The sequence below is a fragment of the Variovorax sp. YR266 genome, from assembly GCF_900107295.1.
Classification (GTDB): Bacteria; Pseudomonadota; Gammaproteobacteria; order Burkholderiales; family Burkholderiaceae_C; genus Variovorax.
This window is the reverse complement of sequence record NZ_FNPM01000006.1, coordinates 55,299-112,969: the sequence shown is the minus strand read 5'-3', so window position 1 is coordinate 112,969 and position 57,671 is coordinate 55,299. Positions and strand designations below refer to the sequence as shown.

The window sequence follows — 57,671 nt, the reverse complement described above, 5'->3', positions numbered from 1 at the left end:
CAGCCACGCCACGAGGTCCCAGGCCGGCCGGTACTGGATGAGCCAGGGAAAGTCGAGGCTGTGCGCCGCATTGAAGAGCCAGCGTCGCAGCCTCGAATTGCTGTCGTTGCTGCCGGCGACCTGCCCGCTGGCCGGGTCGATGTAGATCCAGCTGTGCGCGGGATCGTCGAACTGCAGCCGCCACACGGGCACGGTGCGCTCGCGGTGGTGGCCGTACCAGTGGAAGTCTTCGCGGGTCTGCAGCGTGGCCTGGGTGATGGCGCCGGGCCGCAGGCGGGCGGCGGCGCGCAGGATGTCGCTCTTGCCGATGACGGCGGGGCTGCCGGTGGCCGCATCGACCACCCGCACGCGCGCCTTCGCGTCGCGCAGCTGCAGCAGCGGCTTGCCGTCGAACCACAGCAGCACGGCCTCGCGCGGGGCAGCCTCGCCCTCGCCTGACGGCAACACCGCTGGCGGCCAGGGGAACGGCGACTTACCGGCACCCGTGTAGCGCGCCATCGCAGCCGCGTCGCCCGGCCCGCGCTGGAACCAGCCATTGGGGTTCATCGACAGCCAGCCGCTGATGATCCACGTCAGCACGAAGAAGCCGCCGATCAGCCCCGCGATGTGGTGCCAGGCCATCCATCCGTTGTACGGCGTGACCGCGCCATTGCGGAACCTGCGCCGCAGGCGCACCCGCAGGATGCCGATGACGATGCCCGTCACGGCCGAGACGATGCATGCCGCCGACAGCCACACCACCACGTCGTGCCACAGCGGCGGATCGGCGCGCAGTGGCGTGAAGTAGATCCAGTGCGGCACGGAGCCCAGCCAGTTCCAGAAGCGCTCCGAGCGTGTGGTGTCGCGCACCACTTCGCCGTTGCGCGAAGACACGTACAGCTCCGTGCCGGCCGCGTCGCCGACTTCGATGCGGTGCAGCGGGCGCAGCGGGTTCAGGCCCTGCGGCACGGTCCACTGGTCGCGCTCCAGTGTCTCGGCCCAATGCGCACTCGCATGGCCCGAGAAGGCCCGTGCGATGGTTTCGGCCTGCGCGGCATCGACCGGGCCGGGCACATGGCCGTCGCGCGCCGAGACCGTGTGCCGGCCTCCGCTCGCATCGACGATGCGCCATACGGGCTCGGCGTTGATGCCGCCCTGCATCTCCAGCACCATGCGCCGCGGCTGCACGCGGGCCGCCTGCGGCAGCGCGTCGAGTGCAGCGGTTGGCGACACCGCCGCCTGCTCGAAACGCAGCGGCGCCAGCCCCGCAAGCCGCTCTTCGTCCGTGAGGTTGGGATATCCCACGTACATCATCACGACGCCCGAGACGAACCACATGACGAACAGCAGGCAGCCGCCAATGCCCAGCCACCGGTGCGTCCAGTAGAGCCAGTGCCGGATGATCGGCCAGGCGCGGCGCCATGCGGAAGTCATGGGAGCGCCGCTCAGAAGTTGACCAGAGCCGACAGCTCGAACGAACGCGGGCGGCCCAGCAACCACTGGTTGCCGCCGTTCGAGAACGACACCGCGTAGCGGCGGTCGGCCAGGTTGTAGGCGCGCAGCGCAAGCTTCAGCGAAGGATTCGCCTGCCAGCTCACGCCCGCATCGGCCACCGTGTAGGAGCCGATCTTGCGCGAGTTGGCCGTATCGACCTGGCGTGGTCCGACGTAGCGCACGCCGAAATCGGCCTCCCACTGCGGCAGGAAGCGCCAGTTGAGCCAGAGATTCGCGGCCTCTTCGGGCACGCCAGTGGGCGTGTTGCCCGCGCGCGAGACGAGGCGCCCGCTGACGACTTCGTTGAAGTCGTCATAGCGCGCGCGCAGCTTGGCCACGTTGGCTTCGAGCCGCAGCGTCGAGGTGAGCGCCAGGTCGAGCGTGGCCTCGATGCCTTCGGACGACTGCTTGCCGATCTGCTGGGTGATGGTCGGATCGGTCGCGTCGCGCGAGAGCAGCTTGGTCTTCTCGATGCGATAGGCCGCCACGGTCCAGGCGCCGCGGTTGTCGGCCAGCTGGCGCTTGTAGCCAACCTCGACCTGCCGGCCGGTGCTGAGCTCGAACGGCACCTGCGTGGCCGAGGTGGAGATGAGCGAGGTCAGCGGGTCGGCCGCGCGCGCCACCTGCGCATAGAACGACTGCGACACATCGGGCGCATACACCACGCCGAGGCGGCCGGTGGCGTACTCGAAGGTCTTGCCGAGGTTGTTGGCTGCGTTCTGCAGGTCGGTGCGCGCCACCTTGGCATGGTCCCAGCGCAGGCTGCCCACCACCGACCACTGCTCGTTGAAGGCCAGCTTGTCTTCGGTGAAGAAGGCGTAGGTGTCGGTCTTGGTCCGGTAGCGCGGCGTGTAGGCCACCGGCGACACGTAGTAGCCGGGATTGAAGTTGAACGGGTCGACCACCGAACGACCGCCGTAGGGCGTGTCGCTCGAATTCAGGAAGTTGATGTGATTCGCGTCGAAGCCCACCAGCACCTGGTTGGCCAGGCCGAACAGGCTGTGCTTGAAGGTCGCGTCGGTGCGGTTGCCGATCTGCTCCTGGTCGTGGCCGATTTCCAGGTAGTCGCCGCGCGTCACGCGCCGCGTGGTGGCGTTGTAGGTGTAGGTCTCGCTGTCGCGCCAGTGGCGCTTGCTCTCCAGCCGGTAGAGCTGGTTGCGCACGGTGACGGCGCTGTTGGGCGTCCACTGGGCGTCGAGCCGGGTCCACTTGTCGCGGTACTTGATTTCCGAATCGTCGACGTTGTAGTTCTGGCGCAGCGTCTGGCTGCTCAGGCGGCCGTCGATCAGCGGCACGCCGAAGTAGCGCTGCGGCGACTGCCGGCCCTCGTCGTGCGACAGCGTGAACTGCAGTTGCGGCGACACGTCGAGCCGCACGGCCGCGCCCACGGCCAGGCTCTCGGCCTGCCCGCGCTGCATGAAGCCGTCGGTCTGGCGGTGGCTGATGTCGAAGCGGTAGGAGAGCTTGTCGTTGATCGCCCCGCCGCTGCCAAAGGCCACCTGGCGGGTGGCGTCGGAGCCCATCGTGACCAGCGCCTCGTTCTGGATCGGGCCGCGCGTGGGCTTCTTGGGTACCACGTTGATGGCGCCGCCGATGGCGCCCTCGCCGTACATCACCGAGGCCGCGCCGCGCAGCACCTCGATGCGGTCGACGGACCAGGTGTCGAACGGGAAGGTGACGGTGCCCGCACCTGCGTAGAGGCGCGTGCCGTCGAAGAGCTGCATCACCGAGCCGTGGCTCGAGAAACCGCGCGCCACCATCGCGGTGCCGCCATTGCCGGGGCCGGGCGTGCCGGTGATGCCAGTGGCGCGGGTGGCGGCATCGATCACCGAGACGTCGCCGCGTGCGCGGATGGTGTCGCCCGTCAGCACCTCGATGCTGGCCGGCGTTTCCAGCGGCGTGAGGCCGAGGCGGCTGCCGGTGTGCGAGGGCTCGTCGATGGCTAGCGGGGTATGCCGTTCGGCCTCGACCTGCACCGGCTTGAGGGTCTGGCCCGCATTCGCCACTTCACCCGACGACTGCGCGAAGACCGCGGAAGGCCCGAAAACCAGCCCCAGACCCAGTGAAAGACCCGAAAGGCGCGTCCAACGCAGCGGCGCACCCGTGCGATCGCGCGCTGGCGATGCATGACCCATGTGACTTCTCCTCCGGCCTGCGTCCCCGCAGGCTCCTGACCGATAGAGGACGCGGCGGAAGAGGCGAAGGGACTGCGACGGTACGCGCGAGCGCGAAGCGGTGGCAGGCCCGGACACGCACTCCCGCAGCGTCCGAAGGCGGTTGCGAAGGCCGGTATCCGGGCTTGCGGAGCGCCGCGGCGTGCCAATCAATCAATGAATGGATGCACACCGCGGCCGAAACCCTCGCCTTCCCACGCCGAAGCGCAGTGGCTGCCCGTGCCGTCTGGGAGGCATGAGCGTGAGGGTTTCCAGATCCGCTGACCGTTGCGGGGGCAGCGCAGGAGTTGCAGCGTCAATCAATCAAGAATGAACGACGCGGCGCACCTGCTTCCCGTTTAACCCCGTGGCCATGAGATGGCGTGCGGGGCACCTTCGAACCGTGTTGCCTGGCGGGATTAATAAGAATTAACGCACCAGAACGGCGGGATTATAGGGAGAGGCCTTCCGCCGAAGGCCTCTGATCGGCCTCAGGCAGGCCTTCCGTCGGGTCCGAACAGCCGCCGCATCACGGCCACGCCCGCCACCAGCGCGTTCGAATAGGTGGCATAGGGATCGTGGGCGGCCTCCAGCGGCACATAGACGTGGGAGGTCTCGCCAGGCGTGTCGTCGACCGCCTCCATCAGCACCCAATAGAACTCGCCCGCCTCCAGTTCATGGACGGTGAGCGCGATGTTTCTCGATGAGGGCATGGAGGTAAGAGTGGCTGACAAGGTTGTCGGTTCTTTTTTGAATGGGCGGGGTACGCACGCGGTTGACAGTGCTTTCGGGTTTCTCCTACAGAGCCCGGTGCCGGTGCGACCTAATGTTGTAGTCAGGGACCTTTCAGAAGCCTTTCCAAGAACAGGAGGCAGCATGAAGCATTTCACTCTTGAACCGGGCATGCGATCGAGCATCGGCGGGGCCTTTTATCCGACCGGCTACTCGATGGTGATGTTTCCGAGTGCGGAAGACGCCGACCGCATCGGCCACCGCCTGATCGAAAAAGGCATGAGTGGCGACGAGGTCTATCTGCTGCCCGCGCAAACGGTGCTGGCCGAAATCGCCCCGACCGCGAAGACATCCGACAACCCCCTGCCCTCCGCCGGCACCGACGCCGCGACGGTACGCGCCTATACCGAGTTGGCGCGCGACGGCCACACGGGCCTGCTGGTGAGGACAAGAGACGGCGCTGCCGCCGAACGCCTGATGGAACTGGTGCGCACCGTGCCCTATTCCATCGCCCAGCGCTACCGCACGCTGGTCATCGAAGACCTCTGAGAAGAAGAGGAAAGCGGGCGTCGTCAAGCCGGCACGGCCATCGACACGGCGCGCTGGACTACATCACGGGCCATGGCCTGGGCGAGTTCGTGCTCGCCGAGGAACACGGTGGCAGAGGTTTCCTGCGTGAGCAGCCGGGCCTCCTGCTCGTTGTGGCTGCGGATCACGGTCTGGATGGTGGGGTTGAGCGTGCGCGCCGTCTCCATCATCTGGCGCACGTTCATGGCGTCGGGCGTGGCCACCACCAGCACGCGGGCGCGCGCGATGTGCGCCTGGATCAGCACCGCCGGGTCGGCCGCGTCGCCCCACACGGCCGGCGTGCCGGCCTCGCGCAGCTTTTCGACAAGCTCGCGGTTCTGCTCGGCCACCACGTAGGGAATGTCGTGCGCGTCGAGTTCGGCCGCAATGCGGCGCCCCACGCGGCCGTAGCCCACCAGCACCACTTGCCGCGAGAGGTACTTGGCCTCGGTGGTCATGGGCAGTTCGGCCAGCGGGTCGTCGCGCGATTCGAGCCCGCGCGCGAAGGACGAACGGGCATGGAGCCACTTCTGCATCGGCCCTATCAGGCTGAACCACAACGGGTTGGTGGCAATGGAAATCAGCGCACCCGCCAGCACCAGGCTCTGGCCCTCCACCGGCAGCAGGCCCAGCGACACGCCCAGCCCGGCCAGGATGAACGAGAACTCGCCGATCTGCGCCAGGCTGGCGCTCACCGTGAGCGCCGTGCCCAGCGGGTAGCGGAACACCAGCACCAGCGCGCAGGCCGCAAGCGACTTGCCCAGCACGATGACCAGCACCACCGCCAACACCTGCAGCGGCCGCTCGATCAGCACCGACGGGTCGAACAGCATGCCGACCGACACGAAGAACAGCACCGCGAAGGCGTCGCGCAACGGCAGCGACTCTTGCGCGGCGCGGTGGGCGAACTGCGACTCGCGCATCACCATGCCGGCGAAGAAGGCGCCCAGCGCAAACGACACGCCGAACAGCGCCGCCGAGGCAAAAGCGATGCTCACGGCCGCGGCCACCACGCACAGCGTGAACAGCTCGCGCGAGCCGGTCCGCGTGACCTGCCAGAGGATCCACGGGAACACGCGCCGCCCCACCACCAGCATCAACGCCACGAAGCCGCCGACCTGCAGCAGCGTGAGGCCTAGCGTCTGCCACAGCGGATCGGCCGGCCCGGCCTGCTGCGCACCCTGCCCGCCCAGCGTGCCCGCCAGCGGCGGCAACAGCACGAGCACCAGCACCATCGCCAGGTCTTCGACCACGAGCCAGCCGACGGCGATGCGGCCCGTAAATGAATCGAGGATGCCCAGGCTTTCGAGCGCGCGCAGCAGCACGACCGTGCTCGCCACCGACAGCGCGAGCCCGAACACCAGTGCCGCGCCTGGGCTCCAGCCCCACCAAAGGGCCAGCCCACCGCCGAGCAGCGTGGCCACGCCGATCTGCGCGATCGCGCCGGGCAGTGCGATCTTGCGTACGGCAAGCAGGTCGTCGAGGGAAAAATGGAGGCCCACGCCGAACATCAGCAGCATGACGCCGATTTCGGCAAGCTGGGCGGCGATTTCCGCGTCGGCCACGAAGCCCGGTGTGAACGGGCCAATGATCACGCCCGCCAACAGGTAGCCGACCAGCGCGGGCAGCCGCAGCTTGGCTGCCAGGAATCCGAACACCAGCGCCAGCCCCAAGCCGGCGGCAATCGTGTTGATGAGGGAAACGCTGTGGGGCATCGCTCCATTTTGCAGGAACGATGTCTGCCCTTTTATTTCACACGGCCATATCGTCTGGGGCGCTCTTGTTCGGGATGCGTGCGAATGACACCGGGTGCTCCCCTCCGCGAATGTCCCCCGCCTTCGGCTCCTCCTTTATTTCGCTGCGGGGAGCACCCGGTGCCATTCGCACATTGACGCGGCTGTAGTGCCGGCCGATCAACCGCTGCGTCCATCGATCATGTCGATGGTGTGCTCTGCGCAGCGAAATAAAGGAGGAGGCCGAAGGCCGGGGGACATTCGCGGAGCAGAGCACGCCGTCGGCGTGATCGCGCCCCGAACCATGCCCTTCGTCCTAGCCAACCATCTTGCTGGTACGAGCGGCATCCAACGTCTCAGGCTCTTGCGCCTCTACCCAAGTCTCGTTGTTGAGCCCCGCCTGCAGCCGCGTTTCGTCGAGCTCGTTGGTCCACTTGGCGACCACGATGGTGGCTACGCCGTTGCCGATCAGGTTGGTGAGCGCGCGAGCCTCCGACATGAAGCGGTCGATGCCCAGGATGAGCGCGAGCCCCGCCACCGGCACGTGGCCCACCGCCGACAGCGTGGCCGCCAGCACGATGAAGCCGCTGCCGGTAACGCCCGCAGCGCCCTTCGAAGTGAGCAGCAGCACGGCCAGCAGCGTGATCTCCTGCGTGAGCGTCATCGGCGTGTTGGTCGCCTGCGCGATGAACACCGCCGCCATCGTCAGGTAGATCGAGGTGCCGTCGAGGTTGAACGAATAGCCCGTGGGAATCACGAGGCCGACGCAGGTCTTGTTCGCGCCCAGGTTCTCCATCTTCTCCATCATGCGCGGCAGCACCGATTCGCTCGACGAGGTGCCCAGCACGATCAGCAGTTCTTCCTTGATGTACTTGATGAACTTCCAGATGCTGAAGCCGTGGAACCTTGCAATGAGCCCCAGCACCACGAAGATGAACAGCAGGCAGGTCAGGTAGAACGTGCCCATCAGCTTGCCGAGCGAGAACAGGCTGCCCAGGCCGTACTTGCCGATGGTGAATGCCATCGCGCCGAAGGCACCGATGGGTGCCAGCTTCATGATGTAGTTGACGATGCCGAAGAGCACGTGCGAGCCCTTCTCGATCACGTCGAACACCAGCGTGCCGCGGCCGCCGAAGCGGTGCAGCGCAAAGCCGAACAGCACAGCGATCAGCAGCACCTGCAGGATCTCGCCCTTGGCGAACGCGTCGACGAGCGTGTTGGGGATGATGTTCAGGATGAAGTCGACCGTGCCGGTCATCTTGCCGGGGCCGGTGTAGGAGGCGATCGACTTGGTGTCGAGAGTGGCCGGGTCGACGTTCATGCCCGCACCGGGCTTGAGCACGTTGACCAGCACCAGCCCGACGATGAGCGCGATGCTGCTGACGACCTCGAAGTACAGCAGCGCCAGGCCGCCGGTCTTGCCGACCTTCTTCATGTCTTCCATGCCGGCGATGCCCACCACCACCGTGCAGAAGATGATCGGCGCGATGATCATCTTGATCAGCTTGATGAAGCCGTCGCCCAGCGGCTTCATCGCCTCGCCGGCCGCGGGATAGAAGTGGCCGAGCAGCACGCCGATGATCACCGCGGTGATCACCTGCACGTAGAGCGAACGGTAGAGCGGGAGCTTTCTGGCGGGTGTGCTTGTTGTGTTTTCCATTTTTGCCTCCGGAGGGTTGGACACTGTAGGACGCGTGTTGGCGGCTTTCTATCCGTGGAACCCGCATCGATCAAATGAAAAAACCCGCCGAAGCGGGTTTTGTCGATCAGGTGCAGGTCAGCATGCTTAATGCATGTGCAGGCCGCCGTTGACCGAGAAGTCGGCCCCGGTGCTGTAGCCGCCTTCGTCGGTGGCGAGCCACGCGATGATCGAGGCGATTTCACTCGGCTCGCCCAGGCGCTTGACCGGGATGGTGGCCACGATCTTGTCGAGCACTTCCTGGCGGATGGCCTTGACCATGTCGGTGCCGATGTAGCCCGGGCTCACGGTGTTGACCGTCACGCCCTTGTTGGCCAGCTCCTGCGCCAGCGCCATGGTGAAGCCGTGCATGCCGGCCTTGGCCGCCGAGTAGTTGGTCTGGCCCGCCTGGCCCTTGGCGCCATTGACCGAGCTGATGTTGATGATGCGGCCCCAGCCCTTTTCGACCATGTCGCCCACCACCTGCTTGGTGACGTTGAACATGCTGTTGAGGTTGGTCTCGATCACTGCGCTCCAGTCTTCGGGCGTCATCTTCAGGAACATGCGGTCCCGCGTGATGCCGGCGTTGTTGACCAGCACATCGATGGCGCCATGCGCTGCCTTGGCGGCAGAGAAGGCCTCGACAGTGGATTGCCAGTCGCCGACATTGCCGACCGACGCGTGGAACTCGAAGCCTTCGGCTTTCTGTTCGGCCAGCCACTTGGCGTAGTCGCGCGTGGGGCCGCAACCGGCGATCACGGTGAACCCGTCCTTGTGCAGACGCTGGCAGATGGCTGTTCCGATGCCACCCATGCCCCCGGTGACATATGCAACTTTCTTGCTCATAAGATTTCCTTTGTGTACGTAGCAAAAGCCTGAACGGCCGCCTTCACTCTAGCGAGTTTCAAGCCTGCGTCCTCTGAGGAAAACACTGAGCCAAGCTTGCAACCAGCTGTCACGAAGAGCGGCCTTCGTGCCCAGCCTCTATCCTCGCACTGTCTGTTCTTGTGCAAGCCCGTGCAAGCGGCAACACCCAAGGAGTTCGAAAGTATGAATTTCGGGATCATCGTCTTCCCCGACGTCGAGGAACTCGACTTCGTCGGCCCTTGGGAAATGCTCACCATGTGGAGCAAGCTGGCCGCCGGTCCCGAGCACTGCCTGATCGTGGCCGAAAAGCGCGAACCGGTGGTCTGCGCCAAGGGCCTGTCCATCAACCCGCACGTGTCCTTTGCCGATTGCCCGCCTCTCGACTGCCTGCTCGTGCCCGGCGGCATGGGCACGCGCCGCGAGGTCGACAACCCCGCCATGACGCGCTTCCTGGCCGACCAGGCACCGGGCTGCCAGACGCTGATGTCGGTGTGCACCGGCGCTTTCGTGCTGCACGCGGCCGGGCTGCTCTCGGGCAAGACCGCGACCACGCACTGGGGATCGCTGGACCGCCTGCGCGCGCTGGGCGACGTGAAGGTGGTCGAGCAGCGCTTCGTGCGTGACGGCAATGTCTGGACGTCGGCGGGGGTATCGGCCGGTACCGACCTCATGCTGGCCTTCATCGCCCACACCGCGGGCGAGGAAGCCGCGGCCCGGGTGCAACTGCAGGCCGAGTACTACCCGGCGGACACGATCTACGGAGACACGGCGAGCCATGAGCGCGCGCCGGCGTACGTGAAACGGCCCGGCTCCCGTTTCCAGGCGCCATGACCGCACCCTCGCTTCCCGAACCGCTACCGGTGCTCGCCGCGCGTATCGGCGAAACGCTGCGCGCACGGGGCCAGACGGTCTCGGTCGTCGAGTCTTCCGCAGGCGGCCTCGTGTCGGCTGCGCTGCTCGCCATTCCGGGCGCGTCGGCCTACTTCCGCGGCGGCGCCGTCGTCTATTCGCGGCGCGCTGGCCGGGCGCTGCTGGGCCTGACCGCGGAAGACATGACCGGCATGCGCGGCGAAACCGAGCCCTACGCCCTGCTCGTCGCCGGCCGGATGCGCGACACCCACCACACCACCTGGGGCATCGCCGAAAGCGGCGCGGCCGGCCCGTCAGGCAGCCCGTACGGCGATGCCCCGGGGCACGTGTGCATCGCCGTGGTCGGCGCGGTGACGGTGAGCCGCACCATCGAGACCGGCGACAGCGACCGGCCGGCGAACATGGATGTGTTCGCGCGGCACCTGCTCGCGCTGTTCGACGAGACGCTGCGGGGGCAGCCGGAGCCGCCGCCCGCCTGAACAATCAATCCGCCTGGACACCCGCGGCGCGGATCACCTTGCCCCACTTCGCAACCTCTGCCGCGAGGTGCGTACGCAGGCTTTCCGGCGTCTGCTTGTCCAGCGGCACGATTTCCGAGCTGAGTTCGGCAAGCCGGTGCTTGACCATGTCGTCCTGCAGCGCGGCGCGCAAGGCGACGTTGAGCTTCTCGATCACGGCGGGCGGCGTGCCCTTGGGCGCATACATGCCGTGCCACACCCGCACGTCGAAGCCCTTGAGGCCCTGCTCGTCCAGCGTCGGGATGCTGGGCATGCTCGACAGGCGCTGCGGCGTGGTCACTCCGAACACCTTCACGCGGTTGCCGTCCTTGATGACCGGCGCGGTCTGCGTGGTCTGGTCGCACAGCAAATCAACCTGCCCGCCCATGAGATCGTTGAGCGCCGGGCCGGCGCCCTTGTACGGCACCGTCGTCAGCTGCACGCCGATCTGGTTCATGAACAGCAGGCCGCACAGCTGCGACACCGCGCCCACGCCCGCATTGGCCAGCGTGACCTTGTCCTTGTTGGCCTTCACGTAGGCCAGCAGTTCCTGGTAGTTGTTGGCCGGGAAGTCCTTGCGCGACAGCAGCGTCATCGGCACGTCCAGCACCTGGCCGATGTACTCGAAGTCTTTCAGCGGGTCGTAGTTGAGCTTCTTGTAGAGCGCGGGCGCGGTGGCCATGCCCATGTGGTGGATGAGGATGGTGTAGCCGTTCGGCGCCGCCCTGGCCACCCGCGTGGGTGCGATGGTGCCGCCCGCGCCCACGGTGTTCTCGACGATCACGGTCTGGCCCAGCGACTTGCCCATGGGAATGGCCAGCATGCGCGCCACCACGTCGGTCGGGCCGCCGGCGGAGTACGGCACGACCATGGTGATGGGCTTGTCGGGCCACGCGGCTTGCGCGATGGCGGGCGACTGCAGGGCGAACAGGCAGGCGCCGGCCGAGGCCGCGAGCAGGGTCTTGAATTTCCAGGTCTTCGTTTTCGTCGTCTTTGTTGCTGTCACTTCTTTGTCTCCTATGGTTATGGGTGTTCTGTCAGGGCGCCGGCTGGTCTTCGAGCGCCAGCAGGCGTTCGGCCAGGCGCACCACGGGCGCGTCGACCATCCGCCCGTCGAGGCTGACCACGCCGCCGCCCGACGCTCGAATGGCGTCGACCACGCGACGGGCCCACGCCAGTTCGTCGGCGCTGGGGCCGAGCGCGGCATGCACCGGCGAAACCTGATCGGGGTGAATGCACAGCTTGGCGCCGAAGCCGCCGCGCCGGGCGCGTGCGGTGTCGGTGGCCAGCCGCTGGGCGTCGCGCCAGTCTGGCGTCACGCCGTCGATGGGCGCGGGCAGGTTGGCGCGGCGCGAGGCCAGCAGCAATGCGAGTCGCACCGGCACGAGTTCGGCTTCGTCCGCGTCGCAGGCCAGACCGATATCGGCCTGGAAATCGAGATTGCCGAACGCGAGCCGCAGCACCTGCGGGCCGGCCGCGATTTCATCGACTGCCGCCAGGCCCGCGGCCGATTCGATCAGCGGCACCAGCACGCCCCGTGGACCGACGGCCCCGGCCAGCCGGGACAGATCGGCCGCACGCTCCGCCTTGGGTAGCACGACGCCCGCAATCAGGCCTTGCGCTACCAGCGCGCCGACCTGCGCGCAGTCATCGTCATGCCATGGCGTGCCGGCGGCATTGACGCGGACCAGCAGGCGTTGCCGGTCGGTGACGGGCAACGCGGCGAACGAGGTGGCGAGCGCCTCGCGCGCCGCCGCCTTGCGTTCGGGCGCCACCGCATCCTCCAGATCGACGATCACGCCGCCCGCCCCGGTGGCCAGCGCGCGCGCATGGCGCTCGGGCCGGTCGGCAGGCACGAAGAGAAAGGCGCGTGCCAGGGCGAGCGCGCTCACACCGCCCTCGCCTCGCGCAGCGCCGCAATGTCCGCCTCGCTGCGCCCGAGGCCGCGCAGGATCGCCTCGGTGTGCTCACCGACCGCCGGAATCGGGTCCATGCGGTAGTCGAACGCACTCTGCCGACCAGCCGGCAGCAAGGCCGGAATGTCGCCCGCCGGCGAACCCACCTGCCGCCAGCGCTCGCGCGCCTGCAACTGTGGATGCGCCCACAGGCCGGCCATGTCGTTCATTCGGGCGTTGGCGATCTGCGCCGTGTCGAGCCGCTCCAGCACCTGTGCCGTGCTCAGCGCGCCGAAGGTCTCGACGATGATCGCGCGCAGGGCCTCGCGGTTTTCATTGCGCCGTGCGTTGCTGTCGAAGCGGGCATCGGTTGCGAGCCCTGCCTGCAGCAGCACCTTCTCGCAGAAGGTGCGCCACTCGCGCTCGTTCTGCAGGCCCAGCATCACGGTGCCGCCATCGCCGGCGGGGAACGGCCCGTAGGGATAGATGGTCGCGTGCGAAGCGGCGCTGCGCGGCGGCGGCGGCGCGCCTTCGTAGGCGTAGTACATCGGGTAACCCATCCACTCCGCGAGCGATTCGAGCATCGACACATCGATGTGCGAGCCCTTGCCGGTCTTGCCGCGCTGGAGCAGCGCCGCGAGGATGCCGGTGTATGCGTACATGCCCGCCGCAATGTCTGCGATGGAATTGCCGGACTTGCACGGATCGTCCGGCGTGCCCGTGACCGACAGAAAGCCCGCCTCGCTCTGGATCAGCAGGTCGTAGGCCTTCTTGTCGCGGTACGGCCCGTCTTCGCCGTAGCCCGAGATATCGCAGACGATGAGCCGCGGGTGCTTCGCCTGCAGCACCTGCGCACCGAGCCCCATGCGCGCGGCGGCGCCGGGCGCGAGGTTCTGCACCAGCACGTCGGCATCGGCCACCAGCTCCTGCAGCACGGCGAGCGCGGCGGGTTGCTTCAGGTCCAGCGTGAGGCTTTCCTTCGAGCGGTTCACCCACACGAAGTGCGAGGCCTCGCCGTGCACCCGGGCGTCGTAGGCCCGCGCGAAGTCGCCCACCTCGGGGCGCTCCACCTTGATGACGCGCGCGCCGAGGTCGGCCAGCTGGCGGGTGCAGAACGGCGCGGCAATCGCGTGCTCGAGCGAGATGACGGTGATGCCGTCCAGGGGTCTTGTCATGTGTCGGTTCTCCCCTCAGGCCAGCACGGCCGTGGCCTGCATCGTGAGCCAGCCGTCGGCGTCTTCGCCCCAAAGGCTGAATGTCTTTCCGTCGGCACCGGGCTTGCCGTGCACGCGGAACGGCGCGATGTCGAAAGTCGGGCGCACCGCGCGGAACTCGAAGCGCGCGAGCTGCGCGCCCGGCACGTTGCGGCGCAGCAGGTCGACCAGCAGCGTCGCTATCAGCGGGCCGTGCACGATCAGGCCCGGATAGCCCTCGACCTGCGTCACGTAGCGGCGGTCGTAGTGGATGCGGTGACCGTTGAAGGTGAGCGCCGAATAGCGGAACAGCAGCACGTCGTCGGGCACGATGTCGCGGCTGAAGGCGGCGTCCTTCGGCGCGGGCGTGGGTGGCGGGCCCGCTTCACCTGGCTGCGCGGCGGCGCGGTAGACGATGTCGTGCTCCTCGGTCAGCGCAAGGCCGCGCTCGTTGCGCACCTCGTGGCGCACGAGCACGAAGACCAGTTCGCCGGTGCGGCCCGCCTTGTGCGTGACCGATGCGATGGTCGAGGTGCGCTCGATCCTGTCGCCGACCTGCAGCGGGTTGCCGGGCTCCCAGGCAAGCCGCCCCCCGGCCCACATGCGACGCGGCAACGGCACGGGCGGCAGGAAGCCGCCGCGCTTCGCATGGCCGTCTTCGCCGATTTCGGACTGGCGGTGGTGCGGCAGGAAGTAGAGCCAATGCCACAGCTCGGGCAGGCACGTGCCGGCTTCGGGCGGAGCATCGTCACGATCGAGCGTGGCGGAGAGAGCGCGCACGGGCGCGGCGGTGATGTCGTCGGCCAGCGTCTCGCTGCGGCCTTGCCAGGCTTGCAGCTTCGCCAGTGCTTCGCTGTCGATCACGGAGGGTGTCGTGGGAGTTTCGTTGGGCATGTCTTGCTTCATTCAATCGACTGCGGCACCGGAGGCCTTGACGATGCGCGCCCACTTGGCGAGGTCGTCCTGCAGCAGTTTCGAAAATTGATCGGGTGTGGTGGGCGCTGCAATTTCGACGCCCTGCTGGTCGAGCTTGTCGCGCAGGTCCTTCGAGGCCAGCGCCTTGCGCGTGGCGTCCTGCAATGTCGCCAGCACATCGGCCGGCACGCCCGCCGGAGCGAACAGGCCGATCCACAGCGTGCCGTTGTAGCCGGGCACCGCCTCGGCGATGGTGGGCACGTCGGGCAGCACGGCCGAGCGCTTGTCGCCGCTCACGGCCAGCGCGCGCAACTTGCCGGCCTTGATGTGCGAAAGAGCCGAAGGCAGGCTCGCGAACACGATCGGCAATTGCCCACCCAGCACGTCGTTGAGCGCTGGTGCGACACCCTTGTACGGCACGTGCTGCAGCGAGATGCCCGCCATGCTGTTGAGCATTTCGCCCAGCAGATGGTTGAGCGTGCCGTTGCCGGCCGAGGCGTACTGGTAGTTGGCGCCCTTCTGCCGCGCGAGCTTCAGGAACTCGGCGAAGTTCTTCGCCGGGAACGTGGGGTTGACCAGCAGCACATTGGGCACCGCGCCGATGAGGCCGACGGGCTTGAAGTCTTTCACCGGGTCGAAGCCCGGGTTCTTGTACAGCGCCGGGTTGATGGCCTGGCTGCTGCTGATGGTCATGAGCAGCGTGTACCCGTCCTTCGGCCCCTTGGCCACCAGCTGCGTGCCGATGTTGCCGCCAGCGCCGGGCCGGTTGTCGACCACCACGCTGGCGTTGTTCATTACTTCGCCGAGCTTCTGGCCCACGAGGCGCCCGACGATGTCGTTGGTGCCGCCTGCTGCCTGCGGCACCACCAGCGTGACGGGGCGCGACGGGTAGGCCTCGGCGCGTGCTGGGCCGGCCTGGACCAATGCCGCGGCGGCGGCTGCGAACGCCAGCAATGCGAAGGCGCGAAATCTCATGTGTTGTGTCTCCATGGCCGCATGGTCGTTCGCCCTCCCCCTGCGCGCAATCTGCGATTTCGGAACCCAGCCTTCTGGAATTCCGAAGGCTTGGGGCCTGGGAGGGTCTAGCATCGCTCGATGCTTTTCGACCTCACCGACCTGCGGCTGTTCGTGGCCACGGCCGAACTCGGCAACCTCACGCGGGCCGCCGAGCGCCAGCACCTGTCGCTGGCCGCCGCGAGCGCGCGCATCAAGGCGCTGGAAACGCAGGCCGGCCTGCAGCTGCTGCAGCGCGAAGCCCGCGGCGTACGGCTGCTGCCTCCGGGAGAAGCCTTCCTGCACCACGCCCGCCTCGTGCTGCATCAAACGGAGCAACTGCGCGACGATTTGCTCGAATACGGCGGCGGCCTGCGCGGCCACCTGCGCGTGTTCGCCAACACCACAGCGGTGACCGACTTCCTGCCCGAGATCCTGCCGGGCTTCCTGGCGCACAACCCGCGCATCAACGTCGACCTTCAGGAAAAACCGAATGCTCAGATCCCGCGCGGCGTGCTCGACGGCCGCGCCGACATCGGCATCGTCGCCGGCCGCGTCGACACGCTGGGGCTGGAGGCCATCCACTTCAGCACCGACCGGCTGGTGCTCGTCACCTCGCGCAAGCACCGCTTCGCCAAGCGCCGGAAGATTTCATTCGCCGAGACGCTCGATGAAGACGCCATCGGCATGCAGCAGGGCAGCACGCTGCAGACCTTCCTGGCGCAGATCACCGACAACCTCGGCAAGCGGCAGAAGCTGCGCATCCAGCTCGGCAGCTTCGACGCCATGTGCCGGATGATCGGCAGCGGCGTGGGCATCGGCGTGGTGCCGGAATCGGCTGCGCGGCGCAACCAGGAAAGCATGCAGCTCGCGCTGATCGACCTCAGCGATGCGTGGTGCGTGCGGGAGCGGTATCTGCTGGTGCGAGACCGGGCGGCACTGCCGATTTATGCGCAGGCGCTCGTCGAAACCTTGTGCCGGCACTACGCCGGGCAACTGGCCGAAGAGAACTGAGCGCGGTGCCCAAAAACATCGACTTGCATGCGTTTGCTGAACAAGTCGATCCAGTCCCCATTTTCCGTGGACAACTTTGGGGGTAACTCATGAGGAGCCTTGTAAAACAGATTTAAGTCATTGTTTTACAAGGGTATTCCTTAGTTTGCTCAAAATTTGAGCGGTGAACAACCTTGGCGGGCAAAACAGCCCACATGAGCCCGAAAGCAGCTGCGAAGAGAACTTTTTCGCGATTTCCGGCGGGCAGAAAACGTCATTGAATCAGCAACTTGCACGCGATTGCGAAAAGTCTGATGTCGTCCCCATTTTCTGTGCACAACTTTGGGGGTAACTCATGCGGAGCCTTGTAAAAGGCATGCAAGCTGTTGTTTTATAAAGGGATTAATCACTTTGCCCAAAAAAACAGCGGTGAACAAGCTGCGCCGCCCAGCCCGCCGCGGGCGTGCAGCTCAGTACGGCGGCGCCTTGCGCGCCCGCTGCGCCCGCGCGGCCTCGGTCCACCACGCCAGGTCGTCCGCGAACCGGCCGAACGAGCGCTCCAGCGATTCGCCCGCAGGCCCCGTCGGCTTGCCTGCTGCATCCAGCGTCTGCGAGATCGGCCCGACCGCGAGCGTGCTCGACACCACGACCATGCCCATCTCCGACAGGATCGAATGCCACACCGTGCCCGAGCGCACGCCGGAGAAGCGCCCTGCCGAATAGCTCGCGACTGCCGCGGGCCGCCAGAACCACTCTTCGAGGAAGTGGTCGGTCAGGTTCTTCAAGCCGGGTTGCGGGCCCCAGTTGTATTCGCCGGTGACGAAGACGAAGGCGTCTGCCGTGCGGATCTTTTCGGCCAGGGCTTCCATGGCCGCGGGCGCGGTGCCCTTCGGGTATTCCTTGTACATGCGGTCGAGCATGGGCAGGTCGACAGCCTTCGCGTCGATCAGCTCCGCATCGTCGCCACGTGCGCGAAGCCCGGCGACGATGTAATCCGCCAGGCGCACGCCCATGCGATCGGAGCGGTACGAGCCGTAGAAGACCAGGATCTTGTCGCTCATCGTTGTTGCTCCTGCGCTCAGGTTGGCGTTTCGAGCTTGTCCTGGGTGCGGGTCTCGAAGTCGCTGGCGTCGTGGCGCTCGTGCAGCTGGCTGCTCGGCTGGCCCCATGCGCGATTGACCATGCGGCCGCGCTGCACCGCTGGACGCTTCGCGATTTCATCGGCCCAGCGCAGCACGTTCTTGTACTCGCTCACCTGGAGGAACTCGCCCGATTCGTAGAGCTGCCCCTTGGCGAGCGCACCGTACCAGGGCCAGACAGCCATGTCGGCGATGGTGTAGTCGTTGCCCGCGAGGTAGCGGCTCTCGGCCAGCCGGCGGTCGAGCACGTCGAGCTGGCGCTTCGTCTCCATGGCGAAGCGGTCGATCGCGTATTCGATCTTCGTGGGCGCGTAGGCATAGAAGTGGCCGAAGCCGCCGCCCAGGTACGGCGCGCTGCCCATCTGCCAGAACAGCCACGACAGGCATTCGGCGCGGGCCGCGCGCTCGGTCGGCAGGAAGGCGCCGCCGAACTTCTCGGCCAGGTGCTGCAGGATCGCGCCCGACTCGAACACGCGAATGGGCGTGTCGCCACTGCGGTCCATCAGCGCGGGGATCTTGGAGTTCGGGTTCACCGCCACGAAGCCGCTGCCGAACTGGTCACCATCGCTGATGCGGATCAGCCAGGCGTCGTATTCAGCGCCGGTATGGCCCAGCGCCAGCAGTTCTTCCAGCATCACCGTGACCTTCACGCCGTTGGGCGTGGCCAGCGAATAGAGTTGCAGCGGATGCTTCCCCACCGGCAAGTCCTTCTCATGCGTGGCACCCGCGATCGGGCGATTGATGTTCGCGAAGCGGCCGCCGCTTTCCTTGTTCCAGGACCAGACGGTGGGCGGCGTGTAGGCTGTCGTGCCATTCATGCGATGAGTTCCAGGAGTTGGACGGACGATGATCATTCTCTACGACTGCGCTACCGCACCCAGCCCGCGGCGCGCGCGCATCCTGCTTGCCGAGAAGGGCATTGCCCATGAGACCGTGCAGGTAGACCTCGCCCGTGGTGAGCAAATGGGCGATGCCTACCGCGCGATCAACCCGCAATGCACCGTGCCGGCACTACGCACCGATGACGATGACGGTCTGCTGCTGACCGACAACGCCGCCATCGCTGCCTGGCTGGAGGCCCGCTACCCGCAGCCGCCGCTGATGGGCAGCACGCCACAGGAAAAGGCCGAGATCGCCAGCTGGAACTGGCGCATCGAATTCGAAGGCCTGCTGGCCATTGCCGAAACACTGCGCAACGGCTCGCCAGCCATGGCCGACCGGGCGCTGCCAGGGCCGGTGAACTACGCCCAGATTCCCGAGCTCGCGCAGCGCGGGCTGGCGCGCGTGCATCAGTTCTTCGAGACCCTGAATGAGCGGCTGGCCGGTCGCGACTTCATCGCCACCGACCAGTTCAGCATTGCCGACATCACCGCCGTGGTGGCGGTGGACTTTGCCCGCGTGGTGCGGGTCAAGCCCGGGGAACAGCACCCCGAGTTGCTGCGCTGGCGCGCGGCGATGGCGCAGCGGCCGTCGATGTCGCGCTGAGCGACGGGCCGTGGGCCCGTCGGCAGAGAAGGTGTGAAGAAACCGTCGCGAGCGCCCCGAGGTCGCGTCGAGGGCCGGAGCCGTACCCAGGTACGGTGAGGACCGCAGATGCGAGATCGGGGTGCGCAGCAGGTTTATTCGCGCCTTCTCAGCGCTCGATGGTCAGCGCAACGCCCATGCCGCCGCCGATGCACAGCGAGGCAATGCCCTTCTTGGCGTTCTGGCGCTGCATTTCGTGCAGCAGCGTCACCAGGATGCGGCAGCCCGACGCGCCGATGGGGTGGCCGATGGCGATGGCGCCGCCGTTGACGTTCACCTTGTTCACGTCCCAGCCCATTTCGCGATTCACGGCGCAGGCCTGTGCTGCGAAGGCTTCGTTGATCTCGAGCAGGTCGAGGTCGGCGGCCTTCCAGCCGGCGCGCTGCAGCGCCTTGGTCGATGCGGGCACCGGGCCCATGCCCATGATGGCGGGGTCGAGGCCGGCGGTGGCGTAGCTGGCGATGCGGCCGAGCGGCTTCAGGCCGAGGGCGGCGGCCTTCTTGGCCGTCATCACCATCACGGCTGCTGCGCCGTCGTTCAGGCCCGAGGCATTGCCCGCCGTCACGCCGCCGGCCTTGTCGAAGGCGGGGCGCAGCCCGGCCAGGCCTTCGGCGCTGGTCTTGCGGTTGATGAACTCGTCCTGGTTGAAGACGATGGGGTCGCCCTTCTTCTGCGGAATGCTCACGCCGACGATTTCGTCCTTGAACTTGCCGGCGTCCTGAGCGGCGGCGGCCTTGGTCTGGCTGCCGAGTGCCAGTTCGTCTTGTGCGGCACGGTCGATGCCGAACTTCTTGGCCACGTTCTCGGCGGTGATGCCCATGTGGTACTGGTTGTAGACGTCCCACAGGCCGTCCACGATCATGGTGTCGACCAGCTTCCAGTCGCCCATGCGCTGGCCGTTGCGCGAGTTGGGCAGCACATGCGGCGCGGCGCTCATGTTTTCCTGGCCACCGGCAATGACGATTTCGCTGTCGCCCGTGGCCACGGCCTGCGCCGCCAGCATCACTGCCTTCAGGCCCGAGCCGCACACGGCGTTGATGGTGAGCGCCGGGGTTTCCTTGGCGCCGCCGCTCTTGAGCCATGCCTGGCGCGCGGGGTTCTGGCCCGCGCCGGCCGCGAGCACCTGGCCCATGATGGCCTCGCCGACCTGCTCGGCCGTGAGGTTGGCGCGTGCAATCACTTCCTTGATCACGATCGCACCCAGCTCCGTGGCCGAGATGCCGGCGAGCGAGCCGCCGAACTTGCCGACCGCCGTGCGTGCTGCCGAAACGATGACGATGTCTTCCATGAGGTTCTCCGTTGAAGTGATTTGAAATCGAGGTGTAGCGAAGCGAAGGTCAGGCGCGAGCCTTGACGTAGCGTCCCGGCGCCGGTTCGATGGCTTTGTAAGCCTTGCCGTTGCCGTACGCCTTGGGCGCGGGGACCTGTTTGCCCGCGTGCCCCTTGAGCCATTGTGCCCAGTCGGTCCACCAGCTGCCGGGATGCTCCTGCGCGCCGGAGAGCCATTCGGCCTGCGTCTTCGGGAACTTGCCGTCGTCGCGGATCCAGTGGCTGCGCTTGTTCTTGACCGGCGGGTTGATCACGCCGGCGATGTGGCCCGACGCGCCCATGACGAAGCGCTTCTTGCCCGGCAGCAGTTGCGTGGAGGCATACGCGCCGCCAATGGGCACGATGTGGTCCTCGCGCGAGCCGTAGATGTAGGCCGGAATGTCGATGCTGCCGAGGTCCACCTTCTCGCCGCATACAGTGAGTGCATTCGGCTTGGCGAGCTTGTTCTCGTGGTACGTGTTGCGCAGGTACCAGGCGTAGAACGGACCCGGCAGGTTGGTGGCGTCGCTGTTCCAGTACAGCAGGTCGAAGGGCGGCGGGGTCTCGCCCTTGAGGTAGTTGCCGACCACGTAGTTCCAGACCAGGTCGTTGGGACGCAGGAAGCTGAAGGTCGAGGCCAGGTCGCCGCCGGGCAGCAGGCCACCCTTGCCGAGCTGCATTTCGCGGTACGCCACCATCGTCTCGTCCACGAAGATGTCGAGGATGCCGGTGTCGCTGAAGTCGAGGAAGGTGGTCAGCAGCGTGACCGACGCGGCCGGCTTCTCGCCGCGCGCCGCAAGCACCGCGAGCGCGGTGCTCAGGATGGTGCCGCCCACGCAGAAGCCGAGCGTGTTGATCTGCTTGCTGCCGCTGATCTCCTGCACCGTGTGGATCGCCTTGATGGCGGCGTTCTCGATGTAGTCGTCCCAGGTGGCCTTGTCCATCGATTCATCAGGGTTGCGCCAGCTCACCACGAACACGCGATGGCCCTGGTCGTTCGCATAGCGGATCAGCGAGTTCTCGGGCTGCAGGTCGAGGATGTAGAACTTGTTGATGCACGGCGGCACCAGCAGGAACGGCCGCTCGTACACCTTGAGCGTGAGCGGCTTGTATTCGAGCAGCTGGAAGAACTCGTTCTCGAACACCACGGCGCCTTCGGTGGTGGCCACGTTGCGCCCCACTTCGAAGGCGCTCTCGTCGGTCATGCTGAGGTGGCCCTGCTTCACGTCGTGCAGCAGGTTCTGGATGCCCTTGGCAATGCTCTCGCCCTGCGTGTCGATGGCCTTCTTCTGCGCTTCGGCATTGAAGGCCAGCGAGTTGCTGGGCGCCGAGGCGGCCATCCATTGCTCGACCGCGAAGCGCATGCGGGCCTTGGTCTTTTCGTCGGCGTCGATGGCCTCTGCCATGCCGAGCATGGTGCGGCCGTTGAGCAGGTAGACGGCCGCCGAGAAGGCCGACAGCGGGTTGTTGCCCCAGGCATCGCCGGCAAAGCGCTTGTCGCCTTCAGGCTTGGCGGCGAAGCCCTGGCGCCAGAGTTCTGTGGCTTCCGCCAGGTACTGCTGCTGGATGGACTGGAGTTTTTCGGGGTCGATGGAGAACTTGGGCAGCTCGGGCATCTTTGCGCCCTGCGGCAATTGCCATAGCGGCGTCCCGCCGACGTTGAAGGCCGAAGCCCCCGGTACGGTGCCCTGTGCGACGGACTGCTGGAACGACTCCAGCGCCTTGCTCCATCCCTCTGAAAGTGCCTGCTGAAAGGGCGCGAACGCATCGGCCCCCGTGGCTTGTTGCTTCATCATGTCTCCTGGTCCTCGCCTGAAACGATACGGATGGCTTGCGTGTTTTGAGTATCCTGCATTCACAAGGCACTCACAACGCCGCCCCCTTTGCTTACCAACTGAAACTTCTCGTGTTTATCCATCTGATCGTCATCGGTTGGTTGTATGTCGCCGTGATGATGGCGGTGGCCGAAGCCACCAACACCAACGGCACGGTGCTGGGCGCCATCTTCACATTTCTTTTGTACGGATTGGCGCCGGTGGCACTGGTGGTTTACCTGATGGGCACACCAGCGCGGCGCCGTGCGATCAAACAGCGCGAGGTCGAAGCGCAGGAAGCCGCCCGGCGTGCCGCGGCCGAAGAGGCCGCATCGCAAGGCGCGGGCTCAGACCTTCCAGGCCAGGGCGGCGAAGCGGCCGCTGACGCCGTCGCGCCGGTGCGAAAAGAACCTTGACGGGTTGCCGACGGTGCACCAGCCGTCGCTGCCGTCATTGCCGTGGACGGCTTCGATGCCCGCCGCGCGCAGCCGCTGGAGCGCCAATGCGGGCAGGTCGGCCAGCCATTTGCCGGGCACCGGCGCAGGCCTGAAGCAGGATGCCGCTTCGGGCGCATGCGCTTCGAAGACTGCCTTGACCTCCGGGCCGACCTCGAACGCCTTGGGGCCGATGCAGGGGCCCAGCCAGGCAATGACCCGGGCCGCGCCATCCACCTTGAAAGCCTTGGCGGTCTGTTCGAGCACCCCGCCCGCAAGCCCGCGCCACCCGGCGTGCGCAGCCGCCACGCGGTGGCCCGCTTCGTCGGTGAAGAGCACGGGCAGGCAGTCGGCCACCATGATCGTGCAGGCCAGACCGGTCGCCGTAGCCGTGCAGGCATCGGCAGCAGTACCGTCGCGTACCACGTCCTGTGCGGCATCGAGTGCCACGACGCCAGTGCCGTGCACCTGCTGCAGGAATACGGGGCGCGCGCCGATGGCCATGCGCAAACGGTTCCGGTTCTCTGCCACGAGCGCGAGTTCATCGCCCACGTGATCGCCGAGATTCAGGCTCTCATAGCGCCCCCGCGAAACCCCGCCATCGCGCGTGGTGCACACGGCCCGCACGTTCGGCGGCGCAGGCCAGTCGGGCACGAGCCAGCGCTCGTTCATGAGGCTCAGGCCTCCGCGTCGGGCGCCTGCGAGGGCTGCGCGCGCTGGAAGGCGTCGAGCTCCATGCAGGCCTCGAAGGCGGCCATGGTGCGCGGCAGGCCGCTGAAGTCGCAGTCGAAGCGGCGGCCGTTGAAGATCTGCGGCACCAGGCAGCAGTCGGCCATGGTGGGCGTGTTGCCCCAGCAGTAGATGCCGGCGGGGTACTGCGCAAGCTGGCGTTCGAAGGCCAGCATGCCGTCGCGCACCCAGTGGCGGTACCAGGCGTTCTTGGCCTCGTCGTCGAGCTTCAGGTCTTTCACCAGGTACTTGAGCACGCGCAGGTTGTTGAGCGGGTGGATCTCGCAGGCGATCGACTGCGACAGTGCGCGCACGTGGGCGCGGCCCACCGGGTCGCTCGGCAGCAGCGCAGGCTCGGGGTGCACTTCGTCGAGGTATTCCATGATGGCCATCGATTGCGAGAAGCGCTCGCCCTCGTCTTCGAGCAGCGGCACCAGCCTGTCGGCCGAGATGGCGGAATAAGGACCGGTGCGATGGTCGCCGCGCGCGATGTGCACGGGAACGTAATCGAAATCGAGGCCCTTCAGGTTGAGGGCGATGCGCACGCGGAACGAGGCGGAGGAGCGGAAATAGTTATGCAGCTTCATGATTTCTCAAGCATAGCGCTCCCTCAGGAGCGGGGCGTGGCCGCCAGCACGCAGCGGAAGTCGTGCAGCGTGGCCTTGGGTGATGTGGTGGAGATGGCGTTGCGCCATTCATCGAGGATGCGGCGCGCGGCCGCCTCCTCGCGCGCGGCGATGCCGATGCGCCATGGCCCCAGCGTGCCCGGCTCCTCGCCGGCCGCGTGGTTGTGCTGGCCCTCGCCGAAGGGACGGCCTTCGGAGCAGGCGCGGCAGAGCATCTGCATGCTGGTGGTCCAGTTCTCGGCGCTGGCGCCGGCAGCCTCGAAGCGCTGGACGAGCGCGTCGATGTCTTCCCTGGTCGCGTCCTCGACGGTGGCCTCGTAGGTCGAATAGTCCGACGGCGCAATCAGTTCGAGCGCGTCGAACACCGGCACCTCGCGGCCGCCGCGCAGGCGGTAGCCGTTGGCCGCGCCGTCGTGCAGCACGAGGTCGCCGTAGCGGTGGCCGCAGTCCGGCGTGGGCACGTTGCGCAGGATGGCGCGGGCCGGATCGATGCGGTCGGCCCACACCACTTCGCTGGCCTCGTCGCCGTGCACGCGAATGGGCGTGAGTCCGATGAAAAGATCGACCGGGCCTTCGCCGTCCGCCACCTCGATGCCGTACTGCCGCCAGGCGCTGCGCGCCGTCGCCCAGTCGCCCAACGCCGTGGCGGCGATGCCCAGGTTCCATATCGCGCCTTCGTTGCGCGGCTCGCATTGCACGGCCCGGGCGTTGGCCTGCAGCGAGGCGGCCCAGTCGCCGCGGTACTTGTGGATGAGGCCGGCGTTGTACCAGGGGGCCGACCAGTACGGATGCACGGCGCTGGCCTGGGCATAGGCTTGCAGCGCGCCGTCCTGGTCGCCCTCCTCGTCGCGTTGGCGGCCGAGTTCGTTGAGGGCGTTGGCTTTGCCGATTCGGATGGGCATGGTCGAAATGAACGGATGCGGGAAGGCACGGGGGCGATAAGGGAGGCGCCTATTGTGAGCCTCCCGCCTCTGGCACACTGCCGGTCTCCCGCTTAGGTTTCGCTGAAAAAGGACACGTCGAAATGGCTTCCGAGTTTGTCTTCGCCCCGCCCGCCACCGTTTCGGTGCCGGTGGCCGGCCAGCCCGCCCGCTTTCCGGTGCACCGCATCTACTGCGTGGGCCGCAACTACGAAGATCACGCCAAGGAAATGGGCTTCACCGGCCGCGAGCCGCCCTTCTTCTTCATGAAGCCGGCCGATGCGCTGGTGGCGGTCGATGCGGGCCAGACCGGCACCATGGCCTACCCCACGCTCACGAAGAACCTGCACCACGAGATCGAACTCGTGGTTGCCATCGGCACCGGCGGCAAGAACATTTCGGCCGCCGATGCGCACAAGCACATCTACGGCTACGCGGTCGGCCTCGACATGACGCGCCGCGACCTGCAGAACGACATGAAGAAACAGGGCCGCCCCTGGGACATCGGCAAGAGCTTCGAGCAGAGCGCGCCCATCGGGCCGATCGTGCCCGTGGCGCAGGCCGGCGACGCCGAAAAGGCCGAGATCTCGCTGCAGGTGAACGGCACCGACCGCCAGCGCAGCAACGTGAGCAAGCTGATCTGGAACGTGGCCGAAACCATCGAGCACCTGTCGGCCGCGTGGGAGCTGCAGCCCGGCGACCTGATCTTCACGGGCACGCCCGAAGGCGTGGCCGCCGTGGTGGCAGGCGACACGCTCGTGGGCGAAGTCGCGGGCCTGCCGACGTTGACCGTCAAGGTCGTCTGAAGACGGCGGCCGGTTTCATGCTCCTGCGCGTACCCATCAAGCACTGCAAGAACTGTGGCACCGCGGTGGTCTACCGCGTGCCGGACGACGGCGACACCAAGCAGCGCGCCGTCTGCCCGGCCTGCCACACCATCCACTACGAGAACCCGTTGAACGTGGTCGGCACCATTCCGGTCCTGGGCGACAAGGTGTTGCTGTGCAAGCGCAACATCGAGCCGCGCTGGGGCAAGTGGACGCTGCCGGCCGGCTTCATGGAACTCGAGGAAACCACCGCCCAGGGCGCGGCTCGCGAGACCGACGAAGAGGCCGGCGCCAACTACGTGATGGAGGGGCTGTTCTCCGTCATCAGCGTGGTGCGCGTGGGCCAGGTGCACCTGTTCTATCGCGCCCGCCTGCTCGACGACAAGTTCGACCCGGGCCACGAGACCATCGAGGCGAAGCTCTTCACCGAAGAAGAAATCCCCTGGGACGAGATCGCCTTTCGCACCGTGCGCGAAACGCTCGAGCACTACTTCGAGGACCGGCGGCGAGGCAGCTTCGACCGCGTCCACACGATCGACATCGTTTGAAAAAACCGCACACACCCATGACGCTTCGCTCCACCCTGCTTCGCACCGCGCTCGGCTTCGGGTTCATCCTGGCCGCGACGGCACACGCGGAGACGGTGGGCGACGTCGACACCGCATTCAAGCTCATCGGGCCCGACCACAAGATCGTGATCGAGGCCTACGACGACCCCAAGGTCACTGGCGTTACCTGCTATGTATCGCGCGCCAAGACCGGCGGGCTGGCCGGTGCCTTCGGCGTGGCCGAGGACAAGTCGGAGGCCTCCATTGCCTGCCGCCAGGTCGGCCCAGTGAGCATCACGCAGCCGCTGCCCAAGCGCGAGGAGGTCTACAGCGAACGGCTGTCGGTGCTCTTCAAGCGCCTGCGTGTGGTGCGCATGGTCGATGCAAAGCGCAACACGCTGGTGTACCTGACCTACTCCGACCTGCTGATCGACGGTTCGCCCAAGAACAGCGTGACGGCGGTGCCCATCGACCGCGGTACGCCGATCCCGCTGAAATAGCCTCGGCCGGCCTTCAATGGCCACTTCGCGCCGGGTTGCTCTTCGAGCGCCGACGCATGAGTTTGCTAGCATCTGCCGCTTGGCCCGCCCGGCGAGCCAGACCGCAGGAACCCTCCGCAACGAACCCGTTCCAACAGAGCGCCATGCACCTTCAGACTTTTGTTTTACGTACCGGCGCCGCAGCATTGCTTGCCGCGAGCCTCGCGGCCTGCTCCACGGTCGACCTCAACACCCCGTGGCCGGCCCCGGCGGTCAAGCCACCACCGGTCCAGCAACGTCCGGCAGCCCTGTTCATCCGCCCCGCAAACGGCGCGACCATCGCCCGCTTCGACGGCGACCGCGTCAAGGGCATCGACATCGCCGGCAACCTCGGCGACCCGGTCGTCGCCTCGGCCGATGGCCGCGTGGTGTACGTGGGCGGCGAACTGCCGGCCTACGGCAACATGGTCATCGTGAAACACAACGAGACCTTCCTTACCGCTTACGCGCACGTGCAGACCATCCTCGTGAAGGAAAACGCGGTGGTGCGCCAGGGCGACAAGATCGCCGAAATGGGCCGCAGCAATGCCGACCGCGTGAAGCTGCGCTTCGAGATCCGCAAGAACGGCACGGCCGTCGACCCCGAGCCGTACCTCAGCGGACGGCTGCAGCAGTAGCCTCCGCGCAGCAGCCCGCCTGCTGGCGCCGTGCCCATGAAAAAGCCCCCTCACGGGGGCTTTCGGCTTTGAGGGGTGCCCCGGGGCCTCAGTTCTGGTCGCGAAGCGCCAGTTCGCGCCAGTTGGCGTCGTACGTGCTGACGTACATGTTCCTGAAGACGACGGAACCCTGCGCCGGCAGATTGAAAGTCTTCGAAGCCGTACCCGCAGCCGACGGCGCGACGTCGGCCCGGTCCTGCACACCGGCAGAAGGGCCGGACGCCAGGTTCAGGAAGAACTCCGCGGCGAAGCCGGGGTTCAGATCCGTGGCGCTGACGGCGAAGTCGCTGCCTCCTGCGTAGGACGCGAGGGCTGGCGTGGTCGAGAAGCCCGGGTAAGTTGCGGCCGCCGCCTCCGCCAGCGTCATCGGCCGGCCATGGAAGCGATGCTTGTAGACGATGTCGAAGCCGCTGAACTTGGCCACCGTCGAGCCGTCGCTTTCGTAGGCCGTGAAGGTGTACTCGGGCGTGGCGGAAATCGCTGCGATCGCGCTGTCGCTCAGGCCGGCGGTCGACAGGCCGCTGCAGTTCGACGTCAGGTAGTAATAGTTGTTGTTGGGGGAGCCCTGGATCGGCCAATCGCCGCCGCCCGAAGGACGCATGTGGCGCAAGCCGCCCACGGGCAGCCCCGGCCCGGTAACGACAACCGAGGCGACGTTGCCGCTGTTGCCGGTGTTCGTGTCCTGGATCGCGAACTGCAGCGAACTGCTCACGCACCCCGTCGCCTTCTCCTTGGTGGCGTGGATGTGCGGGTTGATGTCCAGCACGCGCCCGTCGCCGCGCAGGCGCCACGTGCCGTCAGTGCCCTTGACGATCTGCATGCCCTGGTTGTTGCTGAAGGCGACGCCGTTCTTGTCCTTGTGCGTGAATTCGACATACGCGCGCGGGCTCGTGTTGTTCGCGTCGATGGTGTAGTTGATCCGCTGGATGACCACGTCCGTGAAGCTCGCGCCCACGAGGCTGGGGTCCGACGCCGCGTCGCCGGCGAACTGCGCCGCGTTCAGGTCGGAGGACCGGAAGCCGTAGGTTCCGGTGGCGGGATTGCTGCCGTCGGTCATGAGGGGCAGCAATTCGGCCGGCGCGGGCAGTCCGTTCGCGAACTTGCCCACGAAGTCCGACAACACCTTCCGGATCAGCGTGATGTCGTCCGCCGCCGTGCCCATGCCGTCGCCGCTCAGCGGCGTCGTGGAGGTCTCGGCCGCAGCCTTCACTGCCAGGTCGTCGGCAATCTGCTGCTGCGTGACGATGTTGGTGATGGTTGCCACGTTGGTGGCCGGGTCCACGCTCACGCGCAGCACGTCGAGCGCCTTGTCCAGCGCGCTCGACAGCGGCGTGAAGGCGGTGCGCAACAGGTCGATGCTCGCATCCACGCCCAGCGCCAGCAGCACCGGCAGCAGCTTGGCCTTCAGGCCGTCGGATTCGGCCTTGAGTTCGTCGGCCGTGAGCGAGGCGAACTCGCCGCCATCGAAATACTGCTCGGCCAGCCGGCCGGCGATATTGGCCACCACGAGGTCGGTCAGCGGCGTGATGTTGATGGTGCCGTTGGCATCCGCGGCGGTCGCGGCCGAATGGATCACCGTGCGCTCGCCGCCCACCGTGCCTTCGGCGCGAAAGACGAAAGGCGCCGTCATGCCGCTCACGTCGATGTTGTAGTTGCCGTCGACCAGTGCCACGGTCTTGGTAACGCCCTTGGCGTCCTTGACGGTGACGGTACCCACCAGGGGCAGGCCGGAGGCTGCCGTGCCCGAAAACGTAACCGGCGTGGATGCGGCCGGCGGATCGCTGGCCGGCGGGTTGCCGCCGCCCGCGGCCGGGAAGCCGGCGAACCCGCCGCCACCGCCGCCCCCACCCCCGCCGCAGGCTGCGAGCGAGATCAGGAGCGCCACTGCGCATGCGGAACGCGTCGTCTTGAAGAAAAGCGGGCTGGAAGCCTCGGCGGTCGCGAAGTTTGTTTTCATGGATGGTTTTTCAGGTGAAAGGGCAAACAAAAGAATCAACTCGTAACACGAGCGTTGCGATTCTTCTGTGCCCCTCCCTTCCTCACCATCCTCTGTTTTGAGGATGCGGACCCGTGCCGGCTAGAGCAGGCTCTCGGGTACCAGCGGCGCCAGCAGTTCCAGCTTCCAGCGCGACCAGAAGTCCGTTTCGGGCTCCTGGTGCAGGATGGTGTCGGCCGCGTCCCCCGAGGCCGGGCTCACCCACTCGATGGCGCCCGTCGGCCCCAGTTGCAGCTGGTAGGCGCCGTCCAGCCGGAGAAAGCCGATCAGGCTGGTGAGCTGCTGCGCAATCTGCGGGCTGAAGATGAAGATGCCGACCTCGGTGTTGTGCAGCATCGAGCGCGGGTCGAAGTTCATCGAGCCGATGAACACGATCTTGCGATCGACCACCGCCGACTTGCCATGCAGCCGCCCGCTGGCCGAGCCGTACATGCCGAAGCGTTTGGTCTGCTCCACCCGCTTGGGGCTCAGCTCGTACAGCTCCACGCCCAGGCGCAGCATTTCGGGGCGGTAGCGGCGATAGCCGATGTGCACCAGCGATTCGTCGGTGGCCGCCAGCGAATTGGTGACGATGGTGTAGGGCACGCCGTTGCCGCGCACGAGGCGGATCGTCTCCATGCCGCCGCGGCCCGGAATCAGGTAGGGCGTGGTCTGCATGACCTCGTTCTCGGCGCCGCGCACGTAGCGCCGCACGTTGTAGAGCACGCTGTCCTTCGACTCGTCGGCGGGCAGGCCACGCGCTTCTTCGGTCGGCCCGAGCGCCTTGGCCGGCGGGTCGGCATACGCCTCGGCGCGGGCCCACACCAGCTTCAGCGCGCCCGCGTCCAGGTCCTTGGCCAGCGGATTGTTGCCCAGCAGGTCGGTGGAGTCGGGCTCTTCGGGGTGCAGCTGGTCGGGGCCGGAGGTCAGCCGGTCGAAGCGCTCGCGCAGCTGCTGTGGGGTTTCGCCGGTGGGCGGCACCAGCGACTCGATGGGATACACGTAAGGGCTGTTCCAGTACATGTCGAACAGCGACGACAGCCTGGGCACTACGGCGCCGGCCACCAGCGTGTCGATGTCGATGAAGTTCGAGCCCCCGTCGCGCAGGAAGTACTCGTTGGCCATGTTGCGCCCGCCCATCACGCCAATGGTGTTGTCCACCACGTAGAGCTTGTTGTGCATGCGGCGGTGCACGCGGTCGAAGTCGAGGATCGACCAGGCCCAGCGCGTGCCGAAGCGGTCGCGCCCCGCGGGGAACGGGTTGAAGAGCCGCACCTCGACGTTCGGGTGCGAGGCAAAACTGGCGAAGAGCGGGTCGGCGCCGGCGGTGTAAAGGTCGTCCACCAGCAGCCGCACGCGCACGCCGCGGTCGGCCGCGTCGCGCAGGGCGCGCAGCAGGTAGCGGCCGGTCTCGTCGTTCTGCACGAGGTAGTACTGCACGTCGATGGAGCGCTGCGCGCGGCGCGCGAGCTCGATGCGCGCGTGCAGCGAGAACTGCGGCATCGGCAGCAGCCTGAACCCGCTCAGCGGCTCGCCGGGCGGGGCAGCCGCCTTCACAAGGCGGCCGAGCGTGGTGTCCGCGCCGTCGCTGATTGCGACGGAGGGTTTGCGCTGCACGTCGACGGGCAGTCCGGCGCAGCCGGCCATGCACAGCGCGACGATGCCGAGCAGCAGCCACGACAGCCACCGGGCGCACGGTGTGTCAGCAGCCCGACAAGGAGAGTTCGGCATTGGAACGACGAGGCGTGGGTTGGAGCGTGGATCGAAAGGCTCGCGGTTTCTACCACGCGCCTGCCGACCTTGCTGTGCCGCCGCACGCGTTCAGTTCAATGCTCGCGAGTCGGCCCCCATTGCCTGACGAAATGGTCTGCCCGCAGCGTTGCCCGCTCGATCGCCGCGTCCCATGTCAACTGCTGGGTAATCACCAGGGCGCAACGCGGAATGCCGCGCAGACTCAACTCGCAAATGCCGGCATAGGTGCCGCTCGGCGTGCGCATGAGTTCGAACCAACCCGTCCAGCCTTCTGGAACGCTGAGGGGAAGTCGAGCGCTGTCCATGATGAGCACACCGTATTCCTTTTATTGCGCAGTTTCAAGAATTGAAACCCTAAGCACTACTTATGACTGGGGAGCCGAGGCTAAGTGCAACACCGCCAAACGACATCACCCGAACATGGGAGCTCCGACGAATTGGGCCCCAGGCGGCTTTTCGGCAAAGATCGAGGGGCATGAACTCAACGACGAGCTCCCGAAATTCCAGCAGCGGCGGATCCGCCACCCTTTCACTGTTCGACGACCCCCCGCGCGAGGCGCTTGAACGGCTCGGCCCCGGCGCCTTCGTGCTGCCCGGTTTCGCCCTGCCCTTCGTCGACGCGCTCCTGCCAGCCATCGAAACGCTGGCGGAACGCGCGCCCTTCCGCCACCTCGTCACGCCGGGCGGCTTCACCATGTCCGTCGCGCTGACCAACTGCGGGGCGCTCGGCTGGACCAGCGACCGGCGCGGCTACCGCTACAGCGCCACCGACCCCGATAGCGGCAAGCCCTGGCCCGCCATGCCCGAGCCGTTCACGCGACTGGCTCGCGAGGCAGCCTCGACGGCCGGCTTCGACGGCTTCGCACCCGACGCCTGCCTCGTCAACCGCTACGCGCCAGGCGCGCGGCTGTCGCTGCACCAGGACAAGGACGAGCACGACTACGGCGCGCCCATCGTCTCGGTGTCGCTCGGCATGCCCGCCGTCTTTCTGTTCGGCGGGCATGCGCGCGGCGACAAGACGGTGCGCGTACCGCTGGTGCACGGCGACGTCGTGGTCTGGGGCGGCGAAGACCGGCTGCGCTACCACGGCGTGCTGCCCCTGAAAGACGAGCCGCACCCTCTGCTGGGCGCGACGCGCATCAACCTCACATTCCGCAAGGCGGGCTGACACGCATGCAGGCCAGCGACAAGACGAACAAGAAGACCGGCCCCGGCAACGCCATCCGCGAGCTCTATGCCGCGCTGTGGCACTTTGCGGAAGGCGCGCGGGCAGCTGCTGGCGGCCACCGCCCTGCTCGCAGCCTCGCAGCTGATCCGCCTCACGCTGCCGTACCTCGCGGGACAGGCCATCAACGCACTGCAGCGCGACGAACTGGGCACAGCCGGTCGCTGGATCGCGGCGCTGGCCGGGGTAGCCGTGGGCGCATGGGTGCTGCACGGCCCGGGCCGCATTCTCGAGCGCAACGTGGGCGTGAAAGTGCGCGAAACCCTCGCCGACCAGTTGTACGCCCGCATCGCCGCCGCACCGCTCACCTGGCACGACGGCCACCACTCCGGCGAGCTGCAACACCGCGTGCATCAGGCCGGCCGCGCGCTGTCGGACTTTGCGCAGAACCAGTTCATCTGGCTCACCAACGCCGTCAACTTCGTCGGGCCGCTGGTCGCGCTGGCGCTGCTGTCGCGCACCAGCGGCGTGACGGCCCTCGCGGGCTACGTGCTGATCGGCCTCGTCATCGTGCGCATCGACCGCGCACTGATGAAGCTCGCGCGCGCCGAGAACGATGCCGACCGGCGCTATGTGGCTGTGCTGCTCGACTTCCTGGGCAATGCCTCGACCGTGATCGGCCTGCGCCTGCAGGGTGCTTCGCGGCTGCTGTTGCGGCGACGCATGGCCGCGATCTCGCTGCCGCTGAAGCGCACCGTGGTTCTCAACGAAGGCAAGTGGTTCGCCGTCGACCTCATGGGGCTGGCGCTGACCTGGGGGCTGGTGGTCATCTATGTGTGGCAGGCGCGCGCGCCCGGACAGGCCGTGATGCTGGGCGCGGTGTTCATGATTTATCAATACGCGCAGCAGGCGGCCGGCGTCGTGACTTCGGTCGCAGCCAACTTCAGCTTCTTCGCGCGCATGCACACGGACTACAGCAGCGCCGAGCCGATCTGGCAGGCGCCATCGGGAAACGAAGCGATGGCCACGCCGCCCGAGCAGGTGCCCGAGCGAGAGCGGATAGAGGCCGATGCGCCGTGGCGGCAGTTGAGCATCCAGGCGCTGCAATGGCGCTATGCGCCACGCGGCGCTCCGGCGGAAGAAGAACCCGGGGTTGCCGAGCCCGTGCGGAGTGGCCTGCACGACGTGGCGCTGACACTGCGCCGCGGCGAACGCATCGCACTGGTCGGCCCGAGCGGAGGCGGCAAGAGCACCCTGCTGCGCGTGCTGGCCGGGCTCTACCCGCCCGACAGCGGCACGCTGCTGCTCGACGGTCATCCCGTCGATTGGGCACAACTGCGCCGGCTCGCCACGCTGATCCCGCAGGAGACAGAACTGTTCGAAGCCAGCGTGCGCGAGAACCTCGCCTTCGGCCAACCGCGCGACGACACGCTCCTGCAGGCCGCGCTGCACACAAGCACTTTTGACGAAGTGCTGAAGGCGAATCACGGCGACCTCGACACCGCCGTGTCGGAGCGGGGCTTCAATCTTTCAGGCGGGCAGAGACAGCGGCTGTGCCTTGCGCGCGGCGTGCTCGCGGCGCAAGGCAGCTCGCTGCTGCTGCTCGACGAGCCGACCAGTGCGCTTGATGCCAGCACAGAAGCCCGCGTGCTCGGGCGCATTGCCGATGCGTTTCCGGATGCCTGCCTGATCGCGTCGGTCCACCGGCTGAGTTTGCTCGAGCGATTCGACACCGTGGTGCTGATGGAGGCAGGGCATGTGCTTGACCATGGGCCGTGCGAGGCGGTGTTGGCGAGGCAGCCGCTGCTGCGGCGGATGACGACGGCTACCGCCCACTAAACGGAGCACACCTCGAAAACTCGCAGGAGTGCGAAGAAGCCTCCGTCACCACAGCCTTGCTTTGGTTTGCACAAGCGTATCGACACACTGCGCCAAAGCCTTGGCGCGTTCCTCGCGAATGCGCTGCCAGTTGTCGGCCCGCCAGGCGGCCCAATCTGCCGGCTCGGAACGATAAGAGCAATTGGCTGGAATTGGCGGAAGGCCGAACCGCAGGCTCGCCAAGGCCAGCCCGGCGCTGAACTGCAGGCGATACAACTCGTCGGTGCCCGACAGATTCTCGTAGACCAGTCGCCACACGCCAGGATTGATCGGTGCATCGGCCTCGGCCGGCAACTGCGCCGCAGACTCCATGTCTTCACGCGTCCATCCGCTTTCGCGACGGCCGCGCTCCAATTCAGCCCACGCCCGGGCTGCATACACGCGGGTGGCGACCTCACCGAGCACTTCAGGCAAATCCTTCAAGCCCGGGTTGGTGGCCCATGGTTGGCCCACGAGTTCCGGAACCGGGTCACCGACCAGATCATCCTTGGAGAAGCCCTGCACCGTACCGATCACAGGTCTCCCCACGATGGCCGAGACACCGACGCGAAGCGCCACCTGCGCGGCAACGGCATTGCCCGTGTGATCGCGGCGCACCACTCGCAACGGCTCGAAGTCTTCGGGATAGGACTTGCCACGCAAACGCACCTGCGTTTTGCCCACAGGCACGATGCCATCGGGCGCCGCATAGCTGCTCAGGGCGGGCGCCGAGGCGGCCGCTTCGCCTGGCTGGCTCGCGTTGAGCGGTGGTTGAGTCACGCATGCGGACAACAGGAGCGCAATGCCCAGCCCTGCGAATCGCGTGGCAACAACTTTCACGCGCGCCTCTTCCTTCGTTGCTCTCACTGAAATTCCCCTAGTTAAAAACTTGCGTTCAGATTGAAGCCGAGCGTCACCTTCGCAGTGCGATATCCCTCGGGCTTGCTGATCGGCGCACCGACGAAGAAGTCGTAGCTCAGCTTGCTCCACTGGCCGCGCACGCCGATGACTGCGCCGGCAAGGCTGCGGCCCAGAAGATCAATCGTCGACCGTCCGCCAACATGGCCGTAGTCCATGCCTGCATACAGCTCCGCCCCGCTCTGCCCCATGGCCCACCCAATGTCGTTGCGGATGAGCCAGCCGCGTTCGCCCATCAGGCTCGTCTCGCCATCGAAGCCGCGCACCGTGTAGCGCCCGCCGATGGCGAAGCGGTCTTGCGGCGTCAGCGGCGTGCGGTTCCACTGGGCGCGGATCAGCCCGGAGTAGCGCAGCTTCTGTTCACCGACTTTGAATGGCGCGTTGAGGGTGACATCGGCCGTGTACAGCTTCAGGCGCGAGGTGCCCTCGCCGAACTCTTCTTCCGGCGCAGCGCGCGCACCGAAGCCACCGGTGCCGCGCTTGTAGGCCAGCGTGCCTTCGAGCGTCGCTTCGCCGATGAACTCCTTGTGGTTCAGGCTGAACTCCCAGCCACCGACCACGCGGTGCTGCACCTCGACTTCGGTGTCGTCCACGAAGTTGCGCGACTCGCGGCGCCAGCCCTTGACGGCCACCGTGGTCTTGCGGCTCTGGTCGCGGTAGAGCAGGCGCGAGAGCTTGACCTCGGCGTTGTTGGACTTGCCGGCGTAGACGTAGTCCTGGTTCAGGCCCGCCACGCTCTGGTGGTACTGGCTGTTGGAGGCGGTGAAGCCCAGGAGCCAGTAGCCGTAAGGCAGCGAATAGTGAACGGTCTGGCCTTCAGTGCCCTTGGCCGGGTCGCTGAAGACGTGGTTGTTGATGTTGTGGTTGGCGCTGACGTAGAACAGGTCGTTCAGGCCGAAGGGATTGTCCAGGGACAGGGTTGTGCCGGACTGATAGCGGCCTGTGGCTTCGGTGCCACTGTCGTCGAGGCTCAGTGCAATACGCCACTTCTTGGATTGGACGTACTTGACGACGAGGTCGCTGTCGCCGGGCTTAGCGCTGGGCGCGGTCGAGGGCTCGATCTGGATGTCGGCTTCGGCCGTGGGGGCGCGCTTGAGGTTCTCCAGGCCCTGCTCGATGTCGCGCAGGTTCAGCAGGTCGCCGGGGCGCGCGGGAATGGCCGTGGCCAGCAGCGCGAAACTGCCGAACAAGGTCGATGAGGAATCCGCAGTCGTGCGGATGGCGGCGATGCGGCCGGGCACGAGAGAGAGCGTCAGGGTGCCGCTCGACAAGTCCTGCGGGGCGGCCAGCACACGGGTGGTAACGTAGCCGCGGGCGATGGCGGCTTGCTGGGCGCGTGCGAGGACGACGTTGACGCCGGTTGTGCCGAGGCAGCGGCCGATGGGAGAATCGTTGCCATCGGGGCCGGACAGGTCCGCAACGGCCCACTGGAAAGACTCGGACTGCTCACCGACGAGGAGGACGCGGTCGATGCGAAAGCACGGGGACTCGGACTCGGGGATGCGCTGGTTTGGCGCGGACGGTGCGGCCTGCGGGCGCTGGTCGACAGCACGTTCGTTTTGCTCACGCAGGGCGCGCTCGCGCTCCTGCTGGCGCTGCTGCTCGACGAAAGGCTGCGGGGTGGTGGATGACTGCTGGGCCAGAGTCACCAACGGGGAGGCAACAAGAGCTGCGGCCACAGTCATGCGCGCGCACCGATGCACGCGGATAGAGTGGATCATGATCAGCGCCTGAACTCGACCGTGCGGGCAGCGGACGGCTTGCCGGAGAAGCCGCTCACGGTGCCGTCGGTGCCAAAGAGGATATCTACAGGTTCATCTTCCTGGGTCGTCCAGTACCGCCATGCGTTGGCGTTCAGGTCCTTGGTGTCGTTGCGCGATGGATAGCTCAAGGACATCAGCACTTGGGGCCGAGTCATGCCGACCACGACCTTGGCCGAGTAGACGGCCTTCTGCACTTCGGGACTCCAAGTGGCTAGCGTCAACTTGGGGTCTGTCGGGACGACGATCTGGTTCGTCCAGCGCAGCATGTCTTCCCTGCTGCGGGCGGTGTCATCGCGCAGCGAGACGTAGTCGCCGCCAATCGTGCCGTAGGCGTACTTGTCACGTTTTATCGTGTCGATTACTACAGGCTCGCCGGCCGGCACGATGGGCCCGCCCAGCATGTTGGTGCTGGAGACCCAGCCGTAGTCGGGGCGAAGGTTGCAGCAGGTATAGCCGGTGATGGGTGGAGCAAGCTTTGTAGCGCAGCCGGACAGAAACACGCTGGCGACAACCACGATGGCAGCGGCAGTACGCGGAAGGGTGTGTGACAGCTTCATGGTTCTTCTTGATTCAAGACAGCAATCTATTCATTTGCCGTCGACCGGTAAAAATTATTCCCAATACTTTATTTCCCCTCTATCCATCCCATGGCGTAAAAATAGGATTCGGAGGAAGCCCTCCGGTCTCAATATTCAAGAGTCGCGCATTTTCTTCTTTGTCTTTTTTGAAGTTCTTACGAAGAATTTCCTTTATCTCATTCTTGTAATGCAACTCTCTTGCCGCATGGGATTTTTTTTCCTCTTCAGTTGAAAGTCCAAGGGATTTGGAATTTCTCAAGCGCCTTTCATAGTAATCCGATTTGGGGGAGTCTTGTCCATTAAGACTAATAATTGCGTCCGGATATTCCTCTTCAAATTCTGCGAGCAAATTGAAAATGTCGTTTGTATCCATAACGATCAGTCGACATCCGCGAGAATGCGATAAGAAGAAATTTAGTTTGTGACCTGCTTTTCTGATGTAATCAGCTAGCCAAGCACTTCTTGGGTTTGATCCGCGAAATTCCTCGCCTCCGTATTCGTAATGAGGAATTTCATCAAAAATGGAATGCCCCTCGGCGATTCCAATCTCTGGAACTGGAGGATGGGTTCTTTGGTTTCCAAGAAAAAGCATGTCTCCGCTATCAAGGTTAATTAGCAAAAATTCCTGAGACATTCTTCCCCCTATCTTGGAGATTTAAAAACAATTTGACCTTGCGCCGTATACACGGTTATGGTCTGTGGGTTCGATTTATATATTGGAAGATTCATAATTTCTTGCATGGCCTTTTGCACATTTCCAATGCTTAGGTTTGCGGCCCTCCCATCTATAATAATAGATGCCCCACTTTCGCTTACCGTGCCTGTAGCCGCAGATTCTAATTTCTTAAGTGCAGCACTGACAACTGTTGAGCTGCTATTGGATGTTACGGTTGCCAATTCATATCGCTGTCCATTAATAATAAAATCAAGGCCGGGGCTTTTACTACCTCCCAGGATGATTACCTTATTTCCTGCGGCCGCAGAATCATAAGCAAATTGAATTTCGAATTGCGTAAGACCTTCAAGTGATTGCGCGGTAACCGAGCCACCCCTCGTTCCGAAAGATTCGCCTTGTGCAAGTAGCGTGGGGTTGCTTTTTACGGCAGAGAAAACTTCAGCGACACGATTGGCGGATGCATCTGAAATGAATCTATTCACTTCTGGACCAGCGACGCCAGTACCATAGGTGCCACCACTTCCTATGCCTGGAAGTGAGTCGGGCAGATGTACCGCACAGCTTCCGTTTGCGCAAGAGACACAAGGCCCCACGTTATGCACCCAAGTGTCGAACGCACCCACGAAGAATGTATGCCCCGCCTCCACTGTCAGGTTGTGCGTAACTCCCTTGGGCGACTCCAGCGCGACTGAGCGCACGCGCAAGGGAGCTTGGCCGCTGCGCGAAACCAGAGGATCACCCGACCTAAGGGTCTCGACACCGACAAATCCACGGCCTGGCACATAGAAGGGGTGGCCTGGCGTCACCAGCAGGTCTTCGCTCTTGTCACCCTCCTGAATGCTCAGACGCAAGATCGGACGGTCATCGCGAACGTGCGTTGCAGTCACTGGAGCCAGGAACGGTGCGCCAGTTCCATCTTCCAGCCGTGTCCAAACACGCTCGCCGACCTTGATAGATTCAATCGCCCGCTCACCTTTTTCTGTTGAAACCAAGGTTCCTGGTGCGAAGCAGCAGGGAGTCAACCGCGCAGCATTGGCTTCCAACTGTGTCAATTGCTGGCCTTCGCGCAAGGTTGCTGCGCCTCCTCTGCTCGCCGCCGCTGCCGCGTCATCGATAATCTGGCTTGCTATCTTGGCTTCGGTTGCAGCCTTGCCCGCCACCAATGCCGCGGCTCCACCAATCCCTGCACCTCCAGTAGCCTCGGCCGTAATGGCATCCGCTGCCACGACCCCGACCGTATTGATGCACAACGGTATGTTGGCGGCACAGGTGATAGCAGCATCCGCAATGCTTCCGCCCATTGCTACTGCGATTTCAGCCGCTAGAGGCGCGGCCAGCACTCCCCCGACCACGGCCAGCGCTGCCAACTCACCCTTGCTTTGAGCCACAACGAGGGCCTGGGTGCATTGGTTTTGGCTGATCCCCTGGCAATTCTTTGTCCGCCAGGTTGCAATCGCCTGAGCCTGCTGCACATCCGTGGCAGAGCCTCCGTAGATGGAGCCCGTTCTGATCACATTGTCTTGGTTAGCCGCAACGCCTCTTAGTACCGCTTTGTCGCTCTCCGGCAGCTCGTCGTACGCCTTCCCCAAGCTTTGAAACAAGATCGAAATTGAGCTGCCGGAATCCGTTGTTTGATCTTCAAGGTTTTTGATGTTCGCCGACGATCCCAAGAGAATGCTTGTCTTGACGGCATCGATGTTCTGGTCGGAATAACCCTTGATTTCCTGAATGATGTTGTGCAAGTCGTTGGTCGAGCAAATTCCGCCGACATTGCAAGCCGCAAGTTTCTTTTTCAAGTCGTCGTATTGGGTGTGCGTCAAGAAGTTGTTGAACGCCTCCGTGACAGCGCCCGCTGCTCCGCTCGCCCCTCCCAGAGCACCACCGATAGCGGTGTTCAACCCCGCCACGACCGCATCGTGTGCCGCTCCCGTGAGTCCCAAGTTGGTCACGGCCTGGCTCACATCCGTTGCCACATAAGAAGCTACGCCTGCACCCAAGGCGCCCCCCACACCGCCAGCCAACCCACCAATCACGCTATGCCCTGCGGCACGGCATGCGCCATCGGAACCCCAGCAAGCGGCACCTTCAGGATCGTTGTTCTTGACGGCTGCATCGCGCTGAGCGTCGGCATACCTGCTCCAGGTACTGGTGGCCTGCGGCCAGAAATCCTGCGTGATCTGCGCTTGCGCCTGGACGTTCCTGATGATGTCCTGGGTATTCCAGTTCTTGATCAAGGTCCCGGCGCTGGTCGTGTCTCCAGTGCGTACCGTTTGGTCACCCGCGAGGCCACTGATACCCGACTTCGTTGTACTGCTCTGACTGCTGCTCTCCGAGCCGAGCCCAATGCCAGTGGGCCTCACATAGGGCTGTGACTGCCGATCCTGCTCCGAGCGTTGCCAGGGATTGGCATTGGGATCGGTTGTCTGTCCCACGCTCGCCGCTGCGCCAACCGAATAGCTGCTGCCGCTTGACTGGCTGACGTTCTGCAGATCAACCATCGTGAGCGTACCGCCCGTGGAGAAGCTATTCTTGCCCGCGTCAATGGCCGCTTGGGTGCTTTCGATCACCGCACCTGTGAGGTTCGTGTTGCCTTTGACGTTCACATCAAAGCCGCCGTCCCCTGCCTTGATGCCCGACTGCGTGCTCGGACTGATGAAGACCCCGTCCGCCTTGGCACTGGCGGTATTGCCGCTAGCGGTGGCTACGGCCCCATAGCAGATGGGTGGGATACACAGGCTCACCCCGAAGCCGTTGCTGGACTGTCGGCTCTGGCCCACGCTCACATCCTGCAAGGTTGTGATATTCAGGTCACCCCCGACATCCACCTTCACACGGTTGCCTTCGATGGTTCCCCCGTTGAGCGTGAGGTTGCGACCGCTGGAGACATTCACCGCGTTGCCGCCGGACACCTGGGTGACGTTGTAGGTCGTCTCGTTCTGGTTGTCGCTACCCTTGCCGTTTTGAACGCCCAACTGGATGCTGAAGCCGGTCTGCGCGCCAGCACCAAAGGTCACCCCGACGCTGCTGCCGTGGCTGGAGTTCTGCCCCACCGTCAAGCTGGTGTTCTTGCTGGCCTCCAGCAGGATGTCGTTGTCCGCCGCCAAGTTGACGGTGTTGCCTGCCGCAATTGTGGAGCCCACGGCGTGGATGTTGGAGCCCGCGCCTGCGCCAGTGGCCACAATGTTGACGTTGTTCGCCCCCGTCACGCTGGAGCCAACGGCCGTCGTATTGGTCGTGACGCTGGTGCCCTGGCTGGTATTGCGGCTCGCGCTCACGCTGACGCCATAGCTGAGCTGGCCCGCGTTGCTCAAATCGGTCAGGCTGGGGCCGCTACCGCTCAGCGCGCCGGCGAGCGTGCTGCCCGCGCCGTAGGCTTGTTGGCCCGCCATTGCCAGATTCAGCGCACCCAAGGCTTGCATACGGCCATTGCCGCTGGTGTCTTCCATCGCTCGCACGGTGCTTCTGGCATTACGCAAGCTGTCGGTGCTCACCCCCATGAAGCTCGCGCTGCCGCCCAATTTGCTGCTGGAACTGCGCTGCATGCTGACCGTTTGCTCGGTGTTGTATGCCTCGTTGATGGTGACGTTCTTCGCGAGGATGTTGATATCTCCGCCCACTTGTGGCCCTGCTTGCCCCGCAGCAAGGACGCTGCTGGCGGTCTGGCGGTATTCGTTGCCAGCCACCAAGGTCACGTTGCCCGTGAGACTGGCCACCTGGCTGGATTGCTGTGTGGTGCTGATGGTCGCCTGGGCACCGAAGTCCTTGATGTTGCCCAGTCCAGGCGACGACCAGGAGCCGATGAACCCGCTCTTGCCGTTGGCCGAGGAACTGCTGCTGAGCTCTGTGTTCTGGGCGCTCTCGATGGTGAGGTTGCGCCCGGCCGTCATGATGATGTCCTTGTCCGCCACGATAGTGGCCGCTTGCAAGGTGGTGTCGCGCCCGCTGATGGTCTGCAGGCTGCCGGCCGAGATGGTGGTGCCGACAGCCTGGGTCCTGATGTCGGCGCTGGCGCTGTTCCCCGAAAACTGCCGGTTGCCGTAGCCACCGACCGGACCTCCGGCGTCGGAGGCAACAGCCCAAGCCTTGGACAACCCAGTGCTGCTGCTGCGCTGCTGGCTGGCGTGCAAGTCCTGCGTGGTCCGATTGGCGGTCGTGAGGTTGATATCGCGTCCGGCCCACAGGCTCATCGCGTCCTGCGAACTCAGTTGCGTAGCCTGCGCATTGATGTCGTTACCGGCCACCAGGGTCACGGTCTTGCCGCTCAAGCTGCTGGACAGCACGTCCACCGTGCTTGAGCTGTCCAGGGTGCTCGAACTGCTCTTCCTGAACAGGCCGTTGGAGGATTTCTGCGAAGCTGCGGCCACGCTGCTCGTCGCCTGCCCCGCGGTGATGTTGATGTCGTTCTTGGCGGTGGCCGTCACCGCGCCATCCACACTGATGACGGTGCCTGCGCGGATGTTCACGTTATTGCTAGCCGCAAGACTCACGTCGTTTTGGCCCTGGATGACAGAGCCAATTTCCTTGCTCTGCGATGAGATACCCGCAATGTTCTTGTTCGCGAACGAGATGGTGTATCCCTCGGTGACGGTGCCGAGATTGACATCGTGCCCGGCGCCAACGGCCACAGAGCCCACGCTGACCATGGCCGCACCAATCAGATTGACATCGTGGCCTGCCGAGGCAATCAACGTACCACCGGGATTGGTGACGTAGACCCCTGCTACGCGGTCGATGGCAGTAGTCGTGGCACGGGATCGGGTGGTGGTTTCTATGTTGATGTCCCCGCCGGCCTTCAAGACAGCGGCATCTTTGGCCGTGATGCTGGCTCCGATGTTGTTGATATTGTTGCGCGCATCGATGCCGACGCTGCCACCCGCAATCCGCCCACCATCGAGGTTGTTGACGTTCTCGGCGGTGATCGACACCAGGGAGCGGCCAGCAATCGTGCCCTTGTTCGTCACGTCACCTGTGCTCTTGATGACTGTGGCATCCGCGCTCAAAAGCGCCCCCGAACCATCAATGTCGCCCGGCAACACCCGCACATAAACCTGCGGCACAAGCACCTTCTGCGTCGAGCCATCCGGCAACGTGACGGTCTGTTCGACCAGCCACACGATGTCGCTGGTGAGCTGCGCCATCTGCGCCGCAGTCAGTGCAACGCCCGGGCGCAAACCATATTGCTTTGCGAAGGTCACCCCAGCGTTCATCAGTGCGGCGTACTGATCCTCGTCATTGTTGAACCCATCCAGATACCGATAGCCCGTGAGCTGAGCGACTTGCTCACGAATGAGCTTCTGCTCGTAGAAGCCGTCGCCCAGGCGCTTGAGGATGTTGTTCGGATCGAGCCCGAGGTTGCTCAGAAGGTAGTCGCTGGACAGCCAGTTGCGGTAGTTCGCAAACCTCGGGTCCGTCTCGATCAGGTAGTTGCCGCCGGCCTGCGTGCGAAACAGGCTTGCCTGCGGCACGTTCAGGTTCGGCGTACTTGTGCGCACGACTGTCGGAATGGTCTGGGTATTTCCGGCACTCGCGCCGCCAGATGCGCCAGCCCCCGCACCGCCTGCGCCGACGACCGTGCCTACGTTGGCCGCCACCTCCACGATGACGCCCGCGCCAGTACCGCCGGCTGCACCACCGGCGCCGCCACCGGTCGCACTACCGGCCCCTGTGGCCGCAGTACCAGCGTTGTAGCCGGTGGTCGCATTGAGGTTCGGCTGGTATTTGTAGGCGCCCAACGGGATGCTCACCGGAGCGAGCACGATGGGAATGTTGGTGCCCTGCACCTGGCCCTGGTTGTTGATCACGCTCGCCAGACCCGACACATTCACCGAGCCAGTGAGCTGGCTCGATTGGTAGTCGCTGGCGGTGATAGTGCCTCCCGCCAGCACTTGGCTGTCCTGGTTGTACAGACGGCCATTGACCGTCATGTTGCCGCCTGCGATCAGGTGCGCGGGGTCGGCGTTGATGGCGGTGTCTGTGACCGTGGTGATGTTGTTGGTCCATAGGCCATAACCGCCCATACCCACCAGTTCGCCGGTATCCTTACGATAGACAAAGCCATTGGCCGGATCGAGGGTGACTTCGGCGAGCGTGTACTGGGTAGTCCTCCCCACGCCGCTGCCAACTGGCGTGACGGGCGCCACGCCGACCATGACGCTCGAGATCGAGGTGGGCGTGCCAAGTTGAATGTGCATATCGCGGTTGTTGGCCTGCGCCATCGAGATGGACATATTGCCCAGCGACTGGATGTCTGCGCTCAGGTTGTCAAGCGTCCCGCCTTGACCGGTGGCAGCGCGATTCGCGTCGAGCGCGCCGCCGACGGCCATGTTTCCGCCGCTGAAGATCAGCGCATGTTCGCGATTGATGATGTTGGTCGCGCCGATGTCCAGGTCACCGCGAGATGCGATGGTCGCGGCCGTGGTGACGCCGCCCACGGTCTCAGTGTCGTTGACGACAGTGCCGGCGCTGATCGAGATGGCATCGCCATAGAGGCGGCCCGTGCCGATGTTGTTCAGCGTTCTTGCATTGACGTTTGTATCGCCATGGCTGTCGATCAGGCCTCGGTTGTTCAGCGTGCCCGCGTTGACGATAGTGTTCGTGCCCGACATCTCACCCGTGGCGGTGTTGTCGACCACATTGCCGTTGACCGTGAGCGTCTGACCTGCGAGCAGCTTGGCGTTGTTGGTCAGGTGGCCGGTCGTGCCATAGGTGAGATTGCCGCTCACGCTGACATCGCGGTTGTTGACGATGTCCTGCGTCAGCGCGATGGCCATGTCGCGGCCGGAGGTGAAGCTGCCGTCGTTGCTGAATTTCGCGGCGTCGATCTGGAGGCTGTTGCTGGCTGTGAGCGTACCCCCGGTGTTCACGACGTTGAGCGTCTTGGCGCTCGGGTTGGCGGCGTTCGGGTCGACAAGCTTGAGGGTATCGCCGGCCGAAAGCAGACCGCCTGCGGAATTGTCGATGGTCCCCCCACCGGTCACCGTGAGGGTCTGCGCGGCGCGCACGGCGCCCGTCTGATTCCCAAGGTTGGTGGCGCTGATTGCGACGTTCGTGCCCTCGATACCCTGATCCGTCCCGCTGGTGTTGGCGTTGTTGACAGTGGCGGCGCTCAGCGTCGTGGTGTCGCTGGAGCGAAACAGGCCGCCTACGTTCTGGATATTGCCGGCATTGACCGTCAGGGCGCCGACCGCCTGGGTCTGGCCGCCGCTGTTGTCGTAGGTCACGCCGTTCGTGTTGATCGTGACCGCGGCCTGTCCGATGATCTTTCCGCCAGCGGTGTTCGAGAAGCCCTGTGTGTTGGCCGTGAAGGCCCCCTTGGCGCCGATGAAGCCCGCGCTGCTGTTCACAGCGCCTGCACTGAGTGTCAGCATGTCGGCACTTGTGATGCCGCCTTGGCCGTTGGTGTAGCCCGATGCGTTGGCGTTGGTGAGTGCCTGGCCATTCGTGTCGATGACCATGGTGCCACCACTTTGCACGAGGCCGGCGTCGTTGTTCAGCGCACCGGACTTCACGTCGACAGTGGTGGTCGCAGCTATCGTTCCCTTGGCGCTGTTGTCCAGGGCATTGCCATGCGTGTCGATGGACAGGCTGTTGCCGAAGACCTTGCCGCCGGCGCTGCTCAGGCCACCATTGTTCAACGTAGTCGTGCCACCGGCTTGCAAGGTGCCGCCAGTGTTGGTCGTGGTGCCCGTGGTCGTGACAGCCAGATTGCCATTGACGGCTGCGGCCGTTCCCGCACTGTTGTCCAGACTGGCGGCGGTGACCGTGGTGTTGCCGTTGGCGGCCAGCGTACCGCCTACGTTCGTGGCTGCACCCGAGACGGTTGCATTGAGGTTGCCGACGGCCGTCAGGTTGCCAGCGTCGTTCTTGAGACTGCCTGCCTGAATGGTGGCATTGCTGCCCGCCAGAATCTGGCCCGCCGCGGAGTTGTCGAGCAGACCGGTGACGGTGAGATTCAGGTCGGAACTGCCCGCTGCCTGGAACTTGCCGCCCTGGTTGGCCATGGAGCCCGCGTTGGCGGTGATAACGCCATTGCTCGCGACGGTTCCGCCGTTGTTGACCAGGGCTCCACCGACGTTGAGGGTCGTGGTGCCTGTGCCTGCCTGCACGATGCTGCCACTGTTCTGGTTGCTCAGGGAGCCGGCCAACAGATTGATCTGTTGGGCGTAAGCCGTGCCGCCGTCCTGATTGAACATGCCCGTGAGATTGACGGCCAATGCACCGTTGCCGGTGATCTTGCCATTCGCGCCGTTGAAGCTGCCGCCCGCGATGGTCAGGGTGCCGGTGCCGGCATGATCAATCTTGCCGTTTGTGTTCGTGATGGACGCTGCCTGGAGTGTCAGGTCCTGGCCGTTCGTGGCAATGTGGCTGTTCGAGTTGTCGATGCTGCCGCTGACGGCGAGGATGGTCGCGCCAGTGCCGGTCTGGACGATCTCGCCGCCGTTGGTGTTGGCGATGTTCGAGGCATCGATCTTCAACCGAGCGGCGTTGAGCTGGCCGGCGCTGTTGAGCAGCGTCTGGCCGGGCTGCGCGTTGGCGGTGATGGCGAGCGTACCGGGCGTAGCGACAGTGGCGCCACTGGTGGTCACGTTGCCTTGGGTGGCCGTGATCGTGATGTCGGATGCGCCGGTCTGGCTGCCGGAGAGGTCGACGGAAGCACCCTTGAGCGTGGCGTTGCCGCCTGCGACGTTGGTGCCGGTAGAGGTCAGAGCCTGCGTGGCCGTGACGCTCATGTCGCCGGTACTTTGAAGACTGCCCTTGCTACCGTCGAGGCTGCCGGTCTGGATCGCGAGAGTCCCACCGCTGGCGATATGGCCATCGGTGTTCAGCAGTTGCTGGCCGACGGAGAACTGGACGTTGCCGCTGGCCGAAGAAATGGTCCCCTGGCTGTTGTTCAGGGACTGACCTGCGACCGTGAGGTTCTGGTTCGAGGTCAGCGTGCCCGAGGTGTTCTGGATCGCGCCGGCGACGTTGGCTGTCAGTGCGCCGGTGGCGGAGATCGTGCCTCGTGTGTTGTCGGCGTTGCCACCGACCGTGAGGTTTGCATTGCTGTCGCTGGTCAGCATGCCGTCCTGGTTGTTCAGGTCACCCGTGGTCGTGATATCCAGGCTGCCGGCGTGCAGGGTGCCCGTGCTGTTGTTGAAGGTGCCGAGATTGGCCGTGAAAGCGCCCGAGATGTTCAGCGTGCCCCCTGTATTCTGGAAGCTCGGCTGGTTGAGCGACATGCTCGTGACGCTCAGGGCTCCCCCGTTGTTGACCAGGTTCGCTGTCTGCACCGTGATCGGGCCACCTGCGTAAACCTTGCCGCCATCGTTGCGGATAGCACCTGCGGCTGTGAGGCTGCCCGGTTCAATCGGTGCTGCTGCTGGTGTTGAAGTGCCAGCGGTTGTCGTGCTGCCGGTCGATGCGGTGGTGCCCGTCGAGCCACTTGAGCCCGAGCTTGGCGTGGCACCTGCACCGGTGCTGCCGCTGCCAGTACCGGCTGTCGAAGCAGGCACAGGCTCGCTGCCGATCCACCCATCATTGGTGTTGCTGATCGTGGGGGCCGCAAGCGCGAGCGACGCCATGCTGGTCTGGCGGATCGTCCCCTGGTTGACGATGTCGCTGCCGGTGCTGGCAAGCTGCACGCTCTGGCCCTCCAGCGTGCCGGTATTCTCCAGGCGACCGGACGCCGTGACGACCAGATTGCCGGCGCTCGCGCCGATGCTCCCGGCGTTGCGCACACCCAGTCCAGCCTCTGTCCCAATCAGCGAAATCTTGTTCGCATACATGCCACCCAACGCCGCGACGTCGAGCGCAAAGGTCGGAGCAGCACCGGTGCCCGCTGTCGGCGTAACCTGACTGTGATCAGCGCTGATCTCGTTGGCACCAGTCACCACCTTGAGCTCGCTCGCCCAGATGCCCGCATTGACCTGCACCGCACGCGCCAGAATGGCCGCATAGTCGGTCTTGCTCGCATCGAGCCCCGCACCATCGATGGTGACGGTGCCGCCACGAACCAAGAAGCTGTCGAGCCCCCCGATCGCATTGAACTGCGGCGTGCCCGTGGTGAGCGTAGCCCGCGAGGCGTTGATGAAACCGCCTCCGTCCACGCTGATGCCGGCCGGGTTCGCAATGATCACTTCGGCGCGCTGGCCACCCACTTCGATGTACCCGCGAAGCTGGCTCGGCGAGCCGCCGTTGATTTCGTTCAGGATGATGCGCGCCGGCCCCGTTGCGAGGTAAGGATTGCCTTGAACGAACCCGCCCAGTTGGGTCTGCACGTTCACCCGGCTGTTGTTCAGGATCGCGCCGTTCGCGCCCACATTGAACTGGTTGTAGACGTTGCGCGAAACGCCTGCGGCCGAAGGCGTCTGGATGTTGACCAGCGGCACGCCGTTGGGCGCCACCAGCACCGTCGGGCGAAGATTGCCTGGCACATTGGGCGCGCCGACGATCTGTGCGTGGGCCGACGCTGCCATCATGACGCCGGCGATGGCCATGGCGCCCGCTGCGGTCGTCGCCTTGCTCGCACCCTTGCCGGTACTGGCGGCCGTTTCCTGGACCACCATACGCATACCTCTGGCCGCATTGAAAACAACGCGGTGCAAGTGCCGATTCATGTTTAGCGCTCCCTCAAATCTTTGTTAATCCGCAACACATTTGTGTCCAGACACGCGTTGCAGGGGCGCGATTATGGGATAGCGTTACATCTCAGCAAGGCATTTAGTCACGCTTTGTAAGATTACGTCGAAGGTTTTTCGGGCGATGTAATGCATATGAATTACTTGGCTGCGCCGCCACCGCGTGCCGGTGAAATTGCGCCCGGATGCCCGGCGTTTGCCCCGCCTTCGCGCAGCAGCCGTCGCCGCCGACCTACAGACAAGACTCTCCCGCCGCGCCATGGTGAAACCCATGACACACCCCATCGAACTCACCATTGAAGAACCGTTGCCGGGCGCCTTTGTCTGGCAGTTGCTCGAAACCGACGACAAGGGCACGCACCCGCGCGTGCTGCGCAAAGCGTATGACGCTGTGGAGAGCTATGAACTGGCGCTCTCGGCCGGCCAGCGTGCGCTGCAGAGCGAGATTCGTCACCGCGCGCCTGTCGGGCACGGTTGATTGAATCGCTCACGGCGCCTTCAAGCCTTGGCGGCTCAGGCGTGCAGCGCGAAGTCGTCGATCGTGAGCGTGATGGACCGATGCGGCTCGGCTTGGTAGCGCGCGACGGCCACGGGCTCTATGACGTGAAAGTGCTGCCTGCATGTCTCCAGCAGGCTGTCGCCGACTTCGCGCGCGCCGAATTCGTCGTGCAGGGTTTCCTCGGAAATCTGCGCGACGACACGGGGGCCGCCGGGGCCTTCGGGGTAGAAGGCAAATCGCACGCTCGCGGTGTCGAAGCAATAGATGCCTTCGAAATTCATCTCTCTTGTCTCCTTGTGAAGCGGCGGCGATTGGACGCGCATGCAGCAACGGCAAAGAGTAGAAAAATTCGCATGCGCGTGCAGGAAATTTCCTACAGACAACAAGGAGAGAACTTGTATCCGGAAACGGCTTCGGCTTCCATTGCGCAGCGCCGATCCGGCGAAGATCGCAGCTTCCAGATTTCCTGTACCCGGAGCCTTTCCGGAGCACCCGACTCGATGACCGAAACGATCACGCGCCCTGCCCGGCTCCGCCGCCGCGCAGCCGCATCCGGCCTCGCTGCCGCACTGCTTTTGTTGGGAGCATGCAGCGGCCCCACGGAAGCCCAGCGCCTGGCAACCGCCAGCACGCCGCCGCCCACCGACTGCACCGCCTGGGTCGGCACCGACCGCAACGCCATGATGAGCGGCTACCTGCTGCCGCAGGACCAGAAGAACAGCAAGGGCACCAAGGTCTGCGTGCCGGTGCTGATGACGGCCAACCCCACGCCTTCCGGCTATGCGGGCGGCGACTATCACATCGCCGAGTTCACCGACGACAAGCTCAAGGCCCGCTGGCGCGCCTGCAAGGAAGACCCGGCGTGCTTCAAGCGCATCGACGCGCAGATGCAGCGCTGGCTGCCGCCCAACAAGGAACGCGCCACGCGATCGACAGGCGTGGTCGACCCCTCCGGCAAGATCGATCCGGACGGCCAGGTCGACCTGAAGCAGATCCGCCGGCCCGCCTTCTTCGCCAAGGCGCCGTACCGCGAAGGCATCGCCGGGGCCGACGCCCGCACCTACGTGGTCGAGTTCACCGCGCCGCGCGACACCTTCGAGCGCATCGACCTGAAGATGACCGGCGACATCAAGCTGCGCGGCTGGTACATCGAAGGCGCCGGCGTGGACGGCGGCAAGGGCAAGAAGGTGCGCGCGCTGGTCATCATGGCGCCGGGAGGCGGCGGGCAGCTCACGGCCATCCAGCACCCCGACGAGGCCTCGTACCGCATCGACGAGAAGACCGGCAAGACCATTCCCATCAACTTTCCCAACGCGACCACCGAGACCATGGGCCAGCGCTGGTGGCGCGAGAACCTGTATGCGCTCAACCAGGCCGGCTTCGACGTGCTGGCCTACGACCGGCGCGGCGAAGGCTTGTCGGGCGGTTTCAGCGACACCAACACGCTGGAGCAAGGGGAAGACGTGTTCCGCGCGCTCACGGCGCTGGAAACCGGGCGCGGGCTACGCATCCTCACGCCCCAGGGCGAAGTGCTCGAAGGCGAAGCCACCCGGGGCAAGCTGCTCGCAGGCATGCCATCGAGCGAGATCCCGCTGGTGCTCGGCGGCTACTCGCGCGGCTCGATGTCCACCGCCTGGGCCATGACAAGAAACTACGTGGCCCAGTGCAGCTTCGACATGCCCGAGCCCAACTGCACGCCACCCAAGGGCCTGCGGAACATTCGCGGTGCGATATTGCTGTCGTCGTTCGCCAGCGGCGCGGGCTATGTGGGCGACTCGCCCGACCTGGCCGACCGCAACCTGTTCCTGGGCGGCATGGCGGCCGATCACCACATCGTGTTCTATCCGAACTCGTCCACGCTCGCAGGCATGGACCGCTGGCCTGCCGCCTTCTTCGGCAAGGGCCTGTGGGACCGCGCGGAAACGCTCGAAGGCACCGTGGCCGCCTACAACCGCATCCGCGGCGTGAAAGAGATCGTGCTGGCGCGCGGGCCGCATTCGATCGAGACCTGGCCCGCATCCGACCAGGCCTATCTGCGCGAGCGCATGGTGGTGTTCGCGAAGTCGCTGATCGTCGGCGGGCGCACCATCCCGGGCGCGCGGCCGTGGAAGGACTTCAAGTCGCTGGTGGCGACCACGCCCGACTCGTGGGAACCGTCGTCGCGGCCGAAGGCGCCCTGAGCGACGAGGCGATCAGTACTTGCGCGGGTTGTCCGGCCGGCGGTCATAGCGATCGGGCACGCCGTCGCCATCACTGTCGCGGTTGCGTTCATAGCGGTCAGGAATGCCGTTGTGGTCGCGGTCACGATTGCGGCGGTGGTTGTCGTGGCCGCAGCCGGCCGCAAGGCTGGCGACTGCAAGCAGAAGAATGAGGTGCTTCAAGCTGTGTTCCCCGTGCTGTCGGTGTAGTTCTTGGGAGCCCCAGTGTCCGGGCGGCTGCTGAAGAATCGCTGAGCCTCTGCTGAAGGCTTCATGAACGCTGGGCACTGAAACGATGGCCCTGCCGGCTTCCCGTGCCCGGGTTGAAAACCTCCGGCATGCCGCCATTTCCTCTGGGATCTGGCGACTGAAAAGAGGTGCTCCATGGGCGCGCGCGACGAATTCATTCTTGACTCCTACTCGGCCACCGTCACGCAGGTGGCGCACACCGCCAGCGCGGCGGTCGCCCACATCAAGGTCCGAAAGCAGGCACAGCGCGGCGGCGCGGGCGGCCAGGGCAGCGGCTCCGGCTTCCTGTTCACGCCCGATGGCTTCACGCTCACCAATGCCCACGTGGTCGAGGGCGCGAGCGAGCTGCGCGCCGCATTCGCAGACGGCACCGAAAGCGTCGCGCGCCTGGTCGGGCTGGACGCCTCGACCGATATCGCGGTGTTGCGCATCGAGTCGCACCCGAGCACCTTCCTGCCGCTGGGCAGTTCGGCCGCCCTGCAACCCGGCCAGCTGGCCGTGGCGGTCGGCAATCCGCTGGGCTTCGACTTCACCGTGACCGCCGGCATCGTGAGCGCGCTGGGCCGCAGCCTGCCCGCGCGGGGCGGCCGGATGATCGAGGACGTGATCCAGACCGACGTGGCCCTCAACCCCGGCAACTCGGGCGGCCCGCTGCTGGACAGCGCGGCGCAGGTCATCGGCGTGAACACGGCGGTGATCCCTTCGGCGCAAGGCCTGAGCTTCGCGGTGGCCATCGACACCGCGCGCTGGGTGGCCGGCGAGCTGATGCGTCATGGCGCGGTGCGCCGCGGCAAGCTGGGCGTGCAATGCGCGGCCGTGGCATTGCCCAGGCGCTGGGTGCGCGAGAACGAATGGCCCGTGGCCACCGGGGTGCGCGTGGTCGAGGTGGTGGCCGGCTCGGCCGCCGCGCGCGACGGGCTGCGCAGCGGCGACATCCTCATTGGCTGCGACGGAGTGCCGCTGGCCCAGCTGTCCGACCTGCTCAAGCGGCTGGCGGGAGAAGGGTATGGACGCCCGTTGCTGCTCAAGCTGTTGCGGCCCGTGGCCGGGACTCTGACGCCCTTTTACCTGACGGTAACGCCCGCAGGCTGACCCCCTTCTGCCGGCGCAACGACAATAGGCGGCTGCAGTGAAGCACCTGTCCAGGAGAAAACCTTGTCCACCGTCACCATCACCCCTCAAGTCAACGCCAGCAACGAAGCCCCCTTCGTCCTCTTCGGCGGCGTCAACGTTCTCGAATCGAAGGACCTGGCCCTGCGCAGCGCCGAGGAGTACGTACGCGTCACGCAGAAACTGGGCATTCCCTATGTCTTCAAGGGCAGCTTCGACAAGGCCAACCGCTCCTCCATCCACTCCTACCGCGGTCCCGGCCTGGACGAAGGCCTGAAGATCCTGCAGGCCGTGAAAGACGCCTTCGGCGTGCCCGTGCTGACCGACGTGCACGAAACCGCGCAGGCGGCCCCGGTCGCGGAAGTGGTCGACGTGCTCCAACTGCCCGCCTTTCTCGCACGCCAGACCGACCTCGTCGTGGCGCTGGCCAAGACGGGCCGCATCATCAACATCAAGAAGCCGCAGTTCCTCAGCCCTTCGCAGATGCTCAACATCGTCGAGAAGTTCAAGGAAGCCGGCAACGACAAGCTCATCCTGTGCGACCGCGGCACCTGCTTCGGCTACGACAACCTCGTGGTCGACATGCTGGGCTTCGGCGTCATGAAGAAGGTCACGCAGAACCTGCCCATCATCTTCGACGTGACCCACGCGCTGCAGCAGCGCGAAGCCGGCGCCGCCGCATCGGGCGGCCGCCGCGAGCAGGTGGCCGACCTGGCACGCGCCGGCATGGCCGTCGGCCTGGCCGGCCTCTTCCTCGAAGCCCACCCTGATCCGGCGCAGGCCAAGTGCGACGGCCCGAGCGCACTGCCGCTGGACAAGCTGGAACCGTTCCTGACGCAGATCAAGGCGCTGGACGATCTGGTGAAGTCGTTCGCTCCCCTGAAGATCTGAAGCAGGGGCCCGAGGGCCCGGCGCGGCTCCATCCGTGGGCCATTTACTAAAGTTTTCATTTGGACTGCCGATATCCAGCCATTCCCCTGGATTCCGGAGTCCGAATATGTTTCTGAGCAACGTTTCAATTGGCAAGCGCCTGGCCATCGTGCTGGGCACCATCCTGGCGCTCTTTCTCGCCACCAGCGTCGCCGCGGTGTGGAAGCTGCAGCAGCTCAGCCAGGAGATCGACGCCATGATCGAGGACAACGTCAAGACCGAGCGCGCCGGCTCCGACTGGCTGCGCCACACCACGTCGGGCGTGCAGCGGGCGGCGGCCATTGCCAAGAGCAGCGACGCCAGCCTGATCGACTACTTCGCGCCGGCCACGGCCAAGTCGATCAAGGACACCAACGAGCTGCAGAAGTTCATCGAAGGCAAGCTGGCCAAGCCCGAGGAGCGTGAGCTGCTCGAGAAGGTCGGCAACCTGCGAAAGGCCTACCTCGCCTCGCGCGAGGAAGTCAGCAAGTTCAAGCTGAAGGGCGACCTCGAAGGCGCCAACCGCATCTTCGACTCCCAGTTCCAGCCCACATCGGTCAGCTACATCGCGGGCGTGCAGCAAGTGGTGGACATGCAGCGCGAGCAGCTCGATGCCGCCGCCGCCCGCGCCAACAATCTGCGCGCACAGACCAGCACGCTGCTGATCGTGTGTTCCGCCGTGAGCCTGGTGCTCGGCACCCTGCTGGCCTGGCTGCTGGCACGCAGCATCACGCGCCCGCTGCGCAGCGCCGAAACCATCGCGCAGTCGATCGCCGAGATGGACCTCACTGGTGCAGTCCAGCCAAGCTATGCCAAGGACGAAACCGGCCACCTGCTGCGCGCCCTCGACCAGATGCGCACCGCCTTGCAGGGCTCGCTGACACAGGTGCATGGCGTGGTGATGAACGTATCCACGGCCAGCTCGCAGATCGCCACGGGCAATCAGGACCTGTCGTCGCGCACCGAAGAGCAGGCCAGCTCGCTGGAGCAGACGGCGGCCTCCCTTGAGGAGCTGACCTCCACCGTGAAGCAGAACGCGGACAACGCACGCCAGGCCAATCAACTGGCCACCTCCGCCTCTGAAGTGGCAGTCAAGGGCGGCAGCGTCGTGTTCCAGGTGGTGGAGACGATGGGCTCGATCAATGCGTCGTCGAAGAAGATCGTGGACATCATCAGCGTGATCGACGGCATCGCGTTCCAGACCAACATCCTGGCGCTCAATGCGGCCGTCGAGGCGGCGCGCGCGGGCGACCAGGGGCGTGGCTTCGCTGTGGTCGCCTCCGAAGTGCGCAGCCTGGCGCAGCGCTCGGCCGCGGCAGCGAAAGAAATCAAGACGCTGATCGGCGACTCCGTCGACAAGGTCGAGGAAGGCAGCCGGCAGGTGGCCGATGCCGGCCGCACCATGGAAGAGATCGTCGGCAGCGTGAAGCGCGTGACGGACATCATGGGCGAGATCAGCGCGGCAAGCCAGGAGCAGACCTCGGGCATCGAGCAGATCAACCAGGCCGTCACGCAGATGGACCAGGCGACGCAGCAGAACGCGGCGCTGGTCGAAGAGGCCTCGGCCGCAGCCCAGTCGCTGCAGGAGCAGGCGGGCAGCCTGTCGCGGATCGTCGGCAGGTTCAAGCTGGAGCGGCAGCACACTGCTGCATCCGCGACCACATCGGTCAGTGCCTTGGGCACCTACGCACCCAACGCGCCACGCGCCTACCAGGAGCTGATCGCGTCCCACTAGGCGGAAGAAGCCGACAAAGGCCCTGCACGGAGGAATGAGGCGAAACTAGGCGCCACGTATCAGTCTTTCCTCCGGAGCCTACCTTGTCATCCAAAGTCTCCCGCATTGCCCTGTCGGCCTCGGCTGCCGCCATTGGCAGCATCGCGGCGTACTGGACCCTGCTTGCCACGCGCCAGGGGCACATCCTCTTCAACGCCCGCAAACTGCCCGTCGTCCATCTGTCGGACGACTTCTCCACGTACTCCCACACCGTGCCGGGCGGAATGGTCCGCGGGTATGTCTATCACCCCCAGGGTGAAGACTCGCTGCGGGACCTGTTCGTCTACTTCGCCGGCCGCGGCGAAGACGTGCGCGCCACCGCGCAGATGCTGCACTGGCTGCCCGAAGGCTTCGGCTTTGCCGCGCTCAACTACCGCGGGGTGGCCGACTCGCAGGGGCGCCCTTCCGAGATCGCATCCGTCGAAGACGCGAGCCAGTTCGCCAACCATCTGCGCCGCGCCTTTCCGCATGCACGCCTGCACGTGGTCGGCCGCAGCCTGGGGACTGGCGTGGCCATCCAGCTCGTGGCGCGACAAGACTTCGAGAGCCTGCAGTTGGTGACTCCCTACGACTCGATGCTGGAAGTGGCGAAGAAGCGCTTCCCGCTCGTGCCGCTGTCGCTGCTGCTGCGGCACCAGTTCAACTCGCTGGAGCACTGCAAGGAGGTCGCCGCGAAAACCCAGGTGCTGCTGGCCGAGCACGACGACGTCGTGCTGCCCGAGCGCTCGCAAAAACTCATCGCCGCATGGCCCACCCCGGTCAGCGTGCAGACGGTTCCCGCGTCGAACCATCACAGCATCATGGGTCTGGAAGAGACCTGGCTCTATCTCGTCGACTTTGCGTTGACGGCGGTCATTCCCGAGCCGAAGGCGGCATAGCCCGCTGGCTGGTCGATGCCATGGACTCCCTGATCGCCGCCTCCGCCCGCGCCCTGGCCGCTGGCGATGCGCTAGGTGCCCTCAAGCGGGTCGCCCTGCGCGACGACCCGCCTGCGCTGGCCTTGCGCGGCATCGCCATGGCCCAGCTCGGCGAGCACCCGCGCGCACGCGAACTCCTGCGGCGCGCCGCACGCGACTTCGGCGCGCATGAAGTGCTGTCGCGCGCCCGCTGCATCGTGGCCGAGGCCGAGGTGGCGCTGGCCATGCGCGACCTCGGCGGCTCGCCGCGCACGCTGACGGCTGCGGCAGCCACGCTGGAGGCGCACGACGATCACGCCAACGCGCTGCAGGCACGGCTGATCGCGGCGCGCCGGCTCCTGCTGCTGGGGCGCCTCGCCGACGCCGCAGCCGCGCTGGAGCGCCTCGATGCGCGCGGCCTGCCGCCATCGCTGGCGGCGGTGGCCGAGCTGAGCGCGGCCGAGCTGGCGCTGCGCTCGCTGCGCATCGGCCCGGCGCAGGCAGCGCTGGCCCGTGCGCACGAAGCGGCCGTCTGCGCGCGCGTGCCGGCTCTGCTGGCAGAGGTGGCGGAGGCGCGCGCAGCCTTCGAGCGCCCCGCCGCACGGCGCATCTTCGCGGGCGGCGAGCAGGCGCTGCGCCTGGATGAAGTCGCGGCGCTCCTGGCCTCCGACGCACTGGTGGTCGACGCCTGCCGCCGGGGCCTGGGCGCTGGTGACACGTGGCAGCCGCTGGCGCGCCGTCCGATCCTGTTCACGCTCGCGCGCTCGCTGGCCGAGGCGTGGCCCGGCGATGTCGATCGCGAAGCATTGATCGCAAGCGCATTCCGCACCCGCCACCCCGACGAAACGCATCGGGCGCGCCTGCGTGTCGAGATCGGCCGCCTGCGCGCACTCGTCACCACGCTGGCGAGCATCGAGGCCACGCCGCGCGGCTTCGTGCTCAAGCCGCACGGCGAACGCGCCGTCGCCCTGCTGGCACCGCCCATCGACGGCGACCAGGCCTCGCTGGTGGCGCTGCTTTCCGACGGCGCGGCGTGGTCGACCTCGGCCCTGGCGCTGGCGCTCGGGGCCAGCCAACGCACCGTGCAGCGCGCGCTGGTCGAGCTGGAGG

47 protein-coding genes and 1 riboswitch (2 of these 48 cut by a window edge) are annotated in these 57,671 nt (G+C 65.7%); of the genes, 19 read left to right on the top strand and 28 right to left on the bottom strand.

Annotated elements, in window-relative coordinates; translation table 11 throughout:
• From BLW48_RS17125 to BLW48_RS17115, 3 genes are all read right to left on the bottom strand, one after another.
• Positions 1-1,413, bottom strand: the 5' portion of a protein-coding gene (locus BLW48_RS17125) for a PepSY domain-containing protein (protein ID WP_093176518.1). It extends 117 nt beyond the left edge of the window; 1,413 of the gene's 1,530 nt are visible here — the first part of the coding sequence; it begins with the start codon at positions 1,411-1,413; the stop codon falls past the left edge of the window.
• A gap of 11 nt (positions 1,414-1,424) precedes the next feature.
• The gene (locus BLW48_RS17120) at positions 1,425-3,608 is read right to left on the bottom strand and encodes a TonB-dependent receptor (protein WP_093176516.1); all 2,184 of its coding nucleotides are present in this window, start codon (positions 3,606-3,608) and stop codon (positions 1,425-1,427) included.
• Between the two features lie 131 nt (positions 3,609-3,739).
• Positions 3,740-4,039, bottom strand: a riboswitch (cobalamin riboswitch).
• Positions 4,040-4,117: 78 nt separating this feature from the next.
• Positions 4,118-4,339, bottom strand: a complete 222-nt coding sequence (locus BLW48_RS17115; RefSeq protein WP_093052594.1) for a hypothetical protein — start codon at positions 4,337-4,339, stop codon at positions 4,118-4,120.
• A 163-nt stretch (positions 4,340-4,502) separates the two neighbouring features.
• On the opposite strand from BLW48_RS17115, the gene BLW48_RS17110 reads away from it, so the two are divergent.
• The gene (locus tag BLW48_RS17110) at positions 4,503-4,907 is read left to right on the top strand and encodes a hypothetical protein (protein ID WP_093052597.1); all 405 of its coding nucleotides are present in this window, start codon (positions 4,503-4,505) and stop codon (positions 4,905-4,907) included.
• A 23-nt stretch (positions 4,908-4,930) separates the two neighbouring features.
• On the opposite strand, the gene ybaL is transcribed toward BLW48_RS17110, so the two are convergent.
• The 3 genes from ybaL to phbB all read right to left on the bottom strand — a co-directional run bounded on the left by ybaL (position 4,931) and on the right by phbB (position 9,182).
• Positions 4,931-6,640: a cation:proton antiporter domain-containing protein gene (gene ybaL, locus BLW48_RS17105; protein ID WP_093052600.1), complete on the bottom strand. Its 1,710-nt coding sequence runs from the start codon at positions 6,638-6,640 to the stop codon at positions 4,931-4,933.
• Between the two features lie 334 nt (positions 6,641-6,974).
• Entirely contained in the window at positions 6,975-8,318 is a 1,344-nt protein-coding gene (locus BLW48_RS17100) for a dicarboxylate/amino acid:cation symporter (RefSeq protein WP_093176514.1), read from the bottom strand.
• A gap of 126 nt (positions 8,319-8,444) precedes the next feature.
• On the bottom strand, positions 8,445-9,182 hold the full coding sequence (phbB, locus tag BLW48_RS17095; protein WP_093052606.1) for an acetoacetyl-CoA reductase: 738 nt from the start codon (positions 9,180-9,182) through the stop codon (positions 8,445-8,447).
• A 204-nt stretch (positions 9,183-9,386) separates the two neighbouring features.
• On the opposite strand from phbB, the gene BLW48_RS17090 reads away from it, so the two are divergent.
• Entirely contained in the window at positions 9,387-10,034 is a 648-nt protein-coding gene (locus BLW48_RS17090; RefSeq protein ID WP_093080302.1) for a DJ-1/PfpI family protein, read from the top strand.
• Entirely contained in the window at positions 10,031-10,552 is a 522-nt protein-coding gene (locus BLW48_RS17085) for a CinA family protein (protein WP_093176513.1), read from the top strand. Before BLW48_RS17090 ends, BLW48_RS17085 begins: the two co-directional genes overlap by 4 nt.
• 4 nt (positions 10,553-10,556) lie before the next feature.
• Here BLW48_RS17085 and BLW48_RS17080 read toward each other — a convergent pair whose 3' ends face one another.
• The 5 genes from BLW48_RS17080 to BLW48_RS17060 are packed head-to-tail and all read right to left on the bottom strand — an operon-like array spanning position 10,557 to position 15,548.
• On the bottom strand, positions 10,557-11,576 hold the full coding sequence (locus BLW48_RS17080; protein ID WP_093176511.1) for a tripartite tricarboxylate transporter substrate-binding protein: 1,020 nt from the start codon (positions 11,574-11,576) through the stop codon (positions 10,557-10,559).
• A gap of 31 nt (positions 11,577-11,607) precedes the next feature.
• Positions 11,608-12,462: an HpcH/HpaI aldolase/citrate lyase family protein gene (locus BLW48_RS17075; protein ID WP_093176510.1), complete on the bottom strand. Its 855-nt coding sequence runs from the start codon at positions 12,460-12,462 to the stop codon at positions 11,608-11,610.
• Entirely contained in the window at positions 12,459-13,640 is a 1,182-nt protein-coding gene (locus BLW48_RS17070) for a CaiB/BaiF CoA transferase family protein (protein ID WP_093176508.1), read from the bottom strand. The genes BLW48_RS17075 and BLW48_RS17070 overlap by 4 nt, the downstream gene beginning before the upstream one ends.
• A 15-nt stretch (positions 13,641-13,655) precedes the next feature.
• Complete coding sequence (locus BLW48_RS17065) at positions 13,656-14,552, bottom strand: HTD2 family dehydratase (RefSeq protein ID WP_093176507.1); 897 nt, start codon at positions 14,550-14,552, stop codon at positions 13,656-13,658.
• 12 nt (positions 14,553-14,564) lie between these two features.
• Positions 14,565-15,548, bottom strand: coding sequence for a tripartite tricarboxylate transporter substrate binding protein (locus BLW48_RS17060; protein ID WP_093176505.1), 984 nt, complete (start codon positions 15,546-15,548; stop codon positions 14,565-14,567).
• 120 nt (positions 15,549-15,668) lie between these two features.
• On the opposite strand from BLW48_RS17060, the gene BLW48_RS17055 reads away from it, so the two are divergent.
• Positions 15,669-16,580 (top strand): LysR family transcriptional regulator, encoded by a 912-nt coding sequence (locus tag BLW48_RS17055; RefSeq protein ID WP_093052624.1) that lies wholly within the window; start codon positions 15,669-15,671, stop codon positions 16,578-16,580.
• A gap of 449 nt (positions 16,581-17,029) precedes the next feature.
• Here the strand turns inward: BLW48_RS17055 and BLW48_RS17050 are convergent, their stop codons facing one another.
• Together BLW48_RS17050 and yghU are read right to left on the bottom strand one after the other, a co-directional pair.
• Complete coding sequence (locus BLW48_RS17050) at positions 17,030-17,620, bottom strand: NADPH-dependent FMN reductase (RefSeq protein WP_093080283.1); 591 nt, start codon at positions 17,618-17,620, stop codon at positions 17,030-17,032.
• A 17-nt stretch (positions 17,621-17,637) separates the two neighbouring features.
• Entirely contained in the window at positions 17,638-18,516 is an 879-nt protein-coding gene (yghU, locus tag BLW48_RS17045) for a glutathione-dependent disulfide-bond oxidoreductase (RefSeq protein ID WP_093176504.1), read from the bottom strand.
• A gap of 28 nt (positions 18,517-18,544) precedes the next feature.
• On the opposite strand from yghU, the gene BLW48_RS17040 reads away from it, so the two are divergent.
• A complete protein-coding gene (locus tag BLW48_RS17040) occupies positions 18,545-19,183 on the top strand; it encodes a glutathione S-transferase family protein (RefSeq protein WP_093176502.1) in 639 nt (212 codons plus the stop codon).
• A gap of 148 nt (positions 19,184-19,331) precedes the next feature.
• Here BLW48_RS17040 and BLW48_RS17035 read toward each other — a convergent pair whose 3' ends face one another.
• Positions 19,332-20,510 carry an acetyl-CoA C-acetyltransferase gene (locus BLW48_RS17035; RefSeq protein WP_093052636.1) on the bottom strand — a complete coding sequence of 393 codons (1,179 nt, stop codon included), beginning with the start codon at positions 20,508-20,510 and terminating at the stop codon, positions 19,332-19,334.
• Between the two features lie 49 nt (positions 20,511-20,559).
• Entirely contained in the window at positions 20,560-22,323 is a 1,764-nt protein-coding gene (phaC, locus tag BLW48_RS17030) for a class I poly(R)-hydroxyalkanoic acid synthase (RefSeq protein WP_093176820.1), read from the bottom strand.
• Between the two features lie 113 nt (positions 22,324-22,436).
• On the opposite strand from phaC, the gene BLW48_RS17025 reads away from it, so the two are divergent.
• The gene (locus BLW48_RS17025) at positions 22,437-22,760 is read left to right on the top strand and encodes a hypothetical protein (protein WP_093176501.1); all 324 of its coding nucleotides are present in this window, start codon (positions 22,437-22,439) and stop codon (positions 22,758-22,760) included.
• On the opposite strand, the gene pgeF is transcribed toward BLW48_RS17025, so the two are convergent.
• Genes pgeF through BLW48_RS17010 form a run of 3 tightly spaced genes read right to left on the bottom strand, consistent with a single transcriptional unit; the run spans position 22,692 to position 25,035 of the window.
• On the bottom strand, positions 22,692-23,450 hold the full coding sequence (gene pgeF, locus BLW48_RS17020) for a peptidoglycan editing factor PgeF (RefSeq protein ID WP_093176499.1): 759 nt from the start codon (positions 23,448-23,450) through the stop codon (positions 22,692-22,694). The genes BLW48_RS17025 and pgeF overlap by 69 nt on opposite strands.
• Positions 23,451-23,455: 5 nt before the next feature.
• Positions 23,456-24,094 (bottom strand): maleylacetoacetate isomerase, encoded by a 639-nt coding sequence (gene maiA / locus BLW48_RS17015; protein WP_093080273.1) that lies wholly within the window; start codon positions 24,092-24,094, stop codon positions 23,456-23,458.
• A gap of 23 nt (positions 24,095-24,117) precedes the next feature.
• On the bottom strand, positions 24,118-25,035 hold the full coding sequence (locus tag BLW48_RS17010; protein ID WP_093176498.1) for a tetratricopeptide repeat protein: 918 nt from the start codon (positions 25,033-25,035) through the stop codon (positions 24,118-24,120).
• A 122-nt stretch (positions 25,036-25,157) separates the two neighbouring features.
• On the opposite strand from BLW48_RS17010, the gene BLW48_RS17005 reads away from it, so the two are divergent.
• The 4 genes from BLW48_RS17005 (at position 25,158) to BLW48_RS16990 (ending at position 27,584) form a co-directional block, all read left to right on the top strand.
• On the top strand, positions 25,158-25,859 hold the full coding sequence (locus tag BLW48_RS17005; protein WP_093176496.1) for a fumarylacetoacetate hydrolase family protein: 702 nt from the start codon (positions 25,158-25,160) through the stop codon (positions 25,857-25,859).
• A 17-nt stretch (positions 25,860-25,876) separates the two neighbouring features.
• Complete coding sequence (locus BLW48_RS17000; protein ID WP_093052657.1) at positions 25,877-26,428, top strand: NUDIX hydrolase; 552 nt, start codon at positions 25,877-25,879, stop codon at positions 26,426-26,428.
• Positions 26,429-26,445: 17 nt separating this feature from the next.
• Entirely contained in the window at positions 26,446-26,928 is a 483-nt protein-coding gene (locus BLW48_RS16995; protein WP_093176495.1) for a CreA family protein, read from the top strand.
• Positions 26,929-27,071: 143 nt separating this feature from the next.
• On the top strand, positions 27,072-27,584 hold the full coding sequence (locus tag BLW48_RS16990) for a murein hydrolase activator EnvC family protein (protein ID WP_093052663.1): 513 nt from the start codon (positions 27,072-27,074) through the stop codon (positions 27,582-27,584).
• An 88-nt stretch (positions 27,585-27,672) separates the two neighbouring features.
• Here BLW48_RS16990 and BLW48_RS16985 read toward each other — a convergent pair whose 3' ends face one another.
• The 3 genes from BLW48_RS16985 to BLW48_RS16975 form a co-directional block, all read right to left on the bottom strand.
• Positions 27,673-29,580, bottom strand: a complete 1,908-nt coding sequence (locus BLW48_RS16985) for a hypothetical protein (RefSeq protein ID WP_093176493.1) — start codon at positions 29,578-29,580, stop codon at positions 27,673-27,675.
• 120 nt (positions 29,581-29,700) lie between these two features.
• A complete protein-coding gene (locus BLW48_RS16980) occupies positions 29,701-31,329 on the bottom strand; it encodes a phospholipase D family protein (RefSeq protein ID WP_093176492.1) in 1,629 nt (542 codons plus the stop codon).
• Between the two features lie 95 nt (positions 31,330-31,424).
• On the bottom strand, positions 31,425-31,655 hold the full coding sequence (locus BLW48_RS16975) for a hypothetical protein (protein ID WP_093053199.1): 231 nt from the start codon (positions 31,653-31,655) through the stop codon (positions 31,425-31,427).
• 170 nt (positions 31,656-31,825) lie between these two features.
• Between BLW48_RS16975 and alkB the strand changes: the two genes are divergently transcribed.
• Together alkB and BLW48_RS16965 are read left to right on the top strand one after the other, a co-directional pair.
• Positions 31,826-32,518: a DNA oxidative demethylase AlkB gene (gene alkB / locus BLW48_RS16970; protein WP_093176490.1), complete on the top strand. Its 693-nt coding sequence runs from the start codon at positions 31,826-31,828 to the stop codon at positions 32,516-32,518.
• Positions 32,519-32,584: 66 nt separating this feature from the next.
• Entirely contained in the window at positions 32,585-34,354 is a 1,770-nt protein-coding gene (locus BLW48_RS16965) for an ATP-binding cassette domain-containing protein (RefSeq protein ID WP_143047755.1), read from the top strand.
• Between the two features lie 45 nt (positions 34,355-34,399).
• On the opposite strand, the gene BLW48_RS16960 is transcribed toward BLW48_RS16965, so the two are convergent.
• The 5 genes from BLW48_RS16960 to BLW48_RS16945 form a co-directional block, all read right to left on the bottom strand.
• Entirely contained in the window at positions 34,400-35,212 is an 813-nt protein-coding gene (locus BLW48_RS16960) for a hypothetical protein (protein WP_093080255.1), read from the bottom strand.
• Between the two features lie 41 nt (positions 35,213-35,253).
• Complete coding sequence (locus BLW48_RS16955) at positions 35,254-36,975, bottom strand: ShlB/FhaC/HecB family hemolysin secretion/activation protein (protein WP_093176819.1); 1,722 nt, start codon at positions 36,973-36,975, stop codon at positions 35,254-35,256.
• A gap of 38 nt (positions 36,976-37,013) precedes the next feature.
• A complete protein-coding gene (locus tag BLW48_RS16950) occupies positions 37,014-37,610 on the bottom strand; it encodes a hypothetical protein (RefSeq protein ID WP_093176489.1) in 597 nt (198 codons plus the stop codon).
• Between the two features lie 79 nt (positions 37,611-37,689).
• Positions 37,690-38,265 carry a hypothetical protein gene (locus BLW48_RS35000; RefSeq protein WP_143047754.1) on the bottom strand — a complete coding sequence of 192 codons (576 nt, stop codon included), beginning with the start codon at positions 38,263-38,265 and terminating at the stop codon, positions 37,690-37,692.
• 8 nt (positions 38,266-38,273) lie between these two features.
• Positions 38,274-48,905, bottom strand: coding sequence for a two-partner secretion domain-containing protein (locus BLW48_RS16945; RefSeq protein WP_177142349.1), 10,632 nt, complete (start codon positions 48,903-48,905; stop codon positions 38,274-38,276).
• Positions 48,906-49,197: 292 nt separating this feature from the next.
• Here BLW48_RS16945 and BLW48_RS16940 point away from each other — a divergent pair, with 292 nt between their 5' ends.
• On the top strand, positions 49,198-49,404 hold the full coding sequence (locus tag BLW48_RS16940; RefSeq protein ID WP_177142348.1) for a hypothetical protein: 207 nt from the start codon (positions 49,198-49,200) through the stop codon (positions 49,402-49,404).
• A gap of 35 nt (positions 49,405-49,439) precedes the next feature.
• Here the strand turns inward: BLW48_RS16940 and BLW48_RS16935 are convergent, their stop codons facing one another.
• Positions 49,440-49,706, bottom strand: a complete 267-nt coding sequence (locus tag BLW48_RS16935) for a hypothetical protein (protein ID WP_093052692.1) — start codon at positions 49,704-49,706, stop codon at positions 49,440-49,442.
• Between the two features lie 219 nt (positions 49,707-49,925).
• On the opposite strand from BLW48_RS16935, the gene BLW48_RS16930 reads away from it, so the two are divergent.
• Positions 49,926-51,605: an alpha/beta fold hydrolase gene (locus BLW48_RS16930; protein WP_093176486.1), complete on the top strand. Its 1,680-nt coding sequence runs from the start codon at positions 49,926-49,928 to the stop codon at positions 51,603-51,605.
• Positions 51,606-51,617: 12 nt separating this feature from the next.
• Here the strand turns inward: BLW48_RS16930 and BLW48_RS16925 are convergent, their stop codons facing one another.
• Positions 51,618-51,806 carry a hypothetical protein gene (locus tag BLW48_RS16925; RefSeq protein ID WP_093052698.1) on the bottom strand — a complete coding sequence of 63 codons (189 nt, stop codon included), beginning with the start codon at positions 51,804-51,806 and terminating at the stop codon, positions 51,618-51,620.
• 201 nt (positions 51,807-52,007) lie between these two features.
• Between BLW48_RS16925 and BLW48_RS16920 the strand changes: the two genes are divergently transcribed.
• The 5 genes from BLW48_RS16920 to BLW48_RS16900 form a co-directional block, all read left to right on the top strand.
• Entirely contained in the window at positions 52,008-52,964 is a 957-nt protein-coding gene (locus BLW48_RS16920) for a S1C family serine protease (RefSeq protein WP_093081601.1), read from the top strand.
• A 63-nt stretch (positions 52,965-53,027) separates the two neighbouring features.
• Positions 53,028-53,873, top strand: a complete 846-nt coding sequence (kdsA, locus tag BLW48_RS16915) for a 3-deoxy-8-phosphooctulonate synthase (RefSeq protein ID WP_093052704.1) — start codon at positions 53,028-53,030, stop codon at positions 53,871-53,873.
• Between the two features lie 106 nt (positions 53,874-53,979).
• Positions 53,980-55,626, top strand: a complete 1,647-nt coding sequence (locus BLW48_RS16910; RefSeq protein WP_093176484.1) for a methyl-accepting chemotaxis protein — start codon at positions 53,980-53,982, stop codon at positions 55,624-55,626.
• 83 nt (positions 55,627-55,709) lie between these two features.
• Positions 55,710-56,543 carry an alpha/beta hydrolase gene (locus tag BLW48_RS16905; protein WP_093052709.1) on the top strand — a complete coding sequence of 278 codons (834 nt, stop codon included), beginning with the start codon at positions 55,710-55,712 and terminating at the stop codon, positions 56,541-56,543.
• A gap of 20 nt (positions 56,544-56,563) precedes the next feature.
• Positions 56,564-57,671, top strand: the 5' portion of a protein-coding gene (locus BLW48_RS16900; protein ID WP_093176483.1) for a helix-turn-helix domain-containing protein. It continues 113 nt past the right edge of the window; 1,108 of the gene's 1,221 nt are visible here — the first part of the coding sequence; it begins with the start codon at positions 56,564-56,566; the stop codon falls past the right edge of the window.

Coding starts and splice junctions, on each gene's coding strand:
- BLW48_RS17120 (WP_093176516.1), bottom strand. CDS start 3,608: ATGGGTCATGCATCGCCAGCGCGCGATCGCACGGGTGCGCCGCTGCGT.
- BLW48_RS17115 (WP_093052594.1), bottom strand. CDS start 4,339: ATGCCCTCATCGAGAAACATCGCGCTCACCGTCCATGAACTGGAGGCG.
- BLW48_RS17110 (WP_093052597.1), top strand. CDS start 4,503: ATGAAGCATTTCACTCTTGAACCGGGCATGCGATCGAGCATCGGCGGG.
- ybaL (WP_093052600.1), bottom strand. CDS start 6,640: ATGCCCCACAGCGTTTCCCTCATCAACACGATTGCCGCCGGCTTGGGG.
- BLW48_RS17100 (WP_093176514.1), bottom strand. CDS start 8,318: ATGGAAAACACAACAAGCACACCCGCCAGAAAGCTCCCGCTCTACCGT.
- phbB (WP_093052606.1), bottom strand. CDS start 9,182: ATGAGCAAGAAAGTTGCATATGTCACCGGGGGCATGGGTGGCATCGGA.
- BLW48_RS17090 (WP_093080302.1), top strand. CDS start 9,387: ATGAATTTCGGGATCATCGTCTTCCCCGACGTCGAGGAACTCGACTTC.
- BLW48_RS17085 (WP_093176513.1), top strand. CDS start 10,031: ATGACCGCACCCTCGCTTCCCGAACCGCTACCGGTGCTCGCCGCGCGT.
- BLW48_RS17070 (WP_093176508.1), bottom strand. CDS start 13,640: ATGACAAGACCCCTGGACGGCATCACCGTCATCTCGCTCGAGCACGCG.
- BLW48_RS17065 (WP_093176507.1), bottom strand. CDS start 14,552: ATGCCCAACGAAACTCCCACGACACCCTCCGTGATCGACAGCGAAGCA.
- BLW48_RS17060 (WP_093176505.1), bottom strand. CDS start 15,548: ATGAGATTTCGCGCCTTCGCATTGCTGGCGTTCGCAGCCGCCGCCGCG.
- BLW48_RS17055 (WP_093052624.1), top strand. CDS start 15,669: ATGCTTTTCGACCTCACCGACCTGCGGCTGTTCGTGGCCACGGCCGAA.
- BLW48_RS17050 (WP_093080283.1), bottom strand. CDS start 17,620: ATGAGCGACAAGATCCTGGTCTTCTACGGCTCGTACCGCTCCGATCGC.
- yghU (WP_093176504.1), bottom strand. CDS start 18,516: ATGAATGGCACGACAGCCTACACGCCGCCCACCGTCTGGTCCTGGAAC.
- BLW48_RS17040 (WP_093176502.1), top strand. CDS start 18,545: ATGATCATTCTCTACGACTGCGCTACCGCACCCAGCCCGCGGCGCGCG.
- BLW48_RS17035 (WP_093052636.1), bottom strand. CDS start 20,510: ATGGAAGACATCGTCATCGTTTCGGCAGCACGCACGGCGGTCGGCAAG.
- phaC (WP_093176820.1), bottom strand. CDS start 22,323: ATGAAGCAACAAGCCACGGGGGCCGATGCGTTCGCGCCCTTTCAGCAG.
- pgeF (WP_093176499.1), bottom strand. CDS start 23,450: ATGAACGAGCGCTGGCTCGTGCCCGACTGGCCTGCGCCGCCGAACGTG.
- maiA (WP_093080273.1), bottom strand. CDS start 24,094: ATGAAGCTGCATAACTATTTCCGCTCCTCCGCCTCGTTCCGCGTGCGC.
- BLW48_RS17010 (WP_093176498.1), bottom strand. CDS start 25,035: ATGCCCATCCGAATCGGCAAAGCCAACGCCCTCAACGAACTCGGCCGC.
- BLW48_RS17005 (WP_093176496.1), top strand. CDS start 25,158: ATGGCTTCCGAGTTTGTCTTCGCCCCGCCCGCCACCGTTTCGGTGCCG.
- BLW48_RS17000 (WP_093052657.1), top strand. CDS start 25,877: ATGCTCCTGCGCGTACCCATCAAGCACTGCAAGAACTGTGGCACCGCG.
- BLW48_RS16995 (WP_093176495.1), top strand. CDS start 26,446: ATGACGCTTCGCTCCACCCTGCTTCGCACCGCGCTCGGCTTCGGGTTC.
- BLW48_RS16990 (WP_093052663.1), top strand. CDS start 27,072: ATGCACCTTCAGACTTTTGTTTTACGTACCGGCGCCGCAGCATTGCTT.
- BLW48_RS16985 (WP_093176493.1), bottom strand. CDS start 29,580: ATGAAAACAAACTTCGCGACCGCCGAGGCTTCCAGCCCGCTTTTCTTC.
- BLW48_RS16980 (WP_093176492.1), bottom strand. CDS start 31,329: ATGCCGAACTCTCCTTGTCGGGCTGCTGACACACCGTGCGCCCGGTGG.
- BLW48_RS16975 (WP_093053199.1), bottom strand. CDS start 31,655: ATGGACAGCGCTCGACTTCCCCTCAGCGTTCCAGAAGGCTGGACGGGT.
- alkB (WP_093176490.1), top strand. CDS start 31,826: ATGAACTCAACGACGAGCTCCCGAAATTCCAGCAGCGGCGGATCCGCC.
- BLW48_RS16965 (WP_143047755.1), top strand. CDS start 32,585: ATGCCGCGCTGTGGCACTTTGCGGAAGGCGCGCGGGCAGCTGCTGGCG.
- BLW48_RS16955 (WP_093176819.1), bottom strand. CDS start 36,975: ATGACTGTGGCCGCAGCTCTTGTTGCCTCCCCGTTGGTGACTCTGGCC.
- BLW48_RS16950 (WP_093176489.1), bottom strand. CDS start 37,610: ATGAAGCTGTCACACACCCTTCCGCGTACTGCCGCTGCCATCGTGGTT.
- BLW48_RS35000 (WP_143047754.1), bottom strand. CDS start 38,265: ATGTCTCAGGAATTTTTGCTAATTAACCTTGATAGCGGAGACATGCTT.
- BLW48_RS16945 (WP_177142349.1), bottom strand. CDS start 48,905: ATGAATCGGCACTTGCACCGCGTTGTTTTCAATGCGGCCAGAGGTATG.
- BLW48_RS16940 (WP_177142348.1), top strand. CDS start 49,198: ATGACACACCCCATCGAACTCACCATTGAAGAACCGTTGCCGGGCGCC.
- BLW48_RS16935 (WP_093052692.1), bottom strand. CDS start 49,706: ATGAATTTCGAAGGCATCTATTGCTTCGACACCGCGAGCGTGCGATTT.
- BLW48_RS16930 (WP_093176486.1), top strand. CDS start 49,926: ATGACCGAAACGATCACGCGCCCTGCCCGGCTCCGCCGCCGCGCAGCC.
- BLW48_RS16920 (WP_093081601.1), top strand. CDS start 52,008: ATGGGCGCGCGCGACGAATTCATTCTTGACTCCTACTCGGCCACCGTC.
- BLW48_RS16910 (WP_093176484.1), top strand. CDS start 53,980: ATGTTTCTGAGCAACGTTTCAATTGGCAAGCGCCTGGCCATCGTGCTG.